Raw genomic sequence first — 57,671 nt, forward strand, 5'->3', positions numbered from 1 at the left:
GGTTAAAAAGTATGCCGTTGCAGGCAAACATGCCATAGGCCTCCCTGTAGTTCACCGTGATCCAATAGGCATACAGTTTGGCCACCGCATAGGGGGATCTGGGATAAAAAGGTGTGGTTTCGGATTGCGGCACGGCCTGCACCAATCCGTATAATTCGGAAGTTGAAGCCTGGTAGACCTTTGTCTTTTTTTCCATCCCCAATAGCCTTACCGCCTCCAATATCCGCAAAGTACCTACGCCATCTGCATTGGCCGTGTATTCGGGGGTATCAAAACTCACCTTCACATGGCTCATGGCCGCAAGATTATAAATTTCATCCGGCTTGGTTTCCTGGATGATCCGGGTCAGGTTCATGGAATCTGTCAGGTCACCATAATGCAGAATCAGCCGCTGATCCTCATCATGGGGATCTTGATAGAGATGGTCGATTCTATCCGTATTGAATAGGGATGCCCTTCTTTTGATCCCGTGTACTACGTATCCTTTTTCCAAAAGCAGCTCTGCCAGATACGCTCCATCCTGTCCTGTAATTCCCGTAATTAATGCCGTTTTCATTTTATTATTGTTTTTCAATGTATTGCCTAAAATATAATCTTTTGTAATATGGGTCCGGTGTTCAGTCAAGTATCAATTTCCGGGTTAACTAACGAATTTATTGTCCACGCCTTCCTGACCACAGTCAGGAATTCCGTTAATAGGCACGAGTTTTTTCCCAAAAACAGCAATTTCAGTTATATTATCCTTGTCCTTCGTGTTAATTCCCCGAATCCCGTTGACCGGGTTCGGGATTTGTGGACAACCAAGGTCTCCCGGAAATCAGCAGCTTCACAAACAAAGGTGAATTTTCTGGTTTTCCGTTACTATGGAACTGACGCAAACAAGCCCTGAATACTACGGTTGACCTAATTCTAAAATTTCACTTCTTTTATCTGACTGATGTTGCCGACAAACCACCGGTATGTATCCCGAACACCTTCCTCCAATCCTGTTTTGGCCTTCCAACCCGCTTCGGTCATTTTGGACACGTCCATGAGCTTCCGGGGTGTGCCGTCAGGTTTACCAGAATCCCAGATAATGTCTCCCTGGTGACCTGTAACTTTTTGGATCAGTTCGGCAAGTTCTCTGATGGTCAGATCTTGCCCTGTTCCCACGTTATATAAATTATCTTCAAAACGGTTTTCCATAGCGAAGACTACCGCATCGGCCATATCATCAACATGTAAAAACTCCCTTTTGGGCGTTCCTGATCCCCATAAAGTCACCGGCGCATGCCCGTTTTCCCTGGCTTCATGAAACTTCCTCATCATGGCCGGCAATACGTGGGATGTCTCCAGATCAAAATTATCATAAGGCCCATACAGATTGGTAGGCATGAGGCTGACAAAATCCTTGCCATATTGCTTCCTAATGGCCTCGCATGCCTTTACTCCGGAGATTTTTGCCAGCGCATACCATTCATTGGTAGGCTCCAAAGGACCTGTGAGTAAATATTCCTCCTTCAAGGGCTGCGAAGCCAGCTTAGGATAGATGCAGGAGCTGCCGAGAAAAATAAATTTCCGGCAGTCGTGATGCAAGGCGCCGTCTATCAGGTTATTCTGGATCAACATGTTTTCCATTAAGAACTGGTAGGGATAGTTGTTGTTGGCCAATATGCCCCCTACCCTTGCGGCGGCATCGATGACCACCTCGGGATGATACTCCTTATAAAAGGCCCGAACAGCAGGCTGGTCCCTTAAATCAAGATCCTTGCTGGATTTTCCGATCAGGTTTGTATAGCCTTTTCTTTCCAAAGCCCTCCAAATGGCGGCACCCACCATGCCTTTATGCCCCGCCACATAAATTTTTGAACTTCTATCTAACATATTATCAGTGCAATAATTCCGGATTCTCTTTTTCCAGTTGCTCATAGATTTTTTTGACATCCTGGGCCTTTTCCTTATTCAGCACAAGGATCGCATCCGATGTCTCTACGAGAATAACATTTTCCATTCCCAAAAACTCAACCCTTTTTTCCGAGCCCAGCACCAGGTTGCTGCCTTTCCTTCTGGGATCACCTTCCCCAATATGTTCATACAGCGCCTCGAATGATCCCATATCTGACCAGGTAAAATCCGAGGGCACCACCTTTATTTTTTTAGAACGCTCCATTACCGCGTAGTCCACACTTATAGAGGGGATATTTTTGCTTGGTTCCAATGGCAAAAAACCGTTATCAGCCCCTGCCAATGCCTTTTGCGCGGCATCCAGTAAGGCGGGTTCATAAATTTTCAGCTCCTGAAGATAGATATTTGCTGAAAAACAAAACATCCCGCTATTCCACAGAAAATTACCACTCCTGACAAATTCTTCAGCAAGCTCGAGATCAGGCTTTTCCCTAAAAGAAACCACCTCGTTTCCCCGGTGCTCAATATAGCCGAAGCCGGTTTCCGGTCTCGCGGGCAACAAGCCAAATGTCACCAGATAACCCTCCTTCGCCAGCTCCACAGCTTTCCGAAGTGCTTTCTCATACCTGGGTTGATTGGAAATCAGGTGATCCGAGGGGGTCACCAGCATGATGTCTTCCGGATCCAGCGACAACGCGGCAAATGCGATTGCGGCAGCCGTGTTTCTGGGCAACGCTTCCACGAGCTCCAGATAATCTCCGGGGGATATTGAATGGAGACAATCTCTTGACAATTGGTAGTTGTCAATCCCACCGACCACCATCAACTTATCACAGATGCCCTTGTTTCTCTCCACTGTCAACTCAAAAAGGGATTTATTATCGAAGATGGGCAGGTATTGTTTAGGTCTGCTTTTTCTGGACAACGGCCACAGCCTGCTACCTATTCCCCCCGATAAAATTACGTTTACAATATTCATAAATATGAATTTAAAAATATTAATTAAGACAAATTCTTTTAAATGCCGATTGGCCTTAAAGTTAGTAAAAGCGCCTATATTTGAGGGTAAAAGTAATAAAAAAAATCAAAATGCAAATATAAATATACAAAACACATATTTTTTTATTCAAAAATATATGTTTTGTTTTCTGGATGAAAAAGCCGGTACGGTTACAGTTCAACAAATATAGTCAATTTTCCAGCAGCCATTTTAAACCCAAAAAATCTTTGCAGATACTTCATTAATAAATATTTTTGTCCTTTTAACCCTGAAAATTAATGTCCGAAAAAACAAATTGGTTTGTCATGTATACCGCTCCGAGGGCAGAAAAGAAAGTGGCGCAGCGGCTTGTTGAAAAAGGGACTGAGGTTTACCTCCCCCTTATCGAAGAAGTCAGGCAATGGAGCGACAGGAAAAAAAAGGTTAAAAGACCGCTTTTCAACGGCTATATATTTGTAAGGACCAGCAGGGAACGTTTATGGGAGGCGCTCCAGGTCAGCGGAGCCGTAAAGTTTGTCAACTTTTCCGGTGAACACGCCGTGGTCCAGCAAAGTGAGATCGATACCATCAAAAGAATCATCGAAACCGGAGTGGCTGTGGAAGTGGAAACAGAAAACATCGAAAAAGGCGAAAATGTGAGGATATTGGGTGGGCCGCTGCAAGGCTTTGAAGGCGAATGTGTTCAGAAATCCAATCAGGATTATTTCATTATCCGGATTCCCAGCATCAACCAAAGCATGTTGGTCAATGTTCCCCGAAAATTCCTGGAAGTTTTGAAAGTTTAACGGTACCTGCATCCAGGATATTTGCAAAGTTTTATCAATAGAAAAGTAACAAGCCCGCCAAACGTTTTTAAGGAAAAACAGTTAAATGTTTAAAGATTTTAAAGGATGAGCAAACACATATATGGCAGCGGGGTAATAGGTAACTGTAGCTATATCGCCCATGTTGAAAAAGACACCAATATCAGCTGGCTTTGTTTTCCCAGGTTTGACAGTGATTTCATATTTGGGGGCATGTTGGATAAAAACAAAGGGGGGAAATTTACCATATTGCCTCAAAAAGGCGATTTCAGTTCTGAGCAGCAATATCTGGAGAACACCAATATTCTGGAAACCTTCATCAAAACCGCTTCAGGGGAATCTTATAAAGTCACGGACTTTGCTCCAAGGTTCTTTAATTACGAGAGGTATTACAAGCCATTAATGGTGGTAAGAAAGATAGAACCTGTCATCGGTGAGCCCCGGATAAAAATAACCTGCAAGCCGGTAACGGCTTATGGGACAAAAAGTCTTACGCCATCGCCTGGAAGTAACCACATCCGCTATTCCGGCATGGATCAGGAAATAAGGCTCACCACCAATGCTTCTCTCACCTACATATTGGAAGAAAAGGAGTTCCGGTTGCACCGCCCCGTTTACCTCGTATTCACATATGGGAAGCCGCTGGAGGCCCCTATTGAGAGCACGGTGGAGCGGTTTCTTCAATCCACCACCCAATATTGGCGAAAATGGGCCAAGTCCACCAGCATACCCAACTTTCATCAACGGCTGGTCGTCAGATCGGCTCTGGTTCTGAAAATCCACCAGTACGAAGATACCGGGGCCATCATCGCCGCCTCCACCACCAGCCTGCCGGAGTCTCCCGATTCGGGAAGAAACTGGGATTACCGCTATTGTTGGATGCGGGATACCTATTATACCCTCAACGTGTTTAACCATCTGGGCCATTTTGAGGAATTGGAAAGCTATTTTGATTTTATCCAAAACCTCCCCACGGACAAAAAAGGCAGGTATCAGCCTCTTTATGCCATCACCGGCTCACCTGAGTTGATAGAAAAAATCTGTGACCTGGATGGCTATCTCCAAAATAAACCGGTCCGGTTTGGCAACCAGGCCTATACCCATATCCAAAATGACCTGTATGGGCAGGTGCTGGTCAGTCTTCTTCCCTTATATGCCGATAAAAGGTTTATAGAATCTGAAAAAAGCCATTCCAAACCTTTTATCAACAACCTCCTCCATAAGATAGAAGAGACCATGCATGAAAAAGATGCGGGTTTATGGGAATTCCGGAACCTTCAACAGGAGCATTGCTATACCTTTCTTTTCCATTGGGCAGGCGCATGTTCTGCCATTAAAATGGCCGAAAGATTAGGGGATGAGGAGATGAAAGAGAAGGCAATCGAACTGAAAAAAACAGCCATAGATAAAATTGAAGCCTGCTATGTTCCCGAACTGAAGGCTTATGCCCAGTCCATAGGCTCCAAAAACATGGATGCCAGCACCCTACAGCTGATCACCATGGGGTATTTCGGGGATGATCTGGAAAGGGCCAACAATCACCTGAAAGCTTTGGAAAAAGAGCTGTTGGCGAAGGATTTCCTGTTTTACAGGTACCGGCATGAAGATGATTTCGGTGAACCTGAGACCACCTTTCTGATCTGTGCGTTCTGGTATATTGAGGCGCTTGCCTGTGTCAACAGGCTGGATGAGGCCATAGCGGGTTTTGAGTCTTTGAGCAAATATTGCAACCACCTGCTGCTGTTTTCAGAAGACGTGGATCAGAAAACCGGCAGCCAATGGGGGAATTTTCCCCAGGCTTATAGCCATGTGGGCTTGCTGAATGCCGCCTATCGGATTGACCAAAAGCTGGGCAAACCCGATTTCCTGATGTAAACATCCGGTTTGTCTATCCTGGAGTGTACGGTAATCAGCCGGAATCAGCGTGGAGGCGGTGGTCATTCGAAGTCAAATTCTTCAAGCTTACTCCTTTCTTCTTAAAGGTACTGGTTTTTATAGTTTCCTGGTACCGCCCGCTGTAGGTGATGTTATAGAGTGGTGCTTTTCTATTGATTAGAAAGAAATTCTGACCAAGAAACTAGTTGCGAGTAAAGAGATTCAGCTTGAAGACGGCAGGCATTCGGAACGGTTTTCTTCAAACCTACTCCTAATTTCCTAATGGTACTGATTTTCATATTTACTGGTACGTCCGCTGGATTCAAGCCGATGTTGTGCTGCGCTTTTATTCTATCATCAGCGATATTTTCTTTCCTAAACCTATTTCCAATATCCTGTAAAGGGTTGAAAGCTGAATATCACTTTTCCCGTTTTCAATTCTGGATATAAAGCTTTTTTTTGTTCCTGTCTTCTCCGCAAGTTGTTCTTGGGTCATCTTGGCAAGTCTTCGCTCTTCCTTAATAAGCTCACCTATCGCAAAAGCCTTAGCCTTGGCTTCAAAAGCCATTCTCTTTTCTGAACCAATTTCACCGTACCTTCTTTCTAAATGTCGTTCAAAGGTTGTTATTGAAATATTGCTTCCCATTTTTATTAATTTTTTTTTCTTCAAAATATTCTTCTTTGATTTTCAGTGCTTTGTCTATTTCCCTTTGAGGTGTCTTTTGTGACTTTTTTGAAAATCATTGAAAAGCACAATCAACCGCCTTCATCGAAACAGTAAAAAATTTTATCAATATTGCTGCTATATGCTATCCTAATTTCATAGAGACCTTCACAACGCTTCATCGATTTTTCCCTTTACCTTTTCTGGTAGCTTGTCGAAAAAATCGGTCAGGGCTAAAAGCGTGCGGCATCAGACCTGGAATAACTCTCTGCCAAGACCATGATTTATTAAAGGCAATTACTTTTAATTTAGTCCTTTCCCGCCGCTTGCTCTTAGCAATGTTGGGATGTCATTTATTTTTTATCTTTTTTTATGTCTTTCAATATTTTCTTTTCCGCACTGTCAATTCTACGCTGAACTTTTTTCACATCTTCCGATGGAGGAAGATCCTCTGGTTTAACTCCTCTTTTCAAGAGCATTTTTCTTACTTCCTTGTTGTTGTCAATATGCTCTTTGCTTATTTCATGGTCTCCCGAAAGATCCTTATCCACTACATTATGACTGGTTAGCTCAGTCGCAAAATCCTTCGCTTTTATCATTAATGTCGGAAGAAAGTCCGCAAGAGGTCTGTTTGTTGGAACCCCTAACTTATCTTTCATAAACTGTGTGGATTTGCCACCATTAAAGCGCTTGGTCTCCTTTTGAACGAATGATGGCAAAACTTCTATTGTCGACCCCCCGTTCATATATAATCCCTGATAATTTCTTTTCTGAATTAGAAAGCTTTTCTCTTGCATTTACCCTTGCAATATCCAGTAGTCTTTGCTCTATCAGTTCTTGTTTTCTTGTCTGTACAGCAAAGTACGTTTGGGCAAATGCAATCTCAGGTTTTGAAGCATCTCCATTTTGCGCAACAAGGTAACAGGCGTATCTTGTCAGAGCAACATCCTGAACTTCTCTTTGTCCGCCTTTTCCAATTCCTATCATTTTGGTGACGCCAACGAAATGATCCGATTCCTTTTCTCCTGAATGCTCACATGCCTTCACAGCTTTTTGAATAGTGTTAGTGAAATTTCGCCAATCGGAATAGCCTAAAATTTCTTGTAGTTCCCGTCCGCTCCAACATTCAAGTCCGTCTAAGTCGTAGCAAGCGTCTTCAAATTTTTCGAAAAGTTCAGATATAAGTTCTTTTTTCATTCTGTAAATCCGTCTGTTATAATATACCCAACGTTGAAATAGTTCTTATAGAAAATCAGGGTTCTTTTTTCCCGATGCCATAAAGTTAACGAATAATGGAACATGAAAGGGAGAGATTAATATCGGTTTTTCGGGTGCAGCGCAGCCCTACTCATCTTTGATGCGGACAACCAAAAACCGGTCACTCTCCAGCCTCAGATAACCGTAATCATAACAATACCCATATACATTTCCTTTTTTGGTCGTGTAGGAATGGGTACGGTATTTGAATTGAAAGCCCAGTTCCAGAAGCCTCTCCCGGGTGATCTTCGCGGTGTTTTCCTCCTCCGGCAAGAGGGAAGCAAGGATGTTCCGGTTCTTCTTCAGGGCATTGTTGATTTTTCTGATCAGCTTGCTGTCCGATGATTTCAACTGGTTGTTGAAATTATTACGGCAGGCATCATCACAAAATTTTTTATCGATTCTGCCAATTACCGGTTCTCCACAGCTCAGACATTTTTTTGGTTCTACAGCCATAAAAAATAGGTTTTAATTAAAAATAAGACATAATATAATCGAAAAAAGTTATTTTTCAAATGTTTGCAAGCATTTACAAACGTTTACAAACGGATTTAAACGAAAAGCACCCGGATAATTTAATGCCGATCCGCCAATTTTGGAGTGTTCGTTTAAGGCCAAAAGCCTGAACATATTTTTAAACTTAAATCTTATCTGTTATGAACGCTATTAAAAACAAAGTACAATTGATCGGCCGTTTGGGTGCCAAGGCAGAATACAAAACCGTAAATGGGGGAACCCCCATGGTCAGGTTCAGCATGGCCATTAACGAGGTTTATAAAAACAGCAAAGGGGAAAAAGTGGAGGAAACCTACTGGCATAACCTGGTGGCATTCGGCAAACCCGCCGAAATCATCAACAAATACACGGACAAAGGTTCCGAAATCTGCGTCCAGGGGAAATTGGTCAGCCGGTCTTATGAAGACAAAGAAGGCAATAAAAAATATGTGACAGAAGTTCAGGTAAATGACGTACTCCTGATGGGTGAGAAAGCGAATGCATAGCCCAAAATTGGAAATTAAAATATTCTTTCAGCTTACTTTTTAATGGACGCTTTTTTTTTAAGGTCAGTTTCCAATGGCGGAGCAAAGGGGAATGCTCCGCCAAAATTTATTCCATAACCGCCTCACTTTACCGCATAAACTTATTCAGACCTTTTACTGCTTTGCCTACGGATGCCTCGCTCATTTCCCCGTCATAACCGTCCGCGGCATCGATAAAATTGACTCCTTTGTCTAGCTTCACTGATAATGCGGTAGACCGCTTTTGGATCAGGCGCTTCCCCATCCGCCGCCTACAAGGTTCCCAGCAAAATTTCCGAAACATCCCATCCTGTTTTTCCCGATTTTCTGTAATGCATGTATTATATTTAAGGAGTTGAAATTCCGATTTATAAATGCCTACTTTCATTCCATAAAGAAACCCTGAATTACATTCAATTTCCAAATGTTTAACAGAAGAAAATTCATTGCCGCCGTTTCCGCATTGGGGATCGGCGCATTTTTATCCAAACCTTTAAGTGCTAAAAAAAGAAAAACTATGATTGTACATCAAGTATTTTTCTGGTTACATCAACCCGAAAAAGACCTAAAAGCCGTAATGGAAGGCTGCAAAAAAATATCAGAAACCGAAAGTGTGAAGGATTTTCATGTAGGAATCCCCGCGGATACCACCCGAAGAGAAGTAGTGGATCACAGTTTCCATATTTCCCTTACCGTATATTTCGACACACTCAAAGACCACGACCGGTACCAGGAGGATCCTGTCCACCTTCAGTTCATTGAAGACCACAAAGACAAATGGGCCAAAGTCCAGGTTTATGATTTTGAAGTTTAACGGGCATATCTTAACCTTTGTCCGACGCTAATTCCCGAAAATTTTAAACAGCAGTAAATCCCCGGGTAGCGGGTGGAATTATTATAAGCCGGGGATGGAAATCCCGTACCCTTTGGGCGGATTTTACCCGATTTTGGCATGCGTCAAGGTAAAAGTAGACATGACCTGACAGTAACACAAAAAGGTTGGCTGGAGAAAACTCCGGCACCAACCTTTTTGTATTTTCCCGTTCATTGTACTTTTTCCAATACCAAATTATGGTTGGTATAAATGCAGATATCCGCTGCAATGGTCAGACTTTCCTTCACCATCTCTTCCGCCGAAAGATGGGGCGCATATTTTTTCAATGCCCGGGCGGCGGATTGTGCATACATGCTGCCCGAGCCTATGGTTGCAATCGCGAGATCCGGCTCTATGACATCCCCGGTTCCTGAAATAATCAAAATATCACTGGCATCCGCCACAATCATCATGGCCTCCAGTTTGCTGAGCATGCGGTCGGTCCTCCATTCCTTGGCCAATTCCACAGCCGCCCGTTTCATATTGTTGCTGAAGGCGCCGAGCTTCTCCTCAAATTTTTCCAATAAAGTAAAAGCATCTGCCGTGGACCCCGCAAACCCTGTGACGATCTTCCCTCCCTGCAACTTACGGATCTTGTTGACACTGCTTTTGGCCACGGTATTGCCCAAAGTGGCTTGTCCGTCTGCCCCTATGACCACTTCGTCATTGTGTTTGATGGCCACGACGGTGGTCGATCTGATTTTTTCCATTTTTGTTTTTTTATGCTACGGTCTCAAAAACCATTCTAAATGCAAAAAGTCCCGGAATCAGGACTTTTTGACAGCAATCAATCTTCATGTTCTTTATTAAATCAACAACCTGACAGGATCTTCCAACAGGTTTTTGACAGTTTGTAGAAATGCGGAGCCTACTGCACCATCCACTACCCGGTGGTCACAGGATAAGGTCACTTTCATCACATTTCCTATTTTCATTTCGCCGTTCTTAACCACGACTGTCTCCTTTATCCCGCCAATGGCCAGGATACAGGCATCCGGCGGGTTGATGATCGCAGTGAATTCTTCGATGCCAAACATCCCCAAATTGGAAACCGTAAAGGTATTGCCTTCCCAGTCTTTCGGCTGCAATTCTTTATTTTTAGCCTTGCCGGCGAGCGATTTGGATTCCTCAGAAATCTGGGATAGGGTTTTACTGTCCGCAAATCGGATAACAGGCACCAAAAGCCCCTCTTCCACCGCAACCGCCATACCTATATGGACATGCTCGTTATACCGGATTTTGTCTCCCAACCAGGCAGTATTCACTTTTGGATGCTGTCTTAATGAGGCCGCCACTGCTTTGATGACCATGTCATTGAAGGAAATCTTCACCGGTGCCACCTCATTCATGCTTTTTCTCGCTTCGATGGCCTTATCCATGTTGATTTCCATGGTAAGGTAAAAATGGGGCGCGGAGAATTTGCTTTCGGCCAGTCGCTTGGCAATGACTTTCCTCATTTGGGAAACCTTCTCCTCCTTATAAGATTCCTGGCCTATAGCCGGTCCGCTAACGGCCGCTGGAGCAGCAGCCTGGGCAGCAACTTTTGAAGGATCAAAATTCTCGATATCCTTTTTAATTATCCGGCCTCCGTCGCCTGAGCCTTTGACCAAGGTAAGGTTCACTCCCTTTTCCTTTGCCATCTTTTTCGCCAAAGGAGATGCTTTTACCCTTCCGTTGTCGGAGGAACTGCCAGCGGACTGCGATGATTCCTCCGTCTCTTTCGGTTGGGGCACTTCGGCTTTTTCCCCAGGTTTTTCCTGTTCTTCCGCAGAAGGCGCCCCCACAGCGGCTTTGCTTTTTTGCTCATGGGCCTTAAGCAATTTTTGATAATCGGCACCTTTTTCACCTATAATGGCGATCACGCCATTCACTGGAATGGATTCTCCCTCCTTCACACCTATATATAATAAGGTGCCATCTTCGTAGGATTCCAGTTCCATCGTGGCCTTGTCAGTCTCCACTTCGGCCAACACATCCCCTGACTTTACCTCATCCCCCTCTTTTTTCAGCCAGCCCGCGATCGTGCCTTCTTCCATGGTATCACTCATCTTAGGCATGGTAATGAGTGTGGCGTTAATACCGGAAGTATCTATTTTTTCTTCCGTTTCAGAAGTATCTTCTTTTTTTGAATCGTTTTTTTCCACCTTCTCTTCTCCCCCTTTATCTCCTTTTGCAGCTGCTTCACTTTTGGTGCTCTCTCCTCCCCCTGACTCCAATTGCTTAAGAAGATCATCTATATTTTCACCTTTTTCACCCAAAATAGCAATGACACCATTCACAGGCACGGCATCTTTCTCCTCGACTCCTATATGAAGCAACACCCCTTCTTCATAGGATTCCAGTTCCATCGTGGCTTTATCGGTCTCTACTTCAGCCAGAATATCTCCGGGCTTCACCTCGTCGCCTACCTTTTTTAACCATTGTGCGATCACACCCTCTTCCATGGTGTCGCTCATTTTGGGCATTCGTATTATTTCGGCCATAGTTAAATTTTTCGAATTCTTGTTTTCAGCAATCCAAAAATAGTTCTTAAAATATGTTTATTCAAATTTAATAATAGTATTTTCACGTAAAGAAATGAAGTGACACGTTCAACAGTTCAGGAATGCCGCTGATCGAAAAACCAAATTATTATCATCCTTTTTTCATGTTCAATGGCCATATTCAGACTATTATTCCGGCAATTTTCAGATTGGTTGACACGTTACCTTTTGAAAGAGAACGGATTAACACGCCTGACGGTGATTTCCTGGATCTGGACTGGCTACGAAACGGAAGCCGCCATCTGGTCATCATCAGCCACGGACTCGAGGGCAACAGCAGGAGACCCTACATGTCAGGGATGGCGAAAATATTTATGACACAGGGATATGATGTGCTCACATGGAATTTTCGGGGATGCAGTGAGGAAATCAATCTTAAACCTTTTTTCTATCACTCAGGAGCCACTTATGATCTCCAAACGGTTATAGACCATGCTGCACCTGATTATGATGACATTTCCCTGATCGGTTTCAGTCTCGGAGGAAATTTGACGCTCAAATACCTTGGTGAACCCCACCGGTGTTCTCCAAAAATAAGAAAAGCGGTCACGATCTCGGTTCCTTTGGACCTGGCTTCCTCCTGCCACAAGATCTCTTCCAAAGAAAACCTCATCTATTCCCAAAGGTTTTTAAAAACGCTGAAACTCAAAATCCAGCTTAAAGGAGCAAAATATCCCGATTTATTATCACTGGAACATTTGATTCATGTCAATACCATGCGGGATTTCGATGATTTCTATACCGGGCCCCTGCACGGTTTTCAAAACGCGAAGGATTACTATACCCAATGTTCTTCCATCCATTTTTTACCTTATATCAGGATTCCTACCCTGGTATTGAATGCGAAAAATGATCCCTTTCTAAGCCCTGAATGCTATCCGCATGCTTTGGGAAAAGAACTGGAATATATATTTATGGAATTTCCCGAACACGGTGGTCATGTTGGTTTTAGCCCGCGGCGAAGAAAGGATGTCTATTGGTCAGAGAAAAGAGCATGGGAATTTATCCATTTTGAAAATTACGCTTAAATTTAGAGCATATAATATCCAAACCATGTGCATAAGGTATTCACTTGCAAAAAATAAAGAAGATTTGGAAAAAAGGTTCAATGCAGAAATGCTGGAGCCTTTCCAAGCCAGGTACAATATTGCGCCCACACAATTGGTGCCGGTGATTACCTCTGACAGTCCAGGAGGTTTTTCCCATTTTTATTGGGGAGTCACACCGGCCTTTGCCAAAAACAAACCTGTATCCCAGAAACTCATCAATGTCCGATCGGAAACCATAGCGGAAAAAGCTTCATACATGAACGCCTTCCACAAAAAGCGTTGTCTGATACCCGCGGACGGCTTTTACGCATGGAAAAAGGTGGGGAAGAGAACGGAAATACCTTATCGCTTTATAAGCCACAAAGAGGAACCGTTTGCTTTTGCGGGGATATGGGATGAATATGAAACGGAGAAAGGAGAAATAGAACACACCTTTCTGATCCTGACCACAAGTGCCAACCGATCGGTGTCAGAAATCCATGACAGGATGCCGGTGATATTGGCCATTGAAGATGAAGCGACATGGCTGAATAAAGCGGCTTCCCAGCCGGACCTCCTATCCATACTCAGACCTTACCCCGATGACAACATGAGAGGATATCCGGTATCCCCCATGGTCAACCACGTGGCTAATGATTCACCTTATGTCATAAGGAAGACCCTGCCGATGGATCAATTTGGAAACTATACACTGTTTGGCTGATGGAAAAAATAGAGATCTTGGATTTACATTTTCAGGATGCTGAATCCACTATCGGCAGTTTTTTAATTTCCGGTCCAGATGGCCCGGTCCTTGTGGAGACCGGGCCGGAGAGCACCTGGCCACACCTCAAAGCTGGACTGAAAACGCATGGCTTTGAACCGGAGGACATCCGGGCTGTATTGCTGACACACATCCATTTTGACCACGCCGGCGCCGCATGGCGGCTGGCAGAAGCCGGAACCGATATTTATGTGCATCCTTTGGGTCTCCCCCATCTGGCCAACCCGGAAAGACTCTGGCGGTCAGCGGCACAGATCTATGGCGAAGAAATGGACCGTTTATGGGGAAAAATGGCGCCTATCCCATCGGGCCAGCTAAAAGCTCCCGGGGACAAGGAAATACTCCGCGTTGGCGGAATGGATTTCCGGGCTTGGTACACCCCCGGACATGCCGTGCACCATATTGCGTGGCAACTGGATGACATACTTTTTACAGGCGATGTGGCCGGAGTCAAAATAGGATCGGGGCCTGTGGTACCTCCCTGCCCTCCCCCGGATATCCATCTTGAAGATTGGAAAAAATCCCTGGAGCTAATTGGGAAAATAAACCCGAAGGCACTGTACCTGACTCATTATGGCGTTGTTGAAGACATTTCCACCCATCTCCAAAATCTGAGGATTATTATGGATGATTGGGCAAAATGGATGAAAAAACAATATGACCTACGAACGCCCGTGGAGGACATTATCCCGCAATTCATGGCCTATACGGAAATGCAGATGAAAGAAAAAGGTGTGGACGGGGAATTGAACGCCTTGTACGAGCATGCGAACCCCAGCTGGATGTCCGTAAACGGCCTTTTGAGATATTGGAAACTGAAGGATCAGGGAAGGATCCCTTAAACTATATTTATTTATATTTTTTATTTGTATATAAATAAAAACAGTGATTTTTTATCAAAACACCTAATTTACATCATTAGTTATGTTTATAAACTATAAAATTAAACACAATCCTTATGTGATTTAACCTAAATAAATATGGAAATATTATTTTAACAATTTATTATTAGACTTTATAAATCCATTAAGTTTATCTGATTGACTGGCTAACTATTGAATATTGTTTCAAAAATTCTCCATGACATTATTCCTTAAAACTTTAATAATCCATTTTCCCGGGTTGGCTGACTAGTGTATTTTTTCCGGACCGGTTCATCTTCTTTTTTCCCGTTTTATTTAATAAAAAAAGTTTAGTAAAAGTTTTGAATATTAAATTCATGAATATACATTTGTAAAAATGTATTTCAAATACATAAAATTGTTTTATGTATATGCCGGTTGTGATTTAAAATTTTGACAATTGGTTTTTGACAAAATATAACAAAACACATCAACCTTTGTATTATTAAAATATCACATTCATAAACAGCTTATATGTCCCAAAGCTTTTTGTGAATCTTCAATAAGACCTTTTTGCGCATCTGACTTCCTTTCGGGTGCTGTTTTGAAGCGCAAAAATTGCCAAGACATCACAGCAATGTGATTGACCGGACGAAGTTGTGCCCGGACCTCGTGAAGTAACCTTTTCATTTTTAACTCATTATCAAAATTAGAAATCCAATTCAATATGAACATCCAAGAATTTTTAAAAGAAGATATAGACCTGCAAAAGTCTTCTTCTGTCTCGCCAATATTCTATATCAAAAAATACTGGAGATATTGGTATTTGTTATTGATAGGTGGCCTGGTGTGTGTTGGAATGGCCTTCGTATACCTGTATTATACACCCGACCAATACGAAATTCAAACCACCATAATGATCAATACCAGCGGGGAGAAAAAGGGGGAGTTTTCAAACAACGCCGTGTTGGATGATCTGGAAGGTTACCAATCCTCCAAAATAATCGAAAACGAAATCGAGGTGCTGACTTCGGTCTCAATAATGAGAAGCGTATTGGAAGAGCTGTCCCTTTACAATTTTTATTACGTGGAAAATGGATATCACCGGTTCCGTGAAATATACGGAGAGGAAGTGCCGTTTCGAATCGAATTTCATGAGTTGAGCGCCAGACCCCAGTCAAAAGGGGGAATGTTCAAATTCATCATTCAAGACCACGAAGGTTTCATCATTGAGCAGGAGAACGGAAAAAAAAGCCAGCACAAATTCGGTGAGAGACTCAAAAATTTTTATGGGGAATTTACCGTCACCGCCAAACCCGAGATTGGAGACGCGGCCCACCGTGAGGTATATGTTTCGTTTAACAATGTAAGAGAGTTGGCTTTTGAATACAGTGACAATATCTCCGCAGAGTCTATCAACAAACTGGCCACGGTAATTTCCCTTTCCCTGGTAGAGGCGATCCCGGAAAAGGGTGAAGACATCCTGACCAAACTGGTAGACGTGTACAATAGAGAAGCTTTGAAAAACCTGAATTCCACTGCTGCCAACACGTTGACTTTTATCGATGAGCAGATGGCCAGCTTGACGGCGGAATTAGCGGAAATTGAATTGGCGGCCGAAAAATATAAAAATGAACATTCGATTTCCGATCTGAGCTCCGAATCCCAGTTATACCTGGAAAGTTCAAGAACTGTAAAACAGCAGCTTTCAGAATACAATATCAAGGCAGAAGTTTTGAACTCACTGGAAGAGAACCTGAAAAACGACGGAAACGCCAATAAAATGGTACAGAGTTCTCTTTTAATAGAAGATGCAACCCTATCGGATTTAGTCAGAAAATTCAATGAACTACAAAGGGAAAGACAAAGGCTGCTTAATGCCACCACCCCTGGTAACCCTATCATCAAAAACCTGGATGAGCAGCTCACCGGATTAAAAGACGATATCCTGGACAATATTCAAAGCAACAAACGCAGCCTGGAAATAGCTAAGAGAAGTCTTGAGGACAACGCCGGCAAAATAGAACGCCGGGCCAATAGGGTTCCCCAAATCGAACGGGAACTCCTCAACATCACCAGGCAGCAGGCTACAAAACAGGAAAATTACCTGTACCTGATGAAAAAACGTGAGGAATCTGTCCTGTCCTTGGCGGCTACCACCATTTCCAATGCAAGAATCATTGACCCCGCAATGGCCAGTCTGTACCCTGTACGCCCCCTGAAAAAAATCGTTTTGGCTTTTTCTGTCATATTGGGATTTGGCCTTCCTATAGGATTCATTTACCTTAAAGAAAGATTCTACGGAAAAATCGGCCAAAAAAGCGACCTTGAAGCCTTGACCAGGGTACCCATTATGGGAGAAATATCCCATGGAAGAAAAAAGGAACTTACGCTGTACACGCCTAGTCAAAAAACTTTGATCGGAGAACAGGTAAATCTGATATGGTCGAATATGAAATTCGCGACGCTTCGAAAACCCAATCAGGTTATCCTCACCACTTCAAGTATCGGTGGGGAAGGGAAAACTTTTTTCAGTATAAATCTGGCCCGTGTTCTAAGTCTTTCCGGAAAAAAAGTGGCCCTTCTGGAATTTGATCTGCGGAAACCAGCCCTGTTAAAAAGCCTTAACATCAAAACGAAAACCGGTATAACCGATTATCTGCGGGATGAAAGCTGCCCGGTACGGGATGTCTTAAACATGTCTGATATCAATCCCAATATTTTCCTGGTGGGTGCCGGACATATTCCCAACAACCCTATGCAGGTCATGAACAGTCCCAGAATAGAAACCCTGATCCAGGAATTGAAGGAAAGCTTTGATTATGTCATCATAGACAGCGCTCCTATCGGCTTGGTTGCTGATGCTTACGCCCTGTCCCCCTATGTGGATATCCTTGTCTATATGGTAAGGTATTATTACACAGAACCTTCCCACATAAAACTGCTGAATGAAATAGAAAAACATGAAAAGTTCAAAAACCCCATGGTGGTATTGAATGATGCTAAAGCGGAACACCACTACGCCTATGGATATGGATACTATTATGGTGAAAAAACAGGTAGGGGAAACGGTAAAGTGCACGTCTCATAACGCCCTCTCTTTGAGATCTTCCATATATTTTTAACCAAAAACCTTGAACTAATGAAACACGCCGTTTTGGTTTTAGCCTATAAAAACATCCATCACCTTTCTGAATATATTCAGTTTCTGGATGAAGATTTTCTGTTTTACATACATATTGACAAAAAAAGCCTGATCAGCAAGGAAGAACAGGCTGCACTCTTCAATCATAAAAATGTTGTTTTTATATCCAGGAAATACAAGGTGAACTGGGGCGGCGTGAATTTCCTGAAAGCCATGCTTCACTTAGGAAAAGAGGCGCTGAAAAACAAAGAGGTGGGTTATATCCACAGTGTCAGCGGACAACACTTCCCGATAAAAACTGCTTTTGAAATCAAAAACTTCTTTCATGAGAATGCCGGAAAGGAATTTATGGAATTTTTTCGTCTGCCTACAGAAAGGTGGGCCCATGGCGGTCTTAACCGGGTAGAATATTACAATTTGTATGACACTTTTAACTCAAAAACCACCACGGGCTTTAAAGCCATAAAGCTGGCCCTTATTCTACAAAGGCTGTTGAGGATCAAAAGGAAACCCTTAAAGGATTTCCCTGTTTTATACGGGGGCTCTGCCTGGTGGTCCTTCAGCGCAGCATGTCTGGCGTATACCGTAGATTATGCAGAATCCCATCCAGCATCCATGAAACGGCTTGAATATACCCTCTGCGCGGAAGAAATGTTTTTCCAAACCGTCATCATGAATTCCCCATTTAAAGCTTCGGTGGTAAACGACAACTTAACCCTCGTCTGTTGGGAATTCAGGAACGGAAATAGCCCTGCCACTTTGGATAATTCCGATTTTCAAAACCTGATGAAATCAGAAAAGCTGTTTGCAAGAAGGTTTGATTATCCTGTTTCAAAGGAGTTGATGACGTTGCTGAAAGAAGAACTGAACAAGAAAATCAACGCCTGATTTTAATTCCGGAAAAGTGCTTAAGAGAATCATTCAACATAAGGTTTTTAAAAACTTTTCGTACCTGACAATAGGAAGCGTATTGTCCCAGTTGATCAGCCTGCTGACGGTGCTTAAAATCACCAAAGTATTGCATCCGGACGATTATGGACTATATACTTTTATGATTGCCCAAGGAACCCTGTTGCTGACCATAGGGGATTTGGGAATCAGAAACATAGTCATCCGGTCCATTGCGCGCGATCCTAACAGAACCAATGACTTGGTTTTCAACGGTGCCATTTTACGGATGCTTGCTTTGACTTTATTAAGCGCCATATATCTGGTTTACAACTATTATCTCGGAAATCTCAACATTCAGGAACTGGTTTTTGTCTTTTCATTCGCCCTTATTTCCTGCTTCGGAAAGCTTTTTGAAACGGCTTTTTTAGGACATCAGAAGATGCTCACGCCTTCTCTCATCAATCTCGGTTTTAGTGTCTCATGGTTTCTCTGTGTATACCTGTTGCCCGCCAGCAACATGACGGTGGAATTTCTATTTTACTCTTTTCTGGGAATCAACCTCCTGAAAAATGCCGCTTTTTACTTCTCTCTCCAAAGACAACATTTGCTGAAAGGGAAAGTCCTGGGTTTTTGGCATTCTTCCCAAAAACTGCTCAAAGAAAGCTGGCCGTATTTCGCACTGGTATTGGTGATGCTGCCTTTCACCAAACTTTCAAACAATTTCCTGGATATCAATTCTTCCATCGAACAGATAGGTTTTTTTAATCTATCTGAAAGACTGACCGGGCCCGTTTCATTTGTCTTGGACTTTGCCTTGGTGGCCATTTTCCCCAACCTCTCCGCCTTGTGGGTTTCCAATAAAGTACAGTTCCGGAATTTTGTCCGTGAAGGATTTAAATATTACATGCTATTGGGCATGATATTGTGTTTCCTTTTCACCCTGTATGCAAAGGAGCTTTTCGGACTACTGTTCCCGGAAAATTACATGCCCGCGGTGATGGTGTGCCAACTACAGATCTGGTATTTGTACCTGACCTCTATTGATAGCCTGATAGGAACCATCCTTGGCGCGACAAACAATGAGAAAAAGATCCTGAAGCTGGGCATAGTGAATTCATTGTTTTCCACACCTATTCTCTATATCAGCAGTAGTTATGGCGCCTTAGGCCTCGCCTCAGGTATGGTGATTTCCTTTTCATGCTTCCAGTTTTACCTCTGGTACCTATTCGGAAAAACACTCAAAATCAAGGTGGAAGACAAAGGTAGAATGTGGATCATTGCGGCGCTGCTATTTGTGTTTTCTTACTTCATTGCAGGGAACTTTGATTTTGTCTATAAGGTCTTATTCGGATTATTATCCATCGCCGGAACAGGTTTTTATTTCTCTAGAAATTATTCTTTAGCAAAAGCATAATGAAAACAAAACTCGACATTTTATTTTTATTTGTGCTGGTAATCATCAGCTTGAATTTTTTTGATGCAACGTTCATCAACCCCAAAATCATCAATTACCTCGAATTTTTGGCAGTGATGGGGACGGTGGCCTTATCGAGTGTATACTTTTTCAAAAGAAAAGGAGGATTTGTACTCCCTGTCCAAATGATATTTTTATCCATCATGTTTTCGATGGTCACGGCATATGTATCATGGGGACAGGGTTTCAAGGACAGTCTGATAGAGACTTCGCAGTACATGCTTTGGCCACTGTTCTTCTACTTGTTACATGCCAAAGTCCCCATAAAGACGATCGAGAAAATCGTGCTTGTTTATGGGACAATCTATGTGCTGCTCTATTTTTATCAGTATGTGCATCCCTATACCGTTATATTCGGCAAACCCATATCCGGTGGGGATGAATTCTCCGAACAACGGGGAGCGATACGGATCGTGTTTCCGGGCGCAGGCATATTCATACTCTCCATTTTTATCGCGATAACCAAGATCACAGAACAAGCCAGGCACAAATGGTTTTATATAGGATTTGCCCTGCTCGGTTTGGTCGTCCCCATCATGCAGGTGACCAGGCAATTTATTGCGGGCGTCTTTCTGATCTATTTTTACCACTTTTTTAAAGGACAGTCCTTTATTCGAAAAACGCTGATTGTCGCTTCCTTTTTGGGTGGCGCAATCATGCTGCTCAATTCAGATATTCCCATGATCAAAGGGATAATAGAGACACAACAAAGGGATTCAAAACTCGGTCAAAAATATATCCGTGTTTTGGCTGGGGAATATTTTCTTACGGATTTTTCACCTGATCCACTGAGCAGGGTTTTTGGAAACGGAGCTCCCAACTGGGGAATTTCAAAATACGGAAAATTTGTGGAGCGCTTAAGCAATAACAAAGAGTATTTTTTATCGGACGTAGGGATCATAGCGGTCTATGCCATGTTTGGAATATTTGCTATCGCAGGCTTCGTCATCATGTGGATAAAAAGTTTCACCATTCCCATCCCCAAAAAGTATAATTATGTCAGGTATTACCTTTGGTATTTACTTTTCACAAGTTTTACATGGTATTCTGTATACCATTACCATTATGTCATCGCTACCATTTTTGCGCTGTATATCTACCATAAAGCCTATATGGACGATAAAAAACAGAAAGCTTTCAAACTGCTTATAAAGCGGTCTGCTAAAAGTGAAAAAGAAATAGAAGCTACTGTCTGACACCAGGAACATTCTTTTAATTGGATATGAAAGCACCTATTTTATCGGTAGTAATGCCCGTTTACAACGGGGAAAAATATCTCAAGGAGGCCATAGATTGTGTCTTGATCCAAACTTTTGAAGATTTTGAGTTGATCATTATAGACGATGGTTCAAGGGACAATTCAGCCGCCATTATCGGGGAGTACAAAGACGTAAGGATCCGGTATTTAAAAAACGACAGAAACAGGGGAATTGCCTATACCCGAAACAGGGGATTGCAGGAGGCCAGGGGTGAATATCTGGCATGGATGGATTGCGATGATCTCATTTCCCCCGACAGATTCGAACTACAACTGGATTTCCTGGAGAAGCATCCCCGGTTTGGCATATGTGGCACCTGGCTTACCCGGTTTGATGAGACAAAATCCGAAGTGGCAAAATCACCCACAGACCCGGAACTGATCAAAGCCACTTTGCTGTTCAAACCGGCAGTCTGGAATGCCACAGCCATGTATAGATTGTCCTGGGTTAGAGCAGCAGGTCTATCATTTGACACACGATTGACGGTGGCTGAGGATTATGACTTTTATTATGAAGCAAGTAAACATTTTCCGATGGCCAACCTTCCACTTTCCCTGTATCAATACAGAGATTCAGAATCCAGCATTATGAGATCCTTCGAGCATGAGGAGGAAAAAAGTCTGGCGATACATAAAATTATCTATGAAAAGGCTCTCCGGGATATGGGTGTAAATGCTACGGGCCAGCAACTTCAGCTTCATAGAAGGATTGGCTCCACCTACCTTTTCGAAACATTACAGGATTTTGAATCGGCGTTTCAGTGGTTAAAATACCTACAGAAAAAAAACGATGGGCCTGGGGTTTATGATCCGGTTGTTTTTTCCCGTGCCTTGGGTAACATGTTTTTCTTCATCAGCAAAAAAGCTTCACAGGTAGGGGTACGGGCTTTTTTCTTCTACATGAAAAAAAGAAAAGACTTCCATACAGTAAGCAATTATATGGTTCTCAAGCTGCTGATCAGATGCTTGATAAAATACCGCCGGTTTTAAAAAGGATTTGATTTTTCTGTACAAATGTCTAAAAAAGAAAAAGTGAAAAAACTATTGATTGCCACCAAAGCACAATATGGATACCATGTAGATCCCTACAAATACGGATATTATATAAAAGAGAGTTATGAAATCACTCATATAAGTTGGGATTTCGGTTTACCGAGAGCTCCGGAAAAGGGATTGAAAACCATATACATTTCCCGGAAGGGTAACAAAATACTGCGTTACTACAGGTTTCTTAAAGAAATCCACAGGGAAATCCGATCGCAGTCCTATGATATCGTGTTTATGGTATATTTTGCGGGATGTTCCCTTATAAAGCTGCTTAATCCCGGAAAAACATTCAATATCGACATCCGGACCGCTACGGATACCAAAAACGAAACCGTTAACTTTTTAAAAGATGCCTTATTAAAATGGGAATGCGCCCGATTTGAACACCTTACTATCCTCAGTCATGGCCTGGCAGAGAGATTGGGGATGAGGAATTACCATTATCTGCCTTTGGGAGGTGAGCCCTTTTGTAAAAAGGATAAAAATTTTGAAAAGGCCCATTTTCTCTATGTAGGAACATTGGAAAACAGGAATCTCATCACTTTTGTCAGGGGGTTTCACCGGTTTTTAAAAGTGGATGAGGCTTCCAACGCCTCCACTTTGCTGACGATCATTGGCGACGGGCCAGGAAATGAACTCGCGGAAATCCGGGATTATATCCATCAACATGCTTTGGAAAAACATATTGTGACCACGGGATATATCCAAAACGACAATTTATCCGCCCATTTTGACCTTGCCAATATAGGGGTCTCTTTTGTGCCTATGACGCCCTATTATGACCACCAACCCCCTACCAAAACCTATGAGTATTTGCTGTCAGGCATGCCTGTACTGGCCACCGCCACCACGGAAAACAGGAAAATCATCGATGAATCCTGTGGGGTCCTGATGAGAGATGATGAAGAGGCTGTTGCTGCAGGCCTTGAGGAAATCGTAAAAAAACTTGGCCATTTTGATTCCCGCACCATCAGAATGCGGTGCCGCGAAAGTGCTTGGTCCAATATCTCACAAAAGAACCTTAAACCTTATTTGGATTCGCTCTCATCGCCAGCAGATTTTTCCTTCCATTCCCAATTACAGGCTTAAAAAACCAAGTCATGAAATCGACATGATTAAAATAATCATTAGATACACAGGGCAATGATTATTTTAGTCATCATCCCGAAAGCTTTCGGGACCATCTGACCATTGAAAAACAAAATATAAACAGATGAAAGATTTACCTTTGAATATTTTGTATGTTACCAACATGTATCCTGCTCCCGAGCATCCTGTGGATGGCATCTTTATTCAGGAACAAATCAAGGACATTTCCGAACTGCTACCGATAAAACATGAAGTGTTTCTGATAGATTCTGTCTACAGGGGGAAAAAAGAATACATCAAATCTTTGTTCAGGATTCCCAGGAAAATAAAATCAGGAAAGTACGACCTTATCCATATTCATTATGGATTGTCGGGGCTTTTTCTTCTTCTGTTTCGTCCGAAAACAAAGGTTTTTCTAACACTCCACGGCAGTGATATCCAGAAAAGGGAGAAGAACGGTTGGCAGGTATGGCTTACAAAAAAGATCCTTCATAAAGCCGACAAAGTATTTGTCCAAAACCAAGCCATGAAGGATCTGGTACTTCCCTTTAACCCTAAGGTAGAGGTTTTGACCTGCGGCATAAATTCTGATTTTTTCAAACCTGTCAATGGTTTTAAGAAGACACCCCATACGAAATTGGTTGTTTTTCCCAGCAGCCCGTCACGGGAAGTAAAAAACTTTCCGCTGTTCACAGAGGTGTTAAAGAGGGCAAATGAGGCGTCCACCTGCAAAATAGAACATGCCTGTGTGGATAATCTGGACAGAGACGAAGTGAGAACACTTCTGAACAAAGCGGACTGCCTGTTGATGACCTCAAAGACAGAAGGGTCTCCCCAGGTAATCAAGGAGGCTTTGTCCTGCAACCTTCCCGTGGTCTCTGTTCCCGTTGGAGATGTGGCAGAAATCACCGATGGCATTCCAAACTGCTACGTCGCGGCTTCCCACAATCCAACGGAATTGTCGGATCTCCTTGTAAAAGCCCTGGTAAGGAAACCCGACAATATCAGAAGCAGCTTTTTGAGCAAAACAAAATATAACCACAAATCCATCGCTCAAAAGCTTGCCTCTCATTATTCAGCACTTCATCCCGGCAATAGTAGGGTTCCTTTTGCGAAACCGGAGCCAATTTTAATGCCGGTAAATAGCGGGGAAAGCTTATCCCAAAATATCAAATTTTAAAAGCAATAAGAAATCAACACAAACAGGCTTCATCATGAAAAATCAACTAAAGAAAAAGAAGATCATTTTAATTTGCTCAGACGGAGGTCATCTTGCGCAGATAATGGAACTGAAGGAATGGTTTACCAAGTATGATTATTTGTTGGTAACAGAAAAGGCTCCCTCCACCCTTCCTTATGCGGAACATTATAATATCAAGTTTCTCAAGGGTCGTTCCAAAGGAAAAAAGAGGAGTATAGGGTTCTTCATTAACGTTCTCGTGAATTTTATACTTACGGTAAAAATATTGCTGACCCATTTTCCAAAAGCCATCATCACGACAGGTAGCCACACGGCAGTACCCATGTGTGTTCTCGGCAAGCTGTTTCGCGCCAAAATCATATGGATCCTCTCTTATGCCAGGGTAAAATCCAGGGCGTTTTCCGCTGATTTGATTTATCCCATTGCGGATAAATTCATCATACAATGGCCAGAACCCCAAAAGTTCTATAAAAAAGCCATCTATTTGGGAAGCATCTACTGACCAATAACTCATTAATATCGGACAAATTCTCGGTTATTCTTTAATCTAAATTCAGAAAACGATGATACTCGTTCTATTAGGAACTTTTCCAACACAATTTCCAAGGCCCCTGCGAGAAATAGACAAACTGTGCAGGGAAGGGTATATACAGGAAGATGTAATCGTGCAAAGCGGGTTTACAGAATTCCAGTCTGACCATCTGATTTTTAGACCTTTTATTCCTCCCGAGGAACTGATCAAGTTATATCAAGAAGCCAGGATTGTGATTTCCCACGCCGGGTCCGGATCCCTTCTGAAAGGGCTGAAAATAGGGAAAAAAGTAATCGCCATCCCCCGGCTCTCCAAATACGGTGAGGTGGTGGACGATCATCAAACTGAGATTCTTGCCGAATTTGAAAAGGAAAACTTTCTCCTCGGCTGGAATGAAAGTGACGATTTAAGGGATTTATTGGAAAAAGTAGAAACTTTTAACCCTGCCAAATTCCAATCCAAGAAACAGGCTATTATCGATTATCTGGACAATTACCTGGGATCGATTTAAAGCTCGTCAAGGATTCATTTCAATTTAGTTATATCATTTTTCACATGTTTTAAATATAAATCAAGCAATGCTAAGAGCAGGAATAATAGGTTTAGGTAAAATGGGCATATCCCACTGTGCCATACTGGGTGCCCATCCGGAGGTCAACTTGGTAGCCGTTTGTGATACTTCGTCTTTGGTGATTGAAGGATTCAAAAAATACACCCGGTTTGAATGTTATACAGATTACAGTAAGATGATCCAAAAAATGGATTTGGACTGTGTGGTCATTTCTTCGCCGACAAAGTTTCATATGGAGATGGTGTCCTATGCCATGGATCATCAGCTGCATGTGTTCTGCGAAAAGCCTTTTGTGTTAAAGGCAACCGATGCCGAAGTGTTGGCCAAAAAAGCGGAAGAATCCGGTTTGGTCAATCAAGTTGGTTACCACAACAGGTTTTTAGGCACTTTCAATGAAGTCAAAAACCTGTTGGACTTTCAGGTACTGGGGGATCTGTATCATTTCGCGGGAGAATCTTATGGCCCCGTGGTGGTAAGGGAAAAAGGCAGCACCTGGAGGTCCCAAAAAGACCAGGGCGGAGGCTGTCTGTATGATTATGCTTCCCATACCATTGATTTGATCCATTTTCTTTTGGGCAAGCCGGTGCGTGTATCAGGTACGCTGCTCAAAAGCATCTACTCAAAGGATGTTGAAGACGCCGTATATTCAAGCATCTCTCTCGACAGCGGCCTGACAGGCCTACTGTCCGTAAACTGGAGTGATGAAACCCATCGAAAAATGAATACCCAAATAACCGTTTTGGGGAAAAAGGGTAAAATCATTGCTGATGCCACCGAAGTAAAAATATACCTTAAAGAAAACAACGACTTTCTTGGACTGAAAAAAGGCTGGACGGTCAAATACCTGACCGACCTGACAGAGAACGTGGATTACTACCTCAGAGGCGAGGAATACTCCGCCCAAATAGACCACTTTGTCACATGCATTCTGAATAAAGAAACCCAAAACAAAAGCACTTTCAGAAGCGCTTCCTCTACAGACCAGCTTATATCAATGTTAATCTCAGACGCAAACTAAAAAAACAATGGATAGAATATTATTTGGCGACAACCAATTTTTTGGGGTAAACCACAGTTCGGATGAAAAATCCCGGGCGCAAACCATCCGGTTTCAGGAAGACAAAGCGATCATGCGGGTACTGGACACGGTCATTGACGAAGGGATCAACACTTTTATGTGTACCACACACGACAGAATAGGGAACATATGTGACATCATCCGGCAAGACCGTAAATACCAGGATTTCAAAATTTATCCCTGCATGCCTTATGCCCATAAATACGCCAATGCGGTTACGGAGCTTGGCTATTTAGGAACCATTAAACAGTTTGTGCCTGGAAATATTTTCAGCACATTCGCCAAAGGGGGACTGGCATTTATGAAGAAGGATTTTTCTGAATTGGCCCGGTTGATGATCGATGCGGAAATGAAAATGTTCCGGGGTATCAATACCCCCGTAATATGGGTACAAAATGTCATCACTGATCTGCTATTGGGACTCGGTATGACAGAATTTCTGGTGACCTTTTACAATCATATCAAAGAGAAATACCATGCAGAGCCCGGCTTTATCACCATGAACCTTCCACTGCTATTGGACACTTTGGAAAAAGCGGGTATAGAAAATCCCACGGTATGCGCTTCTATTAATAAAATCGGCTTCAGGATGTCAGGCGGGCGAGCCAAGTATGAAGAGGTCATCGCGCAAAAAAGATGTAATCTGGTGGCCATGCAGGTATTGGCCGCCGGGGCCTTACGGCCGGAGGAAGCTTTCGATTATGTATGTTCATTAGAAGGTGTGGATTCCATTTTATTTGGTGCTTCTTCGCGGGCCAACATCAAACAATCCAAAGAACTTATTGAAAGCCATTATGCATTGGTCGAAAAGTAAGCTTCATTTTTCTCTCCAAGAATAATTTTTTGGCTATAATTTATGAAAAAGCTTATTTTCAGATTGCTGAGGATTTCGGGTTTACCTGTATTGGTCAGGGAATTTATACAAAAGAATAAGGTCACGGTATTGGTATTCCATGACATTGACGTGGAAACCGCCGAAAAAACCTTTTCATACCTGTCCAGAAATTACAATTTTATTTCATTAAACCGGTTTCTGGAAGCCTGCCGCAAAAAAGACAACCATATGCTTCCGCCTAAAGCAATGGTCATCACCTTTGATGACGGCCACATGAGAAATTATCAATTGCTTCCTGTTTTCAAAAAATACAAGGTCCCCGCTACCATATTCCTGTGTTCGGGGATTGTAAATACGCTCCGTCATTACTGGTTTAGGCATGACAAAGAAAAAATACCTGATCAGGCCCTGAAAAAAATCCCCAATAAAGACCGGATAGCGTTTTTGAGAGAGGTAGGTTTTGAGACAGAAAAGGAATATGACAATCCACAGGCGTTATCCAAAGCACAGATTTTGGACATGATGCCCTTTGTGGACATGCAGGCCCATACCGTATTTCATCCTATCCTTACACAGTGCGATGACGAGGAAGCTAAAAATGAAATTGTTCAATCCAAAACGGAGCTGGAAACGGATTATGGTATCAAAATCAACGGGATAGCCTACCCTAACGGCAACTATTCCGAAAGAGAAATACACATTGCCAAGGAAGCCGGGTTCACCTGTGGGTTAACGGTAGAAGCCGGCTTCAATTCGATTGAATCAGATCTTTTTAGGATAAAAAGACTTGACACCAATGACACTGGCGATTTTAATGAGCTGGTTGTCAAGTCATCAGGGTTGCTTTCCTTATTTAAATTCCCGACATTGCTCAAATAAAAACATGAAATCGAGCATGACAAAAGTCTCACACGGAGGCATGCCCCGATAGCCCCGATAGCTATCGGGGGGGGGGAGCAACATGCGAGATTCTCCCGGATCAAGTCCCCCGAAACCAGTTCGGGGCAGGCTGGGACGGGCTATCCCGACCTGAGGTGCGGGAAAAGTTATGACCATTGAAAGACAATTATAAACAGATAAAATGATCACCAATTATATAATCCTTGCCCACACCAACCCGTCCCAGGTCAAGAGGATGATAGCAGCTTTAAATGATGATAAAACCACGCATTTTTATGTTCACGTTGACTTAAAAACCGATATTGACCCGTTTATAACCGCCCTTGAATCATTTCAAAACCTGATATTCCTTCCCCCCGAAAAAAGACAGGTGTGCAATTGGGGCGGTATGGGCATCGTAAATGCAACGCTTACTGCCATGCAGATGATCGTAAAAAACAAGGAAAAGGGGTACGCTATCATCCTCAGTGGTCAGGATTTCCCTATTAAGTCCAAAAGTTTTATAAATGCCTTCTTAAATAAAAATTACGGCACAGAATTTATCTCCGGATTTCCCTTGCCTACCCCAAAGTGGACAGAAGGAGGAATGTGGAGAATAGAACGTTATAAATTTGAACTGTCTTCCAAAAAAGGGGACTATGTCTTACTGCCTTCCTTTTTCGATAGGGATTTTTATGCGATTCCATCGCTTAAAAAGCTGGCAAAATTTGTGCTTAAAGGCAGGGTGCTGGATTTGATAAAAATTATTCCTAAAAGGAAATTCCCCAACTATTTAAAACCTTATGGAGGTGATACATGGCTGGGTTTTACCACGGAGACCGTTTCTGAAATTTTACAATATTTGACTGATCATCCTGATTTTTTAGAATATATTGAAGGCTGCCATTTGCCAGATGAGATCATTTTCCAAACATTGGTTTGGGAAATATTCAAAGACAGACAACATCTGATCAAAGATTCGCTTACTTATGCAAAATGGGTAGAACCAAATGCGCCGTCTCCCGAAATTTTTACCAGTAAAGATCTCCGTTTCTTAAGCGAATTGCCCGAAGGAAAACTGTTTGCAAGGAAGTTTGACGCAAGCCGCGACAGTGATATCATGGATGAATTGGAAAAACAGGTGCTTTCTGCCCATCCGGTAAAATCCCCCACGCTTAAATAGCATTCTTTTCAAAAAGTTCACCGGAACTCAATTAAAGCCCGTTACCTGAATCCATTTTTTTAACTCCTGTTCTCCCCGCCTCTGTTTCATTAAAATCCGGGGCGATTTCCTCTTTATTTTCTTTTTGAAGTCCTTCTCTAAAGGCGAATAGAAAACTGATATTTTTTCTCCCCCCTTTTTACCCAATCAAAAACAAGCTGGTAATCTTAGTATATTTATGGCTAAAGCCATTAACCGTGGTCTGTTAAGCAGTGGCCACTAAGTTAAGCCAGCCTCAACCCTTGTCTCCCAGAAGGTGATCATTAGGTGACTCCGCATTGGTGCCTGTCGCGAGTCCTTGGGAGGCGGGGTGCATAGGAAAATTCTTAACTAAATGACATTGGGAGCCGCCCCTACCTCACTATCAACTTATATGGAAACCCAGTTGGCATATTGATAAAATCGGACGGATTAAATCCCCGTTAAGGGGTACCGTTTTTTTAAACGAAGTTCTCTCGTTAAAAAATTCAATTTAAAATGTTAAAAGTATTATATTTTATGCATTGGATTTGGTTATTTTAATTTATGAAAAACATAACATTATATATAACTAAAAACCCCTAACATTATTTACCTTTTTATGTATTTAAATTTCATTTTTTTTGGTTTAAAAAATTTTTTTAGCTCAAAAATTACTATATTAGGGATACATTAATACGGATTAATACACCAAAAGAACGCCATCAGCAGCATATAGAGATATATAATATCTGAAGTGATCTGTGTTTTTCCTCCCGGCAAAACGCAGTGTAAGAACAAAGGGGTCTGCTATGATAAGGGTCTTATCCCATCAAAAGGGATAAATAGGGATTTCGGAATAGAATAAGCGCTTTTAAATATAAAAAACGGTTATGGGAGCTTAAGGAATATTTGGTATGGGGCTCTTTTTAAAATAAACCACACCATTGGGCTTTATTATTTCATATATTTTATAAAGGATACCTCTATGATGCAACTGGCAAAAAAATCCGGGTATTTAAACGATAGTGGCAATTCAGAATCCTTTGATATCAAGGGATTGCTTCTCAAATACCTAAAGTTCTGGCCTTATTTTTTGTTATCTATGATGATCGCCTTGGGGCTTGCTTATTTCAAAAATCAGAATACCCATCCCCAATATAAAGCCGAGGGAAAATTCTTTATAAAAGAGGATTTAAACAGCTTAAGTCTTTTGGATTTAACGGGAAAGGGCGGCAATCTTTCTAAGGCGCAGGGAAACAGATTGGCCAACGAAACCGTCATTCTCAAATCCAAACCTGTTTCCAAGATTGTTCTTGAAAGACTGGATTTTGATGTAGAATATTATCGCAAAGGCACTTTTATCTTAAAAGAAATATACAAGGACAGTCCTGTAAGGGCTGTGGTAGACTGGGAACATCCCCAGCTTGTAAGCGGATTTATCAAAATAACCTGGGACAATTCGGAAAACTTTATAATGGAATTAGAAGAAGACAGGTACCGCAGGTACAACCCCAACTCCATAAGAAAAGAGGAATTTATCCCGCCCTCCACTGTTTCAAGGAGATACAGCTTTGGAGAATGGATCGAATTGCCCTATGCAAGGTTTAAAGTAGAAAACCTGGGCAATGAGTTAAGCGGGGAAATCCATTTAAGGTTTAAAGATTCACACAGTCTTCTTCTTGAATACACCGGTGAAAATTTCCAGGTGTGGCCATTGGATGTCACCGGCTCTTCCATTCTGGGACTTTCTTTGATCACTACCCATCCGGAAAAAGGCAGTGACTATCTCAACACCCTGATGGATGTTTACCTGGAAAATGAAATAAAGGAAAAAACCCTGCTCGCCAAAAACACCATCGATTTTATTGATGTACAAATATCGGGAGTGGCGGATTCCCTGAATTTTATAGAAACGAGGTTACAGAACTTCAGAAGTGCCAACAGGACATATGACATCGGGACGGAAGGCAACAGTGTGTTCAGAGACCTGTCAAGCCTTGAAAAGGAGCTGGGCCAGGAAGTATTCAAGCTGGACTATTTCAGAAACCTGGAAAAATACTTGTTAAACGAGGACTATAATGAAATCATAATGCCCTCTGGCATGGGCATCGATGATCCTATACTCAACCGGCTAATCAATGATCTCATCACCCTTCAGTCGGAAAAATCACAGCTTCTGGCCGTGCAAACGGAAGCTTCCCCCACGGTTGTCGAGATATCCAGGAAAATCAGGAATGTGAATGTTTCTCTGCGTGAGATCCTTAAAAACCTGACAGATAACCTTGGCTTTAATATCAGGGAACTGGAGTCCAGGCTCAGAAAACTGGAAGCGGATTTCAGTAAATTGCCTGTCACCGAACAGAATCTCTTACGGATACAGCGTAAGTTCACGCTAAACGAAAACATTTATAATTTTTTGTTGCAAAGGAGGGCTGAATCCGCCATTTCCATGGCCAGCAATTCACCCGGAAATAAAATCATTGAATACGCCATTCCCAATTTCCAGCCCTTGGGCATGAAGTCCCTCACCAACTATGTGTTGGCGCTGTTCGCCGGATTTTTGTTGCCGCTCTCTCTTATAGTCATGTTCAATTTGCTCAACCTGAAGATCACTGATCCAAGCATGGCGGAGGAACTTCTACAGGTACCCACACTGGCACGAATAGGACATAACCGGCACAAATCCGACGTGCTCGTTCTAAAAGAAGCCAACACCGCGGCCTCGGAAGCATTCAGGTCGTTAAGGACCAATATTTATCTGATCGTGCCAAGAGACCGGAAAATCACCATAGCGGTCACCTCCAGTATTTCCGGGGAGGGAAAATCCTTTATTGCTCTCAATCTGGCCTCCTCTTATTCCCTCAATGGTAAAAAGACCTTGTTGATCGACTGTGACCTGCACAAACCTAAAGTTTATAAAGATTTCCAGTTGTCGCATAATAAAGGATTATCTACCTATTTAAGTTCTAAGGATGGCTCTCCTTCCGAATTGGTCCAAAAAACTCCCTTTGACAACCTGGACATTCTGAAAGCCGGACCCATCCCCCCCAATCCCGGTGAACTGATCCTCAAAAGTAAATTTAAGGATTTGCTCGAAGAGCTTAAGACGGCATACGAGGTCATCATTTTGGACACGCCCCCTGTGGGGCTGGTGAGCGAGACCCTGGAATTAATGCACTATGTTGATTTATGTCTGTATGCCTTCAGATACAAATACAGCAGCATGTCCATGCTTACTGAGCTGAACAACCTGCATACGAAAAAAGGGCTGGACAACATTTATGCGGTTTTCAATGATGTGGAAAACAAAAAGCTTAGTTATGGAGGTTATGGGTATGGCTATTATAAGGAGGATCATAAGAAAAGTTTCTTTCTCAAAAAACTACTTGGTTTCAACCGCGGACGTGCGGCCATGTAATTTTTAGTGCCTGTAGACAAAGTATTTAGCCCGGCTACAGGACACACCTCTTTTATGTAAGTAAGCCATTTACCTTTCACCTTGATTCTCAATTAACACGATTCATTCCCAGTCTGTCCCGAAAATGGGACTGACGGGGCGAAGCCGTAAACACTGCTCAAATCTAAATCGTTGGCTGAAAACCTCATCAAAATCCCCGCAAAGAAAAAAGGGGAAAACTTAAAACAACGTGCCTTCCTTAATTCTGTAACCAGCATAATCGACTATGCAGGGGTACAACTGGTGGGCTTTTTTGTAAGTCCTTTTATAGTAAGAGGCCTCGGCAGTGAAATCTATGGGGTATGGCAGATGTTGAGCCAGATGACCGGGTTCGCCAACATGGCTGATACCAGGGCATCCCAAGTGTTAAAGTGGTCAGTAGCCCAAAAAAGGGATACGTACGCCGGAGAGATACTGAGAAAAGAGGTTACTTCCGCCTTGCTGATCACCATCTTCATCCTTCCTATAGTTTTAATTATGGGCGGTGTGATCATTTGGTATGCTCCCTATCTCACCAATGTAGACGAAAGTTTGTATGGGTTGATACGGAGTGTATGTGGCATTTTAATGTTTGCCTTGGTAATCAACAAAGTATTCGACCTATTCGAATCCGTACTCAGAGGGATGAACCTGGGTTTCAAGCGGATGGGGGTGAGAGCAGGTATTGTGGCCTTTGGGGGAGGATTGAAGGTTTGGGTCATCCTGCAAGGGTATGGTATAATCGGCCTTTCTCTGATAGAGGTTTTTCTTTCCCTTGCTACCGGAATTACTTTCTATTACATTGTAAAAGCGCATGTACCCTGGTTTGGTTTTGGAAAGACGGACCGAAAATCCCTGGTAGCTTACGGTAAACTAAGTGGTTGGTTTATGGCATTTACGGGGTCAAAGATGTTCCTGCTGGGAAGCGATAAGATCATCCTCGGCTATCTTTCCACCCCTGTCTACGTGACCCAATATACCATCACCATGTTCGCGTCTCTGGCCTTGCAGGGAATCATATCGGCTGTGGTCAACGGGGTAATTCCAGGAATAGGCAGCCTGTTTGGTCAGCAGCATTTTGAAAAAGTCAAGCAGGCCAGAAAACTGATCGCCAACCTGAACTGGCTGATTGTTTTTTCTATAGGAACATCTATTTTATTGTTGAACCATTCCTTCATACAGCTGTGGATGGGGCAGGATTACTTCGCAGGGAATATCGAGAACTTTCTCATCATCCTCATAGCCTTACAATTTGTTTTTTTTCAAACAGACAGTTTTATTATCAATGTATCCCTGGAGTTAAAGGAGAAGGTCATGTTCTCCATCATTTCTTCTGTGGTCACTTTTTTGTTGGCACTATGGCTTGTCCCTGTTTATCAAATTTTGGGGCTGTGCATAAGCATTTTATTGGGAAGAATGGTCCTGACAATAGGTTATCCCATCATTTTGAAAAATAAAATGTCTGAGAGAAATGTCTTTTCATTCACCCATATCAGGCCCTTCACGGTATCCCTTTTGGTGTTCATAGGAGCAAATTATGCAGGACAGTATGTTTCCATCTCTGACTGGCTTTCACTCCTCGGCTCAGGAGGGGCAGTAATTCTGATAGCCGGCATTTTATTCTGGATCGTAGGGTTTAATGCCGGTGATCGAAATGAAACCGCCGCCGTTTTGGCCAAAATAAAGCTCTTTAAATCCAAATGACCCGGTTATGAACGCTCATCCCACAACTACATACAATTCCCGAACAATAATTAATGTGACCCGGGAATCCGAAAGATTGCTGAAAAAACTGTTGTCAAAAAAAATCCGCTTTGCCCACTGGAAAAGCAATTGCAGGCTTGTACGGTCACTTCAGGGAAAAACCGATCTGGACATACTGGTACATCCCGAAGACAGAAGAGGTTTTATAAAATGTCTGGAAGAACTGGGTTATAAGAAGATTCAAAGTCCCGCCTGGAGCTCATATCCTGATGTGGAGGACTGGTTGGCCATGGATAAGGAAACGGCCGTATTTCTTCACTTGCATGTCCATTTTTCGATGGTTACCGGCCTTAAGCATGTCAAGCATCTTTACCTTCCCTGGACAATACTTTTTTTCAAATACATCAAAACCGATGAGTTGACGGGCTGGCCCGTCCCCGTTCCTGAACTCGAAATCATTGTTCTTTTCATAAGGATTTATGCGAAAATGGATTTTTTCCAGAAAAGCAGACCCAATCCATCCATCCCTTCTTTTTTGAAGGAGGAAATCCAATGGCTTTGGGACTCATCCGAAACCCATAAAATTTCCAGTTTATGTAAGGAATTAGGTCTCAAGGTCCCGGGGGGCCTTTCATCGGTCCTCACGCACATGGCCGACCGTCCAAATGATGCGGATATTTTGGAAATAAGCCGTGCCTTTTACCATCAGGTACGGAAATTCCACCGTATGAACGGCACGGTGGCCGGCATCATCTCGGCTTATTATAAGTTTTACCTAAGGGTATCGACCCGCAGCATGGCAGTTTTTGGGCCTTTCCAGCTCCGGAAAAGATTGCCGGCTGGAGGAAAGGTAATTGCATTTATAGGCAGTGACGGATCCGGCAAAAGTTCATTGGCCAATGACGTCATTAAGTGGCTGTCTTATAAAATCGATTGCCACTATTTATATATGGGCAAAAACCCCCATGTAAAAAGCGGGGGAAAGCTGTTAAAACCGTGGGATAATTTTATATACGGGGAACATCCGATTGCCAAAAAAATCCGACAATTAATCGGTGATTTTTTCTTTATACTCAGAATCAGAAGAAAAAATGCGCTGCTAAGAAAAGCCAGGAAATTGGCAAAAAAAGGCAGCGTGGTCATATGTGACCGGTTTCCACAGATACACGTCCCCGAACTCAATGATGGGGTCATGCTGAATCAATGTAAGAGCAGGAAACTCAAGAGGTTGGAAAAAATGCACTTCTATAAGGCAATTAAAAACAAAGCTGATATTTTTTTCAGGCTGGTCGTACACCCGGAAACCGCCCATAAAAGAAAACCCGAACACAGCATGGAAATGATCCAAAAAAAATGTGAGGCGTTCTCCAACATTACCTTTCCCAATTCAGAAGTGATAGACATAGACGCAAATAAACCGTACGATGAAGTTCTGTCTGAAATCCAGCAAAGAATCTGGAAGAATTTATAGACTTCGATGCAAACCAAGACCAGAATAGTGGAGCTCATCGGGCCCCCGGGCGTAGGCAAATCAATGCTTTACGAAGAAATGGCCAGGAAGTATTACAAAGAAAAAGACTGGATCTCTATGGAGCACCTGTTGGCTCCAAAATCACCGGGATTGAAGTTTCCTGTCCAGTGGCTGGAACATCAGTACAGGAAGCTTTTTGACAAAAAGAGGATAAAAAGTATCCCTACAGAATACGGATTGCGGTTTATAAAAGAGAACGAAAAGTTTGCCGAGTTTTGCTGGAACCACATTTCGACTTCCCATATGCACAACTCCCCGGACAAGCGGTACAGGGCTGCTTACTTTTTATTCACCGATTTTTGCCGGTATCAGGCCATATTGGAGAAAAAACATAGCCGGCCCTGCCTGATAGAAGAAGGATTTCTCCAAAAATCCTACCTCCTCCATCAGGAAAAGCAGCTGATTGAGGAGTTATTGGATGAATATATCAAACTGATCCCTCTGCCCTATGCGGTGATCGGAATAGACACCCAAGAGAAGGGGCTTATTCTTAGCCGGTTAAAGACGCGAAAAAAAACAATACCCTCCCATATGGATAAAGATGATTCGTTTCTCTTAAGCGATATTGAATTGTGGCAGCATCTTGTCCACACCGCAATCGACAAGCTAAAACGGAGTGGCGTTTTCGTCTTTAATATCGATGGCAGTCGCCCTCTGGCAGAGAAAGCTGCCTCTAGCCACGCTTTTCTCAAATCGTTAAGCCAAACATCATGAACGTTTTGAAATTGTTCTTTATGCTGCTGGAGATCGGAACCCCTCTTTTTGGGCTCTACATCGTCTTGACAAAAAAAGAACTGGCCGTCATTTACCTCCCCCCCCTTCTTTTTGCGCAATTGATAGTGACGCTGGCTCCGATGTTACCGGCATTCCTCGCTTACCTCCTTTTCTCCGCAATCATCCTTTTCTTGATCATTTATAACCTCAATTTTTTCAGGTACAATATTTTCTCCCTGCTCCTTATCCTTTGGATCTTCTTTCTGATGCAAAATGTCACAGATCTGGTGGCCATTCGGCCTTTTCTGTTTGCAGTAATCTGGCTATTTCTATTGATACCCCTTATCAGCTCCATTTATGAAAAACACGCGGGGAATCTGGTGTTCAACGAAATGGCGAAGTCCAGTTTGCTGCTGCTTACGATCTTTATTCTCAATGTGATTCTTTCGTCCTTTGCCGGCTATGCGCCATATGCCATGTATGGAATCACCAGTGGCATTCTTTATGGCAATTTATATGCCACAGATTTCAATGTCCTGCCTTTGGCGCTGTTTGTGGTTCTCATCAAAGTAATGCATGAGAGAAAAATCATTTATTTCCTCGTATTTGCCGTCTCTTTGGCATTTATACTCCTCAGCCTCAGAAGATCGGTCATGGGACTTTCCTTGTTGGGAATAGCTGTCGTCTTATATATCTTTCTGACGCCAAGAAATTTCAAAACAATTGCCGCATTTATCGTTTTCATAGGGGTAATCGGTTCTGTAATAGTCTATAATACCAATTTTATACAGATTTTTGAAGAAAGATATGAATTGCGGAATTTGGATGACAGGGAGCTGAAAGAAGAAAAACGCTTTCTGGAATACGAACTCCTCTATAAAGACATGTTTGTCTATCAAGAGTATAACCCGTGGTTGGGATATGGCTTATTCGACAGTGGCGGAAACTATGGCAAGGGAGTACTCGGAAACAGGACCCTACATGCGGATCTGACAAACATCACCCATTCAATGGGCTTCATCGGATTGGGGCTTTATCTGATGATGATGGTCTGGGCTCTTTGCCAGGGATTCCGCCATTCGAGAAAAAGAATCGAGTGGGCGACATTGGTTTTCTGCAGCATCATATTTCTTGTTTATACCATTACAGGGAGATATACCAACATAGCAACTTTTATTTTTCTAATGCTATTGGTAAACCTACCTAGAACTTTAGAGTTTTCTGCAAAAAGGGAGAAACTCCCTCCCCAGGTCCAAAATCAAAAAGTCAGGAAATTATCTGTCTAAAATGGAAATGAATACAAGATTTAATAAAAACAGGTTAAAGTTTTTATTCTATGATTACCAAGCCATTAACATCCTATTAGTTAATGAGGTCCCTTCGGGTGGCGCAGCGGTACAAGCGCATGGATGGATGCAGGGACTTCTTAGCGAAGGTCATGAGGTAAATTTGATTACGGATATTGGTCGTGGGGGCAGCATAAAAGAAGAATGCAAAAAGATCAAGCTCCATTCAGTTTTCGATGCCCAAAAAGGTATTCGTTGGATAAGGTGGATATATTACAGATCCCCTTACATCTACAAAAAAATAAAAGAGATCAACCCCGATTATTTATATCAAGGCATCCCTAGCTGGCACACTTTCATATTTGCCCTTATTTGTATTCAGTTAAATATTAAACTTATACAACGTATTTCCAATGATTTCTTATTGGATGATCGGTTCTATAAAAATCATTCACGCATCCATGGATTTTTCCTGAACCTAGGTCTGAAATTATCTTATTGTATTTTATGCCAAAATGATTATCAGTTAAACATTATTAGGAAAAGATTTCCCAACAAAAAGATTTTCAAAATTTCTAATCCTATCTTTCTTAATGGATACCATCTAAATGAGATAGATCAGCCCAAAGAGCACATTGCATGGCTAGGGCTATTTCAATACCAGAAAAACTTACCCCTTCTTTATGAAATCGCCAAAACTTTACCGGGAGAAAGGTTTTTGATCGCCGGAACGGAATCCACCAATATTGATGAAGAAACCTTAATCTATATGGGTAAACTTAAAACCCTATCCAATGTGGAATTTATAGGTTTTCTTGAAAGAAAAAGCATTATTCCGTTTTTATCAAAAGCTAAATTTATTTTAAACACGTCTCATTATGAAGGATTTAGCAATACTTTTTTGGAAGCAATGTCTGTAGGCACTCCTATCTTATCGAGTGTCAAAGTAAACCCTGATGAAATTATTTCAAAGAATAATTTGGGTGTCGTGTACAAAAATCCTGAAGATTTGAAAGAGAAGTTGTATGCCCTGACTCCCGAAACCATAAAATCCATGTCTCGGAACTGCCTTGAATTTGTTTCACAGTATCACGATCATAGAAAATTGGCAAAAGATCTTGTGAAATTTTTAATTAATTGAAAGACCATCTAATGAATAAGGTTAAAATTCTGTTTTTTATAGGCGCATTAAAATCAGGTGGCAAAGAGAGAAGGCTGATGGAACTGATGACTTTCCTCAAAAAGGATAGTACTTATGATATGGAAGTTGTCCTTACCTCGGATGAAATCCATTTTCCAGAATTTCATAAATTAGATATACCGTATGAGCTTATTAAAAAAAAATGGAGTAAATATGATCCATTTATTATATTTCAATTTTATAAGATCTGCAGAAACAAAAAGCCTCATTTGATTCACTCATGGGGTAGAATGCAATCTCTTTATACACTTCCAGCAGTACTTTTATTGGGAATCCCTCTTGTCAACAGCCAAATCACATCAGCACCACCTAAAATCAATAGATTTTCTTTTTCCTATCTATTGGATCAACTTATTTTCATGTGCTCCACCGCCATTTTGGTAAATTCAAAGGCAGGAATGAAATTTTTTAACCCCCCCAGGAAAAAGAGTAAATTGATTTACAATGGATTGAATTTAAAAAGGTTTGATAACTTAACCAATAAGGAGATTATCAAAAAGAAATATCATATAAAAACCAAATATGCGGTGATTATGGTTGCTACTGTTTCCCCAAAAAAAGATTATGATTTATTTTTCAAAATTGCGGAAAACATACTCCAACAAAGAAATGATATCACCTTTATTGGTGTCGGGCCTTACTATGAGAAAGACCCAATGTATAAAAAAATCAAACGTATAACCGAACACCCCAGATTAATATTTACAGGAATGATTAATGAGGTGGAAGCATTGGTAAATGCCTGTGATATAGGCATATTATTCTCTCCGCAAGGAGAAGGGCTTTCTAATACCATTCTAGAATATATGGCATTAGGTAAACCAGTAGTAGCCAATGACTTGGGAGGAAACAGAGAACTTATCATAACAGGCAAAAATGGTTATTTGGTTGAACGGCCATCTATAGACGAAATATCTAAAATCATTCTCGGTCTCATAAAAAACAGGAAGAAATGTAAAGATTTTGGAGAAACGAGCAAACAGATCATCACAGAGAGATTTAATATAGATAAAATGGGAAAGGCTTTCGACCAAGTTTATAAAAACATTCTGAATCACCACACGGAGAAAATAGTTCTGTTTAGCGAGCGATGAAAAAATTGAAGATATTGTTTGTCTGTAGTGGAAATTCAAAGGATTATGATATTGCACCTTTTATTAAAGTACAGGGGGAATCCTTAAAGAAATCTAAAGTGGAGGTTGATTATTATCCCATAATAGGAAAGGGGTTATGGGGTTATATTAAGGCAGGTACGCGTCTCCGAAGGTTTTTGAAAGATAAAAACTATGATGTTATTCACGCCCACTTTTCCCTTTCCGGTTGGGCTGCCATAATAGGCTCACGCAACACCCCGGTGGTTCTATCCTTAATGGGAGATGATGCTCAGGGTGATCATGTGGGCGTTGATAAAATAACCCTTAAAAGCCGGATATTTATGTTTTCTACAAAGCTTATTCAACCTTTTGTGGATATAATCATATCTAAATCGCAAAACCTAGAAAAACATGTCTATTTAAAGCATAAATCCTTTCTTATTCCCAATGGCATTGATACAGACCGGTTCAAACCTTCTACTCGTATTCAAAAACAGGAACTTGGCCTGGATAGCTGCCAGAAATACGTCTTGTTTCTTGGAAATAAATCCAGAATCGGTAAAAACTTTCCCTTAGCCCAAAAAGCTGTGTCCTACCTCAATCTTCCCGATGTGGAACTCATCAATCCGTTTCCAATACCCCATAATGATATTCCAAAATATTTAAATGCCGTAAATGTCCTGGTTGTACCTTCGTATATGGAAGGATCTCCAAATGTGGTCAAGGAAGCCATGGCTTGTAATTGCCCTATTGTCGCCACTGATGTAGGTGACGTAAAATGGGTAATCGGCGGTACGGAGGGCTGTTTCCTTTCCTCATTTGAAATAACCGACTTTGGGGAAAAAATCAGATTGGCATTGGATTTTTCGGAAAAAAAAGGTAGAACCAATGGCAGGCAGCGAATCATCCAGCTAGGGTTGGACACAAATACAATTGCCAAAAAACTAATAGACATCTACAAACACGTCATATAATTAAAAGTCTATTTTTTTCTTTCGTTTTTTACCGCATCCAAAATTTATCGAATGAGGATAATAATTGATATTAACCATCCGGCCCATGTGCATTATTTCAGAAATTTTTCTAAAATAATGTCACAAAACGGACACAATATTTTCTTTGTATCCAGAAATAAAGAAATGGCCCACCGGCTGTTAGAACTATATGGATTTGCCTATGAAGACAGAGGCAAAGGAAAAAGTGGAAAAATAGGTAAAATCCTTTACCTTATCTATGCTGATTTCAAATTGTTTCAAATTGCCAGAAGGATAAAACCTGACCTTTTCCTTAACTTCCTCCACCCCTACCCCTCTCAGGTTGCCAGATTATTGGGAAAACCTTCACTGGTATTCAGCGATACAGAGCATGCACACCTCCACCATAAACTGACCGTGCCATTTGCCACCAAAATATTCACGCCGTCCTGTTACCGGATTTCATTGGGTGATAAACAGGTGCGTTTTAACAGCTACATGGAGCTTGCCTACCTCCACCCGAGATACTTCAAGCCTGACCCGCAAATATTTTCACTGCTGGGAATAGGTGAAAATGAAAAGTTCGTCTTAATACGATTTGTATCCTGGGAGGCTGCCCATGATTTTGGACATGCCGGCATGAGTCTGCAAAACAAAATAAAGGCGGTCAGATCCATGGAGCCCTATGCTAGGGTTTTCATCACCTCAGAAGGAAAACTTCCGGAAGACTTGGAACCATACAGGATCAATATTCCCTTTGACCGCATGCATGATGCATTGTACTACAGCTGCCTGTTGTTTGGGGAAAGTGCCACCATGGCCTCCGAAGCAGCTGTCTTGGGGACTCCTGCTATTTTTATAGACAACGACGGTAGAGGCTATACCGATGAACAGGAAGAGAAATATGGATTGGTGCATAATTTTTCTGAAAGTGAAAAGGATCAGGTAGCTGCTATTTCCAAAGCCATATCTATTTTGTCTGATCCTGAAAGTACCGAAGAGTATAGAAGAAAAAGGGAAATGCTGCTTAGCAGTTGCATTGACACGACAAGATTTATGGTGAAAGAGGTAATGGATTCACAAGTTTTAACTGCAAACTCAAACAATGTTTTTAATATGACCCAATAAAATGATTAGTAACAATGAACCCAAAAATCGATTATTACACCAATGATGATGTACTTTCTCTATTAAAAAACGACAATTTTTTGAAGAAGTGGGATGAGCTTTATTCCGCTTGTGCATGGAGCACGGTTTTTCAGAGTAAAGAGTTTATTGCCAACTGGTACAGGATTTTTTACCATATATACCAGCCCATATTCTTAAAATGTGAGTATGAGAATGAATTAATAGGGCTAATAGCACTGGCTATTCTAAGGAAAAAGAAAGGGAGTAAGGTTTTTATAATAGCAGCCGGGCATGGAGAGTCAGATTGCCAACCATGGCTTGCGGCTCCACAATGGAACGATCATTTTATTACCCTTAGCGTGGAAATTGTATTGCGGAATTTCCCAAATGAGGATATTTTAATTAGAAATATCCCACCACACATCGCTGGCTGTCTGTCCAAATACAGGTCTGCTTCATACCATTGTGTGGTCCAACGACATAGGAGACCTATCATAACCCTGGAAAAATTTTTGTTTTCCAAAAGAGACAGAAAAAGACTCAACAGGCTTAAAAGGATTGGCCATCATGAAGAGATTAAAGACGAGAAAATTTTCCTGTTCTATATTGACCAACTTACAGCCTTGTATGATTTCAGGCAGGGAGCCATGTTTAACCGGACACCATATTACCATATTCCTTATTACAAGGAATTTCTTATCAGTTTATTTCGATCCAACTTGATCAAAGTATTGATTTTTAAGACAGGGCATCAAATTATTGCTTCCCTTATAGTCACCTTGGATAAGGATGTAGCGCATACAGGTGCAATAAATGTCCATTCCCCACTATATGCAAGCTATTCACCCGGTTACCTGCAGTTCCTTTTAATGAGTGAGTTATTGGCAAACCAAGGACTGAAATATTTTGATCTCACACCTGGAGATGATTATTATAAAGATAGGTTAACAACTTACTATGACCATGTTATCACCCTAACAATTACTTCCAGAAAGGCCTTTAAAATCCGCCGGGAACTGCGGAAATATTACCATTACTCATTGAATAAAATGGGGATTCGACCATTAGCGTTCAATCTACAAATTGAAAAAAAAATCCATCCCCTTTGGGAAAAAGGACCATACACCTATTTAACCCAGCTGCTGAAGGAAAAACTTGCCAATTCCAAGAGGGTCATCGAAATCCCTCAAATCTCTTGTGTGGAAGCTCAAGATTTACATCTGGAAAAAAATAATATCCGTGCCCTTTTGGCTTATAAAAACCATGCTTTTAATAGGACGAGATGGCAATTTTTACAGGCTTCAATGATTCATTTCGAACAAGGCAAACAAGTGATTACGTATACCCACAAAGGCCAGCTCAAAATAGCTGTGTGGTATAAAAAATACACCGGCGGTTATACCCATAAAAATAAAATAAAATTGCTTGAGGGAAGTGTGGTACTTGAAGATTTGATCTGTCATACCAATTATAAGCATAAACTACATGTTTTTATTTTCAAAGCAATTGAAATGTTAAAAAACGAATTTCCTTCAGAGAATTTTTATCTGATCTCAGAATTTAATTTAAAATTACAAGCATTGCCATTACCTCTTACAAATGGAAAATCTGAAAATATTTACTGGTAGGTTGGCGCTGGATATGTGCCAAGATTCAAATTTTATTTCGGATTGGGAAGCATTGTATCTTTCATGTCCTTGGAGTACTACCTTTCAACACAAAGCTTTTGTGACCAATTGGTACAAGTATAACCAAGAGGAATTTAAGCCTGTTTTGATTATAAAATACGAGAGCAAAGCCCTTATTGGGATACTGCCACTAGCTATACCTTATGCCAATGCCTCGAGCATGCACCTTAGAAACAATAGACTGAGGATAGTAGGAGCCGGGGGCTATGAAGCAGAATACCAAACCTGGCTTTCTCCTGATACGGCATCAGGTGAGCTATTTATCCGGGAAGCCATACAATTATTATTTGACCATTTTCCCGATCATGATATGGCTTTACGCTTTATTCCTTCAGGTGCCCCCATAAACTGGGTACATACTGCTAACTGGAAACATCGTTCTATCCTACAATCTATCAGGAGACCACTAATGGAGGTGAAGGATCCGGAGTTCTTGAAATTGCCAAAAAAGCGGGGCTTCAAACTAAAAATGAACAGGTTAAAAAGACTGGGAAATATAACATTCAAAAGGGTCACCGACTTGAATGAATTCATCGCTATGGTGAAAGAACTCACCATACAGTTTGATTTCAGACAAGGGGCCATGTTCAACAAAATATCCTATTTGGACCGACCCTACAAATTGGCATTCCTTATCGCTTTATTCAAGGAAGACCTGCTACATACCACCGTACTGCTTTTAAATGATGAAATCATTTCCTCGGTAATCGCCAATAAAACCCGTAATTGGATTCATCTCGGAGGAATCAACACCCACACGCCTTTTTATGCCCATCACTCACCGGGGTTTTTGCATTTCATTCTTTTGGGTCAACAACTTGTCTCCGACAAAATGGAGGTTTTTGACCTGACACCAGGAGGAGATGCATATAAAGAACGCATGGCCACCAGTTCAGATACAGTTCATGAATTATTGATCACCAATTATAAACCCTATTACTTTAAACGTAAATTGAGAAAGAGTTTTCAGGAACTACTTATAAAAAATGGAAAACGACCTCAAAGTTTTGACCTGGAAATCAGAAAAAAAATTACTGCCCTTAAAAAAAAGATAGAGAAAATTAAAAGTACTGGACTTATAGGTTTGATAAACCAAGCCCCTCAAACTTATAATTTATTTTCTCTTGCCCAGGTAGACAACATAATCGATTCCAAAACAGCTATTCCGAAATTAAAGAGAAATAGCCTGGAAGATTTACTGCATTATCCAAACAACCTCCACCGCTGGGAATTTCTGAAAACTTCCATGCAGAAATTTGAAAATGGAGAAAGTGTTATAACCTGGACAGAAAACAAACTGCTCCTTGCTAGCATTTGGCTTACCACCCCGACTGCTGATTTATTGGAGAAGTTTGCCAATGAAAGTTTGGGTGAAGATGACATCGTTTTGCATGATTTCTACTTACATCCCTCAGCCGAAACCAATATAAATGACTTTATCCCTGCTTTGTGTCAGGTCGTAAATAAAGATATTGATAAAATCAAGTTCATAGGAGCCCCAGAACAATTAGCTACTTTCAAAACTTTGCAAAAAAAGAAAAAGTCTTTGTCTACTCCATGATCCAACCCTCAATCATGCCATGAATACTACCACTACAACTTCAAAAAAAAAACCCTATTCTGAAGAAATTTATACTTCTCCTGATAGTATTAAAATCATATGGGGAGATTCAGCTTATGAATTATTGAATAACAAGTCGTTTCAAACTGAATGGGATCAGTTGTATGAAGATTGCCCATGGGCTACAGTTTTCCAAAGTAGCGGCTATTCGCGAAGCTGGTACGCCGCTTTCCATAGGGAATTTATACCCCTCCTTTTGTATGCATACAATGAAGAAGGTCACCTTACCGGGCTGCTTACACTTGCTTCTAGACACAACCTTCAAGAAGAAAACAGAGGTAAAATAGTGGTTGCCGGTGAGTATGAGTCCGAATATCAGGTTTGGCTTTCACGAAAAGATAATGATAAATTTATTAAAGAAGCGTTTGTACTGCTCCTGAAAAAATTCCCCGGATTTGACGTGCTGTTCAGGTTCATACCCGATGGAAGCATTTTGGAAAACCTATTAAAGGATCCACAATTAAAAAAGAAATTGGTTACACAACCCTTCCAGCGCCCCATCATGTACACTGATGCCCCACAGCTTCCCGGACTACTGAAGCTTACGGGTCAGTATAAAAATAAATACAAAAGACTCCAAAAATTAGGAAAGATCAGTTTTGTCAAAATAACATCATTTGATGATTTCACCAATGTGCTGCCGGAAATCATGGCCCAATTTGATTTTAGACAAGGGGCCATGTTCAATAAAAACCAGTTTAAAGAATCACCGCAAAAATCAGAATTTTTCCTTCGGTTATTCCGGGAAGGTTTATTACATGTTACTTTATTCAAGTTGGACGAGGACATTTTGGCCTCAATGGTAGGAATTTACGGCAGGAACTGGATACACCTACAGGGAATTAATACCCATTCCCCGCAATATGGGAAACATTCCCCCGGTATCCTCCATTTTAACCTCCTTGGTAAATTAATAAAAAATGAAGGAATGGAGGCTTTTGACCTGACACCGGGGTTGGACCCTTATAAAGAGCGGTGGGCCACTGCCCATGATACCGTTTACACTTTAACGCTGACGAATAACCGCAAATTCTACCTTAAACGGTTTCTCAGAAAAATTATACATGGAGGCCTGATCAAAATAGGCTTACGCCCCATGAAGGTTGAGTTGTGGGTGGAAAAACAAATATATTTGATAAAAAAAAGAAGCGCAAACGGGCAGCTTAGAAGATACTGGGCACGGGCAAAAAATTATCCCCATGCCTTTCAGCTCCCTCCACCCGCTGCTCAAGCCACCTTCAATATCAAAAAAAACAATCTGGATGATCTGTTAAATTATAAGGATGAAAAAACTGAACTGACCCGGTGGGAATTCCTGGAAACCACTATGAAATCAATGACCGAAGGTAAGACCATCTACACATATGCGACAGAAGATACACTTTTGGCTTCCATTTCTGTCGGAAAAGTGATTAAAAAAAACGGAGAATTGACACCTAAAAAGGACATCCCGGAACATTCTTACTATTTAGAAAATATTCATGTGCATCCAGAACACAAATACCTCGCTCCTCCTTTTTTATCAGCAGTCGCACACGAAATATATAAACAACAAGCCCCTTCATCAGTTTATGTTTATCTCAAAAAAGAAGACGGTGGGTTAAAACCCAATTCCAAGATAACGGAATCGAAATGAGTTATCGAAAATAACGAAATATCTCCATATTCCTTCATCTCAACACCCAACCATAGTTAGTTTATCCCAATTGATCCGCATGAGCTTATGAACTATGCTGCTTTATCCATCTACAAAAAAGAAGGCTGTAAACTGATACATGGGAAAGATATATTTGATGTTATCCATGATAATAATTTTTTGGCTGATTGGCGCCATCTTTACGAGTCCTGCAAATGGGCGACAATATTTCAATCGCCGGATTTTATAGGTGAATGGTATACATTGTATCATAATAAATATATTCCTATCCTCATATACCAATATACTGCAAACGAACTAACTGGCTTATTTGCGCTCACAAAAAAAAATAAATCAGATGGAATCAGGGGTGCAGGTTGGAATGATGCCCATTATCAAACATGGATAGCTACTGAGAATACAAAGATACTTTTCGCCAAAGACGCATTAATAACACTCCAAAGTTTTTTTCCCAACGATACAATTCAGTTATTCCATCTCCCAAAAAATACCCCTATCGATTGGATCAATGAAGACCCCACAATAAAACAAAGGTATAAATTGAAGACGGTTGAATGCCCATATATACAACTTACCTCAGATGAAATCAGCCGGCTGCTAAAGAAAAAAGTATTCAAGGAAAATCGTAACCGGCTAAAAAAGATGGGGGTATTCGAGTTGGAAAAAATTCACTGTCCAGAACGTTTTCAGGCGGTAGCACCAGAAATCGCATCATGGTATGACCTTCGACAGGGAGCATTGTACGGAAGGCTTCCATTCAAAAGGGATACGTTGAAAATGCAATTGTTCATGAAGTTATTTAAGATGAATTATTTATTGCTCACCCTCATTAAATTGGACAACAACCCCATCGCTTTTATTATAGCAACGAAAGGTAGGGAGGGGTGGGTTCATGGTCTAGGCATCAATGCATATTCTCCAAAATATGCCCGTTATTCCTTAGGGTTTTTAAATTTCATTTTATTTTCTCAATATTTATTTGAAGAAAACTTTAAGTTTTTTGACTTGTCAACGGGGGAGTTTTCCTATAAAGACAGGTTATCCACGGCCAATGAAACCGTATACTCACTGTCTATTCCCCCATTAAATAGGGCAAGATATTGGTTGATCATAAATGAGGTCTTTGGGATAATTCAACAATATTCTCTCGAAAATTTGAAGAAAACTGGAATAAACGTTCGAAAGCTATCACTTCAGTTGAAGAAAAAAAAACAATCTTATTTGAATAAATTTGGTCTAGTAAAAAAAATCGGATTCTTCTCCATATTTCAATATACAATATTTCTTTCACTGAATAAAGACAGATTATTTTATGTACCCTCATCCTACCAGCCTTCCCAAGAGGATCTAATTCTAATCAAGGAACAGGCCATCGAAGATTTATTGGATTTTGAGCCGCGTACATTCTTAAAAACCCACTCTGAATTCCTTCATCAATGCTTTAAAAACATAGAAAATAATGCTATATCTTATACATTGGCTCTGAAGGGAACATTACTGGTTTGCCTCTGGCTCTCTTCAAATAAAGAATTGCCACCTAAAGCACTTGAAAAAATAGGAGATAAAGAAGAGTTCTATATACTGCATAATTTATACACTCACTCGGATGGGATGAATCTCCTCAGTGGTTTCCTCTCGACAATCATCAACAACCTCAAGAAAAAGGCCGACAGCAAGAAGATTTATGTTAAGGTACCGGGTTATGTCCAGCGCTATTGTCCTATTATAGAAGTCAAATAAGATCAAATCCAATGCCTCTTTATTAAATACCATTCGGCAAGTGATGATAAGAATAATAAGAAACGAGGAAGTTTTAAGTGAAATTTCAAATGCGAAATTGATCGAAAAGTGGGACACATTATTCGGTATGCCTTTGGGCTACTGCTTTCCAAAACCAGGGATTTACAGCAAGTTGATACCGTAACTTCAAAACGGAATTTACGCCCGTCATCCTGTTCAGTGTTGATGCTTCGGAGAAAACCAACTCTACTAAAATTACCCCGATTTTTTTGGCAATTTCCTTGCTCATATAGACAAATCTCTATGGAAATCACATCAAGTTTGCAGGTCAATCCTTTAGAGGATGATTGTAAGCTGGTAATGGGTGAACAAAGTTTAAGCCTGATCCAAGACCTGGATTTTTTGGCTGAATGGGACAATAATGACACAGTCAGGATTTCTTCAGAAATGCGCGGAAAAAATTGAAAATAAAGCTGTCCCCTATGCCCTTTCTGTTCAAGAAAGATTGATGACCTGTATCTGGATGACCGTGAAGGAGGACGTACCGGATTTGACTCAAAGTAAAAATAGACAACGCAGAAAATTTGTTGGATGGCCTTTACATGTCTTATGACGGCATAGAGCGCCTTACTCACTTTCTCTTAAGGGTAATCGAAAAAATTTGTAGTATCACTTCTTTTAAGAATATATGTGTAATAGCCCCGAATTACCTCAAACAGCATTGTTCTTTTTTAACACCGCTTAATAAAAAAATATAAATGGGAACACCATTAGTCATGACAGTCAAGAGTCTGGACATCAGGATCTTGAAAGGAAGCGAGGTTTTGGACAAGATCTCAAATCAAGTATTTATTGACAACTGGGATCATCTGTTTAATTCGTGCCCTTGGGCCACCATTTACCAGAGCAGTAAATTTGTTTCTCTTTGGTATCACGCCTACCATCATAAATTTGAACCCCTACTGGTTTTGGGAGAAGAAAACGAGTGTCTCGTCGGACTTATCCCTATGTGTGTGGACAGGGATGGCGGCATACTCGCGGCAGGGTTAAGTCAGGCTGAATACCAGACATGGATTTCTACCGGACAGAAAAATAATGAATTCATTTCAAAAAGTATATTATCCCTGAAAAACCAGTTCCCTTCCTCCAAAATCAGCTTTAAGTACCTGCCTGGAAATACCCCATTGGGCTGGTGCAAAAACAATTCCTTATGGCGCAAGCAAAGCTGGATCAGAACTCACAAACACCCTTTGATGAAAATCGATGAAAAAGATCTTGAAAAGGAACTACGGAAAAAAAATAAAAGGGAAAAAATCAACCGGTTAAAAAGACTCGGAGATCTTAAAATGGAAAGGATCTCAAATTACAGAGAATTTGAGGAAATGTATGACGAACTGGCCAGTCAAAATGATTTCAGAAAAGGAGCGGTGTACGATGCTGTTTATTTTCATAAAAACAAAACAGCCAAAAAATTTCTACTCTCTTTATTTAAAAATGGACTGCTTCATGTTTCGGTCCTTAAACTGAACCAACAAATCATCGCCGCCAATGTGGGAACTATGGGAAAAAACTGTGTGCATTTGCAGGGAATGAATACCCACTCTCCTATCCATTCCAAATATTCACCCGGGATATTGCATTTTCTGATGCTGGGATTGATGCTTCGTGAAGAAGGCGTGGCCTTTTTTGACCTGACCCCGGGAAAAGATCCCTATAAAGACATGCTGGCCAACGAGTACGGCGAGGCATATAGCTTGGAATTCAGGGATCCCGGTCCCATCCAGCTAATGAAAGTAAAGTACTATATCAGTCAGAAGGCCCGCACCAGCCTCATCCGCTGTGGCTTCCATGCGTTTAAACAGAGAGCCGCAAAAAAACAACTGGCTATTTTAAAAGAAAAGATCGGGTTAATGAGGCGAACAGGCCTCTCCACGTTGATCCGGGAAAAGCTTTCTGCACTTACGGCCATAAAACCACCCACGGTTTTTGAAGTGTCATCTTACAGCATGCTTCAAACACCTTCTTCATATACCGTTGAAGTGGATTCTTACAGAGACATGCTGGATTTTGATCCCACAGGATCTGTGGTTACCAGATGGGAATTTTTAGATGATGCCCTTTATAAAATGGAGGCGGGATTACAACCCTACACCATGTCCGATGGTAACCTGCTCATGTTTTGTATATGGAGAGAAAAGAGATTTCCACCGGTTGCAGTGGCAAGCAATGCCACATCTGTTACACCGGCCCTTTTTACAGATCTGTATGTACATGTCACTGCCAAAAACATGATAGATGACTTTCTGCAAAAGGTGTTGACCCTATCAGAAACAGGCGTCCCCGATAGTCCCCCGGCTGTTATTCACGTCAAAGAAGCCCGGCATGGCAGGTTATTGGAAAAATTGGGGTATAAAAAGATAGAGTGGACCCATGTTTTATAAAAGCAGCACACATCCTTAGCCAGCGTATGTTATTCAATTCGTTTTCATTTCTACTCTTTTTCCCCACCATTTGCGGTTTATATTTCTGCCTGCCTCATAAGTTCAGGTGGTTCCTCCTACTGGCAGGAAGTTATTTTTTTTATATGAACTGGGTGCCTGTGTATGCATTGCTGCTTTTCCTGTCTACATTGGTCACGTATTTGATAGCTATGCTGATCGCCCACACCGAAAGCAGGGACCGCAAGAAGGGATACTTGGTTTTAAGTCTCGTGCTGAATTTTGGTATTTTGTTCTTTTTTAAATATTACAATTTTATCAATGGGGCCATATTCGAATTCCTTGGCTATTTTCATTTGCGTTGGGAAGTTCCAAATCTGTATGTTTTGCTTCCCGTGGGCATCTCATTTTATATTTTTCAGGCGGTGGGTTATTCCATAGACGTGTACAGGGGAGATGTCGCCCCTCAAAGGCACTTTGGCATTTATGCCCTTTTTGTATCCTTTTTTCCGCAGTTGGTGGCTGGCCCCATCGAAAGGGCTAAAAACCTTCTTCCCCAGTTTTATGAAAAACACCACTTCGTGCATGTGCGCGCGGTAAAGGGATTAAAACTCATGCTATGGGGATACTTCCTGAAGCTAGTGGTAGCAGACAGACTTGCTTTATATGTGGACAGCGTATACAATAACCTGCCCCAGCATGACGGCAGTTCCGTTTTATTGGCTACCTTTTTTTTCAATTTCCAGATCTATGGGGATTTTGCCGGCTATTCATTTATTGCCATAGGTGCAGCTAAAATCATGGGGTTCGATTTGATGGACAATTTCCGTCGCCCTTATTTCTCCAAGTCCATTTCTGAATTCTGGAGCAGATGGCACATCTCCCTGTCCACCTGGTTCCGGGATTATCTTTATATTTCGCTGGGAGGCAACCGGGTGACCTTTGGCCGATGGCAATTCAATTTGCTGGTCACTTTTCTGGTGAGCGGTATATGGCACGGCGCCAATTGGACATTTATATTTTGGGGAACCCTTCATGGGCTGTTTCTCATTTTCGGCAATATCAGAAGAAAATTTTCTCCCGGTATTTTCCCGCAAATGATGTCTAATAAACACCCTTTTTTGCTGATTGCGGCCAATTTTATTCTGGTAACCATTACGTGGATCTTCTTCAGGGCCAATTCACTGACAGACGCCCTGCTGATATTCGACAAAATATTCTCCATGCAGGGGAATGTTTTTATGGGAGGTTCGCTTTCTTATATGGTATATGCTTTTTCGGGCATCATGCTGCTGGTCTTTATTGAATATACCCGGGAGTTTCATTCTCAAATTAACCTGTTTGAGCACCCCTCCGAGGTGGTCAGGTATTCCTCCTATACTTTTCTGGTGATCCTGATCTTAAGCATAGGGGTGTTTGACGGAGGGCAGTTCATTTACTTTCAATTCTGAATCAATGCAAAGGGATTTTCTGATTTTCTGTAAAAAATCAGCGTTATTTCTTCTCATCATCGCTGTACTCGATTTCTCATTGGGTAACCTGCTGGAGTATCTTTATTTCAAATCAGGGCGGAAGTCATCTGAGTTTCATCTCACCTATTCTTTGGAACAGGCAGATCAGGAAGTGCTTGTTTTCGGCTCTTCAAGAGCCCAGCATCATTACATCCCTAATTTTTTCACCAGTTCCAACAGAACTTTTTACAATACCGGAGAAGATGGCCAGGGAATTTTCTATGCCTATATCATTTTGAAGAATGTGCTTGAACGGAGCCACAAAACGAAAACGATAATCCTTGACCTTCAACCCAATGAATTCAATAATGACGATGGTGCCTATGACAGGCTTGCAGAACTGCTCCCCTATTACCACCGGAACAAATTTGTCAGGAAGTTATTGAATGAGATTGACCCTTATGAGAGCGTCAAAACCCTCTCCTATCTGTATAGATACAATTCGAAACTACTTTCCATTTTAGAAGACACCTTTATACCCAGTCCCGCTCCCATACAAAACGGGTTTGAACCCATTGAAGTGTCGCTGGACAAAACGCTGGAACTGACCGATTATGATCATCAGGACATATTGGACTTCAAGGAAATTGAGACTTTCAAGAGGTTTTTAAAAGAGGCAAAAAAAAACCATCACAAAGTGTATGTTTTGGTTTCGCCCGTCTTTAGGGACTATTCCCATGGCACCCCTGAAACCATACAAATTGCCCAAAAAATATGCAGAGATAATGATGTCCCTTTCTACACCTATCACCGGGACACCTCATTTTTAAGGCAACCGGACTTGTTCAGCGATCCTTCTCATTTAAATGAGAAAGGTGCTGAAATGTATTCTAAAAAAGTCGCCGCTTTAATTATGGAAAACACAAACACCAATACGCATAAAAACAATTGAATTCAAAAAAATTTTATAGGTATTTTATTTTAAAGATATATGTGTGGCATAGCAGGAATTGTCCGATTTGATGGTAATGCTCCCGATGAAGGGAAACTGAGGTCAATGATGCACCAGATCAAACACCGCGGTCCCGATGACGAAGGGGTTTTTACCGAAAATGAAGTCGGCTTGGGATTTGTACGGTTGAGCATTATTGACTTGAGTGCCGATGGACACCAGCCCATGGTTTCATCAGATGGCCGCTATGTGGTAGTATTTAACGGGGAGATTTTCAACTATGTGGAACTACGGGAGGAATTGCAGGCGGAAGGCGTTTCATTTAAAACCAGAACCGATACGGAAGTCCTGTTGAATGCCTTTATTCGCTGGGGAGAGGATTGTTTAGAGCATTTCAACGGCATGTGGGCATTTGTGATATACGACCGTGAAAAAAAATCCCTGTTTGCTTCCCGGGATCGCTTTGGCATCAAACCATTCTATTATGTGATCAACGAGAACTTCTTTGCTTTCTGTTCGGAAATCCCCCCCTTAAACGGCCTTTTAGAACACGCACCCCGCCCAAACTACCAAAGCATCTTTGATTATCTGGCTTTTAACAGGACCGACCAGACAGAGGAAACCTTCTTTTCTGACATAAAAAAACTTCAGCATGGATGCAAATTACAGGTCAAAGATGAAAAAATGACTATATCCCGGTGGTATGATCTGAAGGAAAGGGTAGCCGCTGCTGAAGGTTTCAAACATCCCCAGGAATTCAAATTGCTTTTTCAATCGTCAATTGCGCTGCGACTCAGGAGCGACGTGCCGGTAGGGGTGTGTTTAAGCGGGGGATTGGACTCATCTAGTATTGTAGCCATCCTGCTTGATAATTTTGACAAAAAAGACCTTCAAACTTTCTCTGCAGTATATGGTAAGGGGGAGTTTGGCGATGAAAAAGAATTCATTGATGAGTTCCATCCTGTTTTAAGACACATGCATTATACCTCTCCAAATGGAGAAACACTGCTGCATGACCTCAAAGAGTTTGTCAAAGCCCATGGCGAACCCATCCCGTCCACTTCCCCTTATGCCCAATATAAAGTAATGGAACTGGCAAAAAACAACGTAGTGGTTACGCTGGACGGGCAGGGGGCCGACGAAGCACTGGCAGGCTACCATTATTTTTTTGGTTTTTTCTTTAAAGATCTGTGGCGTCAGGCCAAAATCGGTAATTTGGCAAACGAGATCTACCATTATTTAAAGCGGCATAAAAGCCTGTATGGCATTAAATCCTTTTTGTTTTTTTTGCTCCCGGAAAAATTACGGACCCGGATGCGTGTGGATGAAAAAGGGTACATGTATAAGGATTTTGTTGAAAAATACAGCAGCACCAATAATATCGCAGGCAACCTGTACGGTTCAAATTCTTTAAAAAATGCCCTGCTGGATCATTTTGAAAACAAGCTCGAACATCTGTTAAAATGGGAAGACCTGAACTCCATGCATTACTCCCTGGAAGCCAGGGTTCCTTTTTTGGACTACCGCCTGGTGGAAAAAACCCTCGCCAGTGCAAATGACTGGGCGATAAGGGAAGGAATCACCAAATTCATTCTAAGGGAAGCCATGGCAGGCATACTTCCGGAAAAGATCAGGATGAGAAATGACAAAATGGGCTTTGGAACACCACAGGATGAATGGTTCAGAGAGCCCAAATGGCAACAACTTGTCAAAGAGATTCTAACCAGCGCTTCCTTCAGGAACAGAAACATCATAGATCCTCAAATAGCAATTAATAAATACGAAGAGCACCTGTCCGGAAAAATAAACATCGCCAAAGAAATATGGAAGTGGGTGCATTTAGAACTTTGGTTCAGGATTTTTATAGATAAAAACCAGATTTCCATACCAAAAAACAAGAACCTAACAACTTCCCGAAAATAACCACCACAAAGAGGGTGAAATTGGACATTCCTCCCTTTAAAAACACCCAGCAAAACAACTGTTTTCAACTGACCTTTGAATATTTTAAGGCGCCTTTTAAAAACTTAAACGCACTTATCGGGTTTAAATCCCTGATGATGGAAACTTTGATACAACCGTCCTGGCAGCCAATATACAAATAACCCCACATAATCTTATATACTCCAGGTTCCAAAACTTTCTCATTACTTACACCTCTGCAACCGAGAACCGGCACCTTTGTACCTGAAAAAATGGCATAACAATTTGCAGCCGGGTCGTGATAATGGTATAAGACTACTTTATTATAGATATCCATCGCTTTTTCATTGTGAAAATCAATCTTTTTATAATCCTGATACCTGGCTGTTTTGGAAGCCAGTTCGTGCCTTTGCGGCATGCCTTCGATTTTTTCTTCCACATAGGACCGGATAAGCTCAATCAGTGTAGCCTGAACAATGTCCTTCACTTTTTTTTCCAGCGTAATGGCATCATCCAATGGCGTAATTTTAAACACAATCTGCGCCAATATATCTCCTCCATCTACGGTATCATCCAGCTTCATATAAGTCACCGCCGCCTCGCTGTCCTGATTCTTTAATGCCCACAGAGTAGGCAACGCACCCCGGTATTTAGGTAATTTAGACGGATGGATGTTTATACAGCCATACTTTGTCATCGTCAGTATTTCCTTTCTTAAAAGCTTCCACATATTGATTATCATAATTTCAATTTTTTCTTCGTGTACAAAGCGCTGAAGTTCTTTCAAATTCTTCGTATCCAGCATCGGGATATCCCTTTTGATCAAAAACATCAAATACCCTTTATACTTCTTAGCAGGGCCTGAACACCCTGGCCCTAACAGAAATAACAGGGTATTGACCAATTGTTTAAGAAATTTCGGATACGGGGATGAATGGACGCCAAATGCCCATTTGAAAACATAATTAAAAGGATTGTATGTCCTGAACTTCGATAAATCTGTCATTTTGCCTACAGCTTTCAAAGCTATGTGTTCACTTTCACCCAGTAAAAACAAGGTACTGATTTCCTGTCCCAAGTACAATGTTGAAATTTGATTAACGGGGCTCATTCCTTCGGACATTGGCATCGATTAAATTATTTATATGTTTAATTGTCGCCGGAGGAAAAAACGGTTTTGAATATACGATGATCAAATGTCCAACTGCTGACTTTGGTGTGATCATTTATGACCAACTCAGCTTCTATGACATCACCCTCCTCCACGCCGGTAGGTTCTGTTCTAAAAATCTGGGAATGCCAGTGGGTAGGTTCCAGAAACGGATTTGTACTGATGCATAGTTCCTCATCAAATTGAATATTGAAGTACAGACAGAA

The 57,671-nt window shown here is 41.5% G+C and carries 50 protein-coding genes (2 of these 50 running past the window's edge); 39 read left to right on the forward strand and 11 right to left on the reverse strand.

Annotated features, from left to right (window positions below):
- The 3 genes from gmd to ACFPFU_RS14265 form a co-directional block, all read right to left on the reverse strand.
- Positions 1–556, reverse strand: the beginning of a protein-coding gene (gene gmd / locus ACFPFU_RS14255) for a GDP-mannose 4,6-dehydratase (RefSeq protein WP_377065437.1). It extends 584 nt beyond the left edge of the window; the window shows 556 of its 1,140 coding nt (coding positions 1–556); its start codon is at positions 554–556; the stop codon falls past the left edge of the window.
- Positions 557–909: 353 nt separating this feature from the next.
- On the reverse strand, positions 910–1,863 hold the full coding sequence (locus tag ACFPFU_RS14260; RefSeq protein ID WP_377065438.1) for a GDP-L-fucose synthase family protein: 954 nt from the start codon (positions 1,861–1,863) through the stop codon (positions 910–912).
- A 4-nt stretch (positions 1,864–1,867) separates the two neighbouring features.
- On the reverse strand, positions 1,868–2,863 hold the full coding sequence (locus tag ACFPFU_RS14265) for a mannose-1-phosphate guanylyltransferase (protein WP_377065439.1): 996 nt from the start codon (positions 2,861–2,863) through the stop codon (positions 1,868–1,870).
- A gap of 4 nt (positions 2,864–2,867) precedes the next feature.
- On the opposite strand from ACFPFU_RS14265, the gene ACFPFU_RS14270 reads away from it, so the two are divergent.
- The 3 genes from ACFPFU_RS14270 (at position 2,868) to ACFPFU_RS14280 (ending at position 5,562) form a co-directional block, all read left to right on the forward strand.
- On the forward strand, positions 2,868–3,074 hold the full coding sequence (locus tag ACFPFU_RS14270; RefSeq protein ID WP_377065440.1) for a hypothetical protein: 207 nt from the start codon (positions 2,868–2,870) through the stop codon (positions 3,072–3,074).
- An 88-nt stretch (positions 3,075–3,162) separates the two neighbouring features.
- Positions 3,163–3,669 (forward strand): UpxY family transcription antiterminator, encoded by a 507-nt coding sequence (locus ACFPFU_RS14275; protein WP_377065441.1) that lies wholly within the window; start codon positions 3,163–3,165, stop codon positions 3,667–3,669.
- A gap of 105 nt (positions 3,670–3,774) precedes the next feature.
- Positions 3,775–5,562 (forward strand): glycoside hydrolase family 15 protein, encoded by a 1,788-nt coding sequence (locus ACFPFU_RS14280; protein WP_377065442.1) that lies wholly within the window; start codon positions 3,775–3,777, stop codon positions 5,560–5,562.
- 346 nt (positions 5,563–5,908) lie between these two features.
- On the opposite strand, the gene ACFPFU_RS14285 is transcribed toward ACFPFU_RS14280, so the two are convergent.
- From ACFPFU_RS14285 to ACFPFU_RS14300, 4 genes are all read right to left on the reverse strand, one after another.
- Positions 5,909–6,232 carry a helix-turn-helix domain-containing protein gene (locus ACFPFU_RS14285; protein ID WP_377065443.1) on the reverse strand — a complete coding sequence of 108 codons (324 nt, stop codon included), beginning with the start codon at positions 6,230–6,232 and terminating at the stop codon, positions 5,909–5,911.
- A gap of 347 nt (positions 6,233–6,579) precedes the next feature.
- Complete coding sequence (locus ACFPFU_RS14290) at positions 6,580–6,885, reverse strand: hypothetical protein (protein WP_377065444.1); 306 nt, start codon at positions 6,883–6,885, stop codon at positions 6,580–6,582.
- A gap of 22 nt (positions 6,886–6,907) precedes the next feature.
- Positions 6,908–7,423: a BRO family protein gene (locus ACFPFU_RS14295; protein ID WP_377065445.1), complete on the reverse strand. Its 516-nt coding sequence runs from the start codon at positions 7,421–7,423 to the stop codon at positions 6,908–6,910.
- A gap of 147 nt (positions 7,424–7,570) precedes the next feature.
- Positions 7,571–7,939 (reverse strand): hypothetical protein, encoded by a 369-nt coding sequence (locus ACFPFU_RS14300; protein ID WP_377065446.1) that lies wholly within the window; start codon positions 7,937–7,939, stop codon positions 7,571–7,573.
- A gap of 200 nt (positions 7,940–8,139) precedes the next feature.
- Between ACFPFU_RS14300 and ACFPFU_RS14305 the strand changes: the two genes are divergently transcribed.
- Together ACFPFU_RS14305 and ACFPFU_RS14310 are read left to right on the forward strand one after the other, a co-directional pair.
- Positions 8,140–8,484, forward strand: coding sequence for a single-stranded DNA-binding protein (locus tag ACFPFU_RS14305; protein WP_377065447.1), 345 nt, complete (start codon positions 8,140–8,142; stop codon positions 8,482–8,484).
- Positions 8,485–9,019: 535 nt separating this feature from the next.
- Positions 9,020–9,316, forward strand: a complete 297-nt coding sequence (locus tag ACFPFU_RS14310; RefSeq protein ID WP_377065448.1) for a Dabb family protein — start codon at positions 9,020–9,022, stop codon at positions 9,314–9,316.
- A gap of 230 nt (positions 9,317–9,546) precedes the next feature.
- Here ACFPFU_RS14310 and hslV read toward each other — a convergent pair whose 3' ends face one another.
- Positions 9,547–10,086: an ATP-dependent protease subunit HslV gene (gene hslV / locus ACFPFU_RS14315; RefSeq protein WP_377065449.1), complete on the reverse strand. Its 540-nt coding sequence runs from the start codon at positions 10,084–10,086 to the stop codon at positions 9,547–9,549.
- Between the two features lie 96 nt (positions 10,087–10,182).
- Positions 10,183–11,859, reverse strand: a complete 1,677-nt coding sequence (locus ACFPFU_RS14320; protein ID WP_377065450.1) for a pyruvate dehydrogenase complex dihydrolipoamide acetyltransferase — start codon at positions 11,857–11,859, stop codon at positions 10,183–10,185.
- Positions 11,860–11,981: 122 nt separating this feature from the next.
- Between ACFPFU_RS14320 and ACFPFU_RS14325 the strand changes: the two genes are divergently transcribed.
- The 34 genes from ACFPFU_RS14325 to asnB all read left to right on the forward strand — a co-directional run bounded on the left by ACFPFU_RS14325 (position 11,982) and on the right by asnB (position 56,294).
- On the forward strand, positions 11,982–12,947 hold the full coding sequence (locus tag ACFPFU_RS14325) for a YheT family hydrolase (RefSeq protein WP_377065451.1): 966 nt from the start codon (positions 11,982–11,984) through the stop codon (positions 12,945–12,947).
- Positions 12,948–12,972: 25 nt separating this feature from the next.
- Positions 12,973–13,671 carry an SOS response-associated peptidase gene (locus tag ACFPFU_RS14330; protein WP_377065452.1) on the forward strand — a complete coding sequence of 233 codons (699 nt, stop codon included), beginning with the start codon at positions 12,973–12,975 and terminating at the stop codon, positions 13,669–13,671.
- Positions 13,671–14,573, forward strand: coding sequence for an MBL fold metallo-hydrolase (locus tag ACFPFU_RS14335; protein WP_377065453.1), 903 nt, complete (start codon positions 13,671–13,673; stop codon positions 14,571–14,573). Before ACFPFU_RS14330 ends, ACFPFU_RS14335 begins: the two co-directional genes overlap by 1 nt.
- Positions 14,574–15,300: 727 nt before the next feature.
- Positions 15,301–17,664 (forward strand): GumC family protein, encoded by a 2,364-nt coding sequence (locus ACFPFU_RS14340; protein WP_377065454.1) that lies wholly within the window; start codon positions 15,301–15,303, stop codon positions 17,662–17,664.
- A gap of 51 nt (positions 17,665–17,715) precedes the next feature.
- Positions 17,716–18,606 carry a beta-1,6-N-acetylglucosaminyltransferase gene (locus tag ACFPFU_RS14345; protein WP_377065455.1) on the forward strand — a complete coding sequence of 297 codons (891 nt, stop codon included), beginning with the start codon at positions 17,716–17,718 and terminating at the stop codon, positions 18,604–18,606.
- 16 nt (positions 18,607–18,622) lie between these two features.
- A complete protein-coding gene (locus tag ACFPFU_RS14350; RefSeq protein ID WP_377065456.1) occupies positions 18,623–20,023 on the forward strand; it encodes an oligosaccharide flippase family protein in 1,401 nt (466 codons plus the stop codon).
- A complete protein-coding gene (locus tag ACFPFU_RS14355) occupies positions 20,023–21,279 on the forward strand; it encodes a hypothetical protein (RefSeq protein ID WP_377065457.1) in 1,257 nt (418 codons plus the stop codon). The genes ACFPFU_RS14350 and ACFPFU_RS14355 overlap by 1 nt, the downstream gene beginning before the upstream one ends.
- Positions 21,280–21,305: 26 nt before the next feature.
- Positions 21,306–22,331: a glycosyltransferase family 2 protein gene (locus ACFPFU_RS14360; RefSeq protein ID WP_377065458.1), complete on the forward strand. Its 1,026-nt coding sequence runs from the start codon at positions 21,306–21,308 to the stop codon at positions 22,329–22,331.
- A gap of 42 nt (positions 22,332–22,373) precedes the next feature.
- Positions 22,374–23,477 (forward strand): glycosyltransferase, encoded by a 1,104-nt coding sequence (locus ACFPFU_RS14365; protein WP_377065459.1) that lies wholly within the window; start codon positions 22,374–22,376, stop codon positions 23,475–23,477.
- A 124-nt stretch (positions 23,478–23,601) separates the two neighbouring features.
- Entirely contained in the window at positions 23,602–24,657 is a 1,056-nt protein-coding gene (locus ACFPFU_RS14370; protein ID WP_377065460.1) for a glycosyltransferase family 4 protein, read from the forward strand.
- A gap of 34 nt (positions 24,658–24,691) precedes the next feature.
- Positions 24,692–25,180, forward strand: a complete 489-nt coding sequence (gene pssD / locus ACFPFU_RS14375) for a PssD/Cps14F family polysaccharide biosynthesis glycosyltransferase (protein ID WP_377065461.1) — start codon at positions 24,692–24,694, stop codon at positions 25,178–25,180.
- Positions 25,181–25,241: 61 nt separating this feature from the next.
- Positions 25,242–25,721 (forward strand): PssE/Cps14G family polysaccharide biosynthesis glycosyltransferase, encoded by a 480-nt coding sequence (pssE, locus tag ACFPFU_RS14380; protein ID WP_377065462.1) that lies wholly within the window; start codon positions 25,242–25,244, stop codon positions 25,719–25,721.
- A 67-nt stretch (positions 25,722–25,788) separates the two neighbouring features.
- Complete coding sequence (locus tag ACFPFU_RS14385; protein ID WP_377065463.1) at positions 25,789–26,799, forward strand: Gfo/Idh/MocA family protein; 1,011 nt, start codon at positions 25,789–25,791, stop codon at positions 26,797–26,799.
- Between the two features lie 7 nt (positions 26,800–26,806).
- The gene (locus ACFPFU_RS14390; protein WP_377065464.1) at positions 26,807–27,673 is read left to right on the forward strand and encodes a hypothetical protein; all 867 of its coding nucleotides are present in this window, start codon (positions 26,807–26,809) and stop codon (positions 27,671–27,673) included.
- A 42-nt stretch (positions 27,674–27,715) separates the two neighbouring features.
- On the forward strand, positions 27,716–28,573 hold the full coding sequence (locus tag ACFPFU_RS14395; RefSeq protein WP_377065465.1) for a polysaccharide deacetylase family protein: 858 nt from the start codon (positions 27,716–27,718) through the stop codon (positions 28,571–28,573).
- 202 nt (positions 28,574–28,775) lie between these two features.
- Entirely contained in the window at positions 28,776–29,756 is a 981-nt protein-coding gene (locus ACFPFU_RS14400) for a beta-1,6-N-acetylglucosaminyltransferase (protein WP_377065466.1), read from the forward strand.
- Between the two features lie 985 nt (positions 29,757–30,741).
- Positions 30,742–33,174 carry a GumC family protein gene (locus ACFPFU_RS14405; protein WP_377065467.1) on the forward strand — a complete coding sequence of 811 codons (2,433 nt, stop codon included), beginning with the start codon at positions 30,742–30,744 and terminating at the stop codon, positions 33,172–33,174.
- A 171-nt stretch (positions 33,175–33,345) separates the two neighbouring features.
- Entirely contained in the window at positions 33,346–34,896 is a 1,551-nt protein-coding gene (locus ACFPFU_RS14410) for a lipopolysaccharide biosynthesis protein (RefSeq protein ID WP_377065468.1), read from the forward strand.
- Positions 34,897–34,987: 91 nt separating this feature from the next.
- Complete coding sequence (locus tag ACFPFU_RS14415) at positions 34,988–36,367, forward strand: hypothetical protein (protein ID WP_377065469.1); 1,380 nt, start codon at positions 34,988–34,990, stop codon at positions 36,365–36,367.
- A 6-nt stretch (positions 36,368–36,373) separates the two neighbouring features.
- Complete coding sequence (locus ACFPFU_RS14420; RefSeq protein ID WP_377065470.1) at positions 36,374–37,141, forward strand: hypothetical protein; 768 nt, start codon at positions 36,374–36,376, stop codon at positions 37,139–37,141.
- Entirely contained in the window at positions 37,138–38,427 is a 1,290-nt protein-coding gene (locus ACFPFU_RS14425; RefSeq protein WP_377065471.1) for an O-antigen ligase family protein, read from the forward strand. The genes ACFPFU_RS14420 and ACFPFU_RS14425 overlap by 4 nt, the downstream gene beginning before the upstream one ends.
- A 7-nt stretch (positions 38,428–38,434) precedes the next feature.
- On the forward strand, positions 38,435–39,568 hold the full coding sequence (locus ACFPFU_RS14430) for a glycosyltransferase family 4 protein (protein WP_377065472.1): 1,134 nt from the start codon (positions 38,435–38,437) through the stop codon (positions 39,566–39,568).
- 11 nt (positions 39,569–39,579) lie between these two features.
- Entirely contained in the window at positions 39,580–40,722 is a 1,143-nt protein-coding gene (locus ACFPFU_RS14435) for a glycosyltransferase family 4 protein (RefSeq protein ID WP_377065473.1), read from the forward strand.
- Complete coding sequence (locus tag ACFPFU_RS14440) at positions 40,719–41,696, forward strand: glycosyltransferase (protein ID WP_377065474.1); 978 nt, start codon at positions 40,719–40,721, stop codon at positions 41,694–41,696. Before ACFPFU_RS14435 ends, ACFPFU_RS14440 begins: the two co-directional genes overlap by 4 nt.
- Before the next feature lie 51 nt (positions 41,697–41,747).
- Positions 41,748–42,824, forward strand: a complete 1,077-nt coding sequence (locus tag ACFPFU_RS14445) for a DUF354 domain-containing protein (RefSeq protein ID WP_377065475.1) — start codon at positions 41,748–41,750, stop codon at positions 42,822–42,824.
- A gap of 14 nt (positions 42,825–42,838) precedes the next feature.
- Positions 42,839–44,452, forward strand: coding sequence for a GNAT family N-acetyltransferase (locus ACFPFU_RS14450; RefSeq protein ID WP_377065476.1), 1,614 nt, complete (start codon positions 42,839–42,841; stop codon positions 44,450–44,452).
- Positions 44,424–46,073, forward strand: coding sequence for a GNAT family N-acetyltransferase (locus ACFPFU_RS14455; protein ID WP_377065477.1), 1,650 nt, complete (start codon positions 44,424–44,426; stop codon positions 46,071–46,073). Before ACFPFU_RS14450 ends, ACFPFU_RS14455 begins: the two co-directional genes overlap by 29 nt.
- 19 nt (positions 46,074–46,092) lie before the next feature.
- On the forward strand, positions 46,093–47,769 hold the full coding sequence (locus ACFPFU_RS14460; RefSeq protein ID WP_377065478.1) for a GNAT family N-acetyltransferase: 1,677 nt from the start codon (positions 46,093–46,095) through the stop codon (positions 47,767–47,769).
- 87 nt (positions 47,770–47,856) lie between these two features.
- Positions 47,857–49,530, forward strand: a complete 1,674-nt coding sequence (locus tag ACFPFU_RS14465) for a GNAT family N-acetyltransferase (RefSeq protein WP_377065479.1) — start codon at positions 47,857–47,859, stop codon at positions 49,528–49,530.
- A gap of 303 nt (positions 49,531–49,833) precedes the next feature.
- Positions 49,834–49,995: a hypothetical protein gene (locus tag ACFPFU_RS14470; protein WP_377065480.1), complete on the forward strand. Its 162-nt coding sequence runs from the start codon at positions 49,834–49,836 to the stop codon at positions 49,993–49,995.
- Positions 49,996–50,288: 293 nt separating this feature from the next.
- The gene (locus ACFPFU_RS14475; RefSeq protein ID WP_377065481.1) at positions 50,289–51,971 is read left to right on the forward strand and encodes a GNAT family N-acetyltransferase; all 1,683 of its coding nucleotides are present in this window, start codon (positions 50,289–50,291) and stop codon (positions 51,969–51,971) included.
- A 143-nt stretch (positions 51,972–52,114) separates the two neighbouring features.
- Entirely contained in the window at positions 52,115–53,419 is a 1,305-nt protein-coding gene (locus ACFPFU_RS14480; protein WP_377065482.1) for an MBOAT family O-acyltransferase, read from the forward strand.
- 4 nt (positions 53,420–53,423) lie between these two features.
- Entirely contained in the window at positions 53,424–54,371 is a 948-nt protein-coding gene (locus ACFPFU_RS14485; RefSeq protein WP_377065483.1) for a hypothetical protein, read from the forward strand.
- Positions 54,372–54,410: 39 nt separating this feature from the next.
- Positions 54,411–56,294: an asparagine synthase (glutamine-hydrolyzing) gene (gene asnB / locus ACFPFU_RS14490; RefSeq protein ID WP_377065484.1), complete on the forward strand. Its 1,884-nt coding sequence runs from the start codon at positions 54,411–54,413 to the stop codon at positions 56,292–56,294.
- A gap of 64 nt (positions 56,295–56,358) precedes the next feature.
- Here asnB and ACFPFU_RS14495 read toward each other — a convergent pair whose 3' ends face one another.
- Together ACFPFU_RS14495 and ACFPFU_RS14500 are read right to left on the reverse strand one after the other, a co-directional pair.
- Complete coding sequence (locus ACFPFU_RS14495) at positions 56,359–57,126, reverse strand: methionyl-tRNA formyltransferase (protein ID WP_377065485.1); 768 nt, start codon at positions 57,124–57,126, stop codon at positions 56,359–56,361.
- A gap of 317 nt (positions 57,127–57,443) precedes the next feature.
- Positions 57,444–57,671, reverse strand: partial view of a methyltransferase domain-containing protein gene (locus tag ACFPFU_RS14500; protein WP_377065486.1) — the end only. 810 nt of this gene lie beyond the right edge of the window; the window shows 228 of its 1,038 coding nt (coding positions 811–1,038); the start codon falls outside the window, past its right edge — the gene reads right to left on this strand; the stop codon is at positions 57,444–57,446.

The sequence above is a fragment of the Negadavirga shengliensis genome (assembly GCF_042652345.1).
In the GTDB taxonomy this organism is placed as follows: Bacteria; Bacteroidota; Bacteroidia; order Cytophagales; family Cyclobacteriaceae; genus Negadavirga; species Negadavirga shengliensis.

Coding starts and splice junctions, on each gene's coding strand:
- ACFPFU_RS14260 (WP_377065438.1), bottom strand. CDS start 1,863: ATGTTAGATAGAAGTTCAAAAATTTATGTGGCGGGGCATAAAGGCATG.
- ACFPFU_RS14265 (WP_377065439.1), bottom strand. CDS start 2,863: ATGAATATTGTAAACGTAATTTTATCGGGGGGAATAGGTAGCAGGCTG.
- ACFPFU_RS14270 (WP_377065440.1), top strand. CDS start 2,868: ATGAATTTAAAAATATTAATTAAGACAAATTCTTTTAAATGCCGATTG.
- ACFPFU_RS14275 (WP_377065441.1), top strand. CDS start 3,163: ATGTCCGAAAAAACAAATTGGTTTGTCATGTATACCGCTCCGAGGGCA.
- ACFPFU_RS14280 (WP_377065442.1), top strand. CDS start 3,775: ATGAGCAAACACATATATGGCAGCGGGGTAATAGGTAACTGTAGCTAT.
- ACFPFU_RS14290 (WP_377065444.1), bottom strand. CDS start 6,885: ATGAAAGATAAGTTAGGGGTTCCAACAAACAGACCTCTTGCGGACTTT.
- ACFPFU_RS14295 (WP_377065445.1), bottom strand. CDS start 7,423: ATGAAAAAAGAACTTATATCTGAACTTTTCGAAAAATTTGAAGACGCT.
- ACFPFU_RS14300 (WP_377065446.1), bottom strand. CDS start 7,939: ATGGCTGTAGAACCAAAAAAATGTCTGAGCTGTGGAGAACCGGTAATT.
- ACFPFU_RS14305 (WP_377065447.1), top strand. CDS start 8,140: ATGAACGCTATTAAAAACAAAGTACAATTGATCGGCCGTTTGGGTGCC.
- ACFPFU_RS14310 (WP_377065448.1), top strand. CDS start 9,020: ATGATTGTACATCAAGTATTTTTCTGGTTACATCAACCCGAAAAAGAC.
- hslV (WP_377065449.1), bottom strand. CDS start 10,086: ATGGAAAAAATCAGATCGACCACCGTCGTGGCCATCAAACACAATGAC.
- ACFPFU_RS14320 (WP_377065450.1), bottom strand. CDS start 11,859: ATGGCCGAAATAATACGAATGCCCAAAATGAGCGACACCATGGAAGAG.
- ACFPFU_RS14325 (WP_377065451.1), top strand. CDS start 11,982: ATGCCGCTGATCGAAAAACCAAATTATTATCATCCTTTTTTCATGTTC.
- ACFPFU_RS14330 (WP_377065452.1), top strand. CDS start 12,973: ATGTGCATAAGGTATTCACTTGCAAAAAATAAAGAAGATTTGGAAAAA.
- ACFPFU_RS14335 (WP_377065453.1), top strand. CDS start 13,671: ATGGAAAAAATAGAGATCTTGGATTTACATTTTCAGGATGCTGAATCC.
- ACFPFU_RS14340 (WP_377065454.1), top strand. CDS start 15,301: ATGAACATCCAAGAATTTTTAAAAGAAGATATAGACCTGCAAAAGTCT.
- ACFPFU_RS14345 (WP_377065455.1), top strand. CDS start 17,716: ATGAAACACGCCGTTTTGGTTTTAGCCTATAAAAACATCCATCACCTT.
- ACFPFU_RS14355 (WP_377065457.1), top strand. CDS start 20,023: ATGAAAACAAAACTCGACATTTTATTTTTATTTGTGCTGGTAATCATC.
- ACFPFU_RS14360 (WP_377065458.1), top strand. CDS start 21,306: ATGAAAGCACCTATTTTATCGGTAGTAATGCCCGTTTACAACGGGGAA.
- ACFPFU_RS14370 (WP_377065460.1), top strand. CDS start 23,602: ATGAAAGATTTACCTTTGAATATTTTGTATGTTACCAACATGTATCCT.
- pssD (WP_377065461.1), top strand. CDS start 24,692: ATGAAAAATCAACTAAAGAAAAAGAAGATCATTTTAATTTGCTCAGAC.
- pssE (WP_377065462.1), top strand. CDS start 25,242: ATGATACTCGTTCTATTAGGAACTTTTCCAACACAATTTCCAAGGCCC.
- ACFPFU_RS14385 (WP_377065463.1), top strand. CDS start 25,789: ATGCTAAGAGCAGGAATAATAGGTTTAGGTAAAATGGGCATATCCCAC.
- ACFPFU_RS14390 (WP_377065464.1), top strand. CDS start 26,807: ATGGATAGAATATTATTTGGCGACAACCAATTTTTTGGGGTAAACCAC.
- ACFPFU_RS14395 (WP_377065465.1), top strand. CDS start 27,716: ATGAAAAAGCTTATTTTCAGATTGCTGAGGATTTCGGGTTTACCTGTA.
- ACFPFU_RS14400 (WP_377065466.1), top strand. CDS start 28,776: ATGATCACCAATTATATAATCCTTGCCCACACCAACCCGTCCCAGGTC.
- ACFPFU_RS14405 (WP_377065467.1), top strand. CDS start 30,742: ATGATGCAACTGGCAAAAAAATCCGGGTATTTAAACGATAGTGGCAAT.
- ACFPFU_RS14420 (WP_377065470.1), top strand. CDS start 36,374: ATGCAAACCAAGACCAGAATAGTGGAGCTCATCGGGCCCCCGGGCGTA.
- ACFPFU_RS14425 (WP_377065471.1), top strand. CDS start 37,138: ATGAACGTTTTGAAATTGTTCTTTATGCTGCTGGAGATCGGAACCCCT.
- ACFPFU_RS14430 (WP_377065472.1), top strand. CDS start 38,435: ATGAATACAAGATTTAATAAAAACAGGTTAAAGTTTTTATTCTATGAT.
- ACFPFU_RS14435 (WP_377065473.1), top strand. CDS start 39,580: ATGAATAAGGTTAAAATTCTGTTTTTTATAGGCGCATTAAAATCAGGT.
- ACFPFU_RS14440 (WP_377065474.1), top strand. CDS start 40,719: ATGAAAAAATTGAAGATATTGTTTGTCTGTAGTGGAAATTCAAAGGAT.
- ACFPFU_RS14445 (WP_377065475.1), top strand. CDS start 41,748: ATGAGGATAATAATTGATATTAACCATCCGGCCCATGTGCATTATTTC.
- ACFPFU_RS14450 (WP_377065476.1), top strand. CDS start 42,839: ATGAACCCAAAAATCGATTATTACACCAATGATGATGTACTTTCTCTA.
- ACFPFU_RS14455 (WP_377065477.1), top strand. CDS start 44,424: ATGGAAAATCTGAAAATATTTACTGGTAGGTTGGCGCTGGATATGTGC.
- ACFPFU_RS14460 (WP_377065478.1), top strand. CDS start 46,093: ATGAATACTACCACTACAACTTCAAAAAAAAAACCCTATTCTGAAGAA.
- ACFPFU_RS14465 (WP_377065479.1), top strand. CDS start 47,857: ATGAACTATGCTGCTTTATCCATCTACAAAAAAGAAGGCTGTAAACTG.
- ACFPFU_RS14470 (WP_377065480.1), top strand. CDS start 49,834: ATGGAAATCACATCAAGTTTGCAGGTCAATCCTTTAGAGGATGATTGT.
- ACFPFU_RS14475 (WP_377065481.1), top strand. CDS start 50,289: ATGGGAACACCATTAGTCATGACAGTCAAGAGTCTGGACATCAGGATC.
- ACFPFU_RS14480 (WP_377065482.1), top strand. CDS start 52,115: ATGAACTGGGTGCCTGTGTATGCATTGCTGCTTTTCCTGTCTACATTG.
- ACFPFU_RS14485 (WP_377065483.1), top strand. CDS start 53,424: ATGCAAAGGGATTTTCTGATTTTCTGTAAAAAATCAGCGTTATTTCTT.
- asnB (WP_377065484.1), top strand. CDS start 54,411: ATGTGTGGCATAGCAGGAATTGTCCGATTTGATGGTAATGCTCCCGAT.
- ACFPFU_RS14495 (WP_377065485.1), bottom strand. CDS start 57,126: ATGTTTTTGATCAAAAGGGATATCCCGATGCTGGATACGAAGAATTTG.